At 70.3% G+C, this 54093-nt stretch carries 57 protein-coding genes (1 of these 57 only partly in view); 35 read left to right on the top strand and 22 right to left on the bottom strand.

Going from position 1 to position 54093, the window contains the following annotated elements; translation table 11 throughout:
* The 6 genes from LGR69_RS24595 to LGR69_RS24570 all read left to right on the top strand — a co-directional run.
* Positions 1-976: the 3' portion of a GlxA family transcriptional regulator gene (locus LGR69_RS24595; RefSeq protein ID WP_230367649.1), read on the top strand. The gene continues 29 nt to the left of window position 1, outside the view; only the last 976 of its 1005 coding nucleotides appear in the window; its start codon lies off the left edge, out of view; the stop codon is at positions 974-976.
* A gap of 222 nt (positions 977-1198) precedes the next feature.
* Complete coding sequence (gene hydA, locus LGR69_RS24590; RefSeq protein ID WP_230367648.1) at positions 1199-2626, top strand: dihydropyrimidinase; 1428 nt, start codon at positions 1199-1201, stop codon at positions 2624-2626.
* Between the two features lie 265 nt (positions 2627-2891).
* The gene (locus LGR69_RS24585) at positions 2892-3899 is read left to right on the top strand and encodes an ABC transporter ATP-binding protein (RefSeq protein ID WP_230367647.1); all 1008 of its coding nucleotides are present in this window, start codon (positions 2892-2894) and stop codon (positions 3897-3899) included.
* 16 nt (positions 3900-3915) lie between these two features.
* On the top strand, positions 3916-5178 hold the full coding sequence (locus tag LGR69_RS24580; protein WP_122161982.1) for an ABC transporter substrate-binding protein: 1263 nt from the start codon (positions 3916-3918) through the stop codon (positions 5176-5178).
* A gap of 250 nt (positions 5179-5428) precedes the next feature.
* A complete protein-coding gene (locus LGR69_RS24575; protein WP_007560395.1) occupies positions 5429-6361 on the top strand; it encodes an ABC transporter permease in 933 nt (310 codons plus the stop codon).
* Positions 6362-6376: 15 nt separating this feature from the next.
* Positions 6377-7270: an ABC transporter permease gene (locus LGR69_RS24570; protein ID WP_007560396.1), complete on the top strand. Its 894-nt coding sequence runs from the start codon at positions 6377-6379 to the stop codon at positions 7268-7270.
* A 20-nt stretch (positions 7271-7290) separates the two neighbouring features.
* Here LGR69_RS24570 and LGR69_RS24565 read toward each other — a convergent pair whose 3' ends face one another.
* Positions 7291-7494 (bottom strand): type II toxin-antitoxin system ParD family antitoxin, encoded by a 204-nt coding sequence (locus LGR69_RS24565; protein WP_230367646.1) that lies wholly within the window; start codon positions 7492-7494, stop codon positions 7291-7293.
* A 222-nt stretch (positions 7495-7716) separates the two neighbouring features.
* Between LGR69_RS24565 and LGR69_RS24560 the strand changes: the two genes are divergently transcribed.
* On the top strand, positions 7717-8430 hold the full coding sequence (locus tag LGR69_RS24560) for a GIN domain-containing protein (protein WP_230367645.1): 714 nt from the start codon (positions 7717-7719) through the stop codon (positions 8428-8430).
* 279 nt (positions 8431-8709) lie between these two features.
* A complete protein-coding gene (locus tag LGR69_RS24555) occupies positions 8710-9396 on the top strand; it encodes a 50S ribosomal protein L25/general stress protein Ctc (protein ID WP_007560399.1) in 687 nt (228 codons plus the stop codon).
* 181 nt (positions 9397-9577) lie between these two features.
* Here LGR69_RS24555 and pdxH read toward each other — a convergent pair whose 3' ends face one another.
* A complete protein-coding gene (pdxH, locus tag LGR69_RS24550; protein WP_230367644.1) occupies positions 9578-10219 on the bottom strand; it encodes a pyridoxamine 5'-phosphate oxidase in 642 nt (213 codons plus the stop codon).
* 92 nt (positions 10220-10311) lie between these two features.
* On the opposite strand from pdxH, the gene LGR69_RS24545 reads away from it, so the two are divergent.
* Positions 10312-10803, top strand: coding sequence for an RT0821/Lpp0805 family surface protein (locus LGR69_RS24545; protein WP_047170758.1), 492 nt, complete (start codon positions 10312-10314; stop codon positions 10801-10803).
* A gap of 48 nt (positions 10804-10851) precedes the next feature.
* Here the strand turns inward: LGR69_RS24545 and LGR69_RS24540 are convergent, their stop codons facing one another.
* On the bottom strand, positions 10852-11145 hold the full coding sequence (locus LGR69_RS24540) for a hypothetical protein (protein WP_007560405.1): 294 nt from the start codon (positions 11143-11145) through the stop codon (positions 10852-10854).
* 290 nt (positions 11146-11435) lie between these two features.
* Between LGR69_RS24540 and LGR69_RS24535 the strand changes: the two genes are divergently transcribed.
* The gene (locus LGR69_RS24535) at positions 11436-13163 is read left to right on the top strand and encodes a glucosamine inositolphosphorylceramide transferase family protein (protein ID WP_370881399.1); all 1728 of its coding nucleotides are present in this window, start codon (positions 11436-11438) and stop codon (positions 13161-13163) included.
* A gap of 187 nt (positions 13164-13350) precedes the next feature.
* Here LGR69_RS24535 and LGR69_RS24530 read toward each other — a convergent pair whose 3' ends face one another.
* Positions 13351-13650 carry a type II toxin-antitoxin system RelE/ParE family toxin gene (locus tag LGR69_RS24530; RefSeq protein ID WP_091864037.1) on the bottom strand — a complete coding sequence of 100 codons (300 nt, stop codon included), beginning with the start codon at positions 13648-13650 and terminating at the stop codon, positions 13351-13353.
* Positions 13640-13885: a type II toxin-antitoxin system ParD family antitoxin gene (locus LGR69_RS24525; protein ID WP_007560412.1), complete on the bottom strand. Its 246-nt coding sequence runs from the start codon at positions 13883-13885 to the stop codon at positions 13640-13642. The genes LGR69_RS24530 and LGR69_RS24525 overlap by 11 nt, the downstream gene beginning before the upstream one ends.
* Positions 13886-14173: 288 nt before the next feature.
* On the opposite strand from LGR69_RS24525, the gene LGR69_RS24520 reads away from it, so the two are divergent.
* From LGR69_RS24520 to LGR69_RS24505, 4 genes are all read left to right on the top strand, one after another.
* The gene (locus LGR69_RS24520; protein WP_122161977.1) at positions 14174-16150 is read left to right on the top strand and encodes a monovalent cation:proton antiporter-2 (CPA2) family protein; all 1977 of its coding nucleotides are present in this window, start codon (positions 14174-14176) and stop codon (positions 16148-16150) included.
* Between the two features lie 8 nt (positions 16151-16158).
* Positions 16159-17595 carry an MATE family efflux transporter gene (locus tag LGR69_RS24515; protein ID WP_230367643.1) on the top strand — a complete coding sequence of 479 codons (1437 nt, stop codon included), beginning with the start codon at positions 16159-16161 and terminating at the stop codon, positions 17593-17595.
* Positions 17596-17739: 144 nt separating this feature from the next.
* The gene (locus LGR69_RS24510; RefSeq protein WP_230367642.1) at positions 17740-18498 is read left to right on the top strand and encodes a DUF937 domain-containing protein; all 759 of its coding nucleotides are present in this window, start codon (positions 17740-17742) and stop codon (positions 18496-18498) included.
* Between the two features lie 75 nt (positions 18499-18573).
* Positions 18574-18885, top strand: coding sequence for a cupin domain-containing protein (locus LGR69_RS24505; protein ID WP_230367641.1), 312 nt, complete (start codon positions 18574-18576; stop codon positions 18883-18885).
* Between the two features lie 28 nt (positions 18886-18913).
* Here LGR69_RS24505 and LGR69_RS24500 read toward each other — a convergent pair whose 3' ends face one another.
* Complete coding sequence (locus tag LGR69_RS24500; protein WP_230367640.1) at positions 18914-19276, bottom strand: hypothetical protein; 363 nt, start codon at positions 19274-19276, stop codon at positions 18914-18916.
* A gap of 361 nt (positions 19277-19637) precedes the next feature.
* Here LGR69_RS24500 and LGR69_RS24495 point away from each other — a divergent pair, with 361 nt between their 5' ends.
* The 5 genes from LGR69_RS24495 (at position 19638) to LGR69_RS24475 (ending at position 23939) form a co-directional block, all read left to right on the top strand.
* Entirely contained in the window at positions 19638-19967 is a 330-nt protein-coding gene (locus LGR69_RS24495) for a hypothetical protein (RefSeq protein ID WP_230367639.1), read from the top strand.
* Positions 19968-20260: 293 nt separating this feature from the next.
* Complete coding sequence (gene glyA, locus LGR69_RS24490; RefSeq protein WP_007560429.1) at positions 20261-21565, top strand: serine hydroxymethyltransferase; 1305 nt, start codon at positions 20261-20263, stop codon at positions 21563-21565.
* 102 nt (positions 21566-21667) lie between these two features.
* Positions 21668-22204: a transcriptional regulator NrdR gene (gene nrdR, locus LGR69_RS24485; RefSeq protein WP_007560431.1), complete on the top strand. Its 537-nt coding sequence runs from the start codon at positions 21668-21670 to the stop codon at positions 22202-22204.
* Positions 22201-23310 carry a bifunctional diaminohydroxyphosphoribosylaminopyrimidine deaminase/5-amino-6-(5-phosphoribosylamino)uracil reductase RibD gene (gene ribD, locus LGR69_RS24480; RefSeq protein ID WP_230367638.1) on the top strand — a complete coding sequence of 370 codons (1110 nt, stop codon included), beginning with the start codon at positions 22201-22203 and terminating at the stop codon, positions 23308-23310. Before nrdR ends, ribD begins: the two co-directional genes overlap by 4 nt.
* A gap of 2 nt (positions 23311-23312) precedes the next feature.
* The gene (locus LGR69_RS24475) at positions 23313-23939 is read left to right on the top strand and encodes a riboflavin synthase (protein WP_230367637.1); all 627 of its coding nucleotides are present in this window, start codon (positions 23313-23315) and stop codon (positions 23937-23939) included.
* A 263-nt stretch (positions 23940-24202) separates the two neighbouring features.
* Here LGR69_RS24475 and LGR69_RS24470 read toward each other — a convergent pair whose 3' ends face one another.
* The 10 genes from LGR69_RS24470 to plsX all read right to left on the bottom strand — a co-directional run bounded on the left by LGR69_RS24470 (position 24203) and on the right by plsX (position 35026).
* Positions 24203-24631 (bottom strand): PaaI family thioesterase, encoded by a 429-nt coding sequence (locus tag LGR69_RS24470; RefSeq protein WP_230367636.1) that lies wholly within the window; start codon positions 24629-24631, stop codon positions 24203-24205.
* Between the two features lie 138 nt (positions 24632-24769).
* On the bottom strand, positions 24770-26341 hold the full coding sequence (locus tag LGR69_RS24465) for a SpoVR family protein (RefSeq protein WP_230367635.1): 1572 nt from the start codon (positions 26339-26341) through the stop codon (positions 24770-24772).
* A 255-nt stretch (positions 26342-26596) separates the two neighbouring features.
* Positions 26597-27898, bottom strand: coding sequence for a YeaH/YhbH family protein (locus LGR69_RS24460; protein ID WP_230367634.1), 1302 nt, complete (start codon positions 27896-27898; stop codon positions 26597-26599).
* Positions 27899-28154: 256 nt separating this feature from the next.
* On the bottom strand, positions 28155-30107 hold the full coding sequence (locus tag LGR69_RS24455; RefSeq protein ID WP_007564175.1) for a PrkA family serine protein kinase: 1953 nt from the start codon (positions 30105-30107) through the stop codon (positions 28155-28157).
* 228 nt (positions 30108-30335) lie between these two features.
* A complete protein-coding gene (locus tag LGR69_RS24450; protein WP_007564177.1) occupies positions 30336-30791 on the bottom strand; it encodes an Ig-like domain-containing protein in 456 nt (151 codons plus the stop codon).
* A 170-nt stretch (positions 30792-30961) separates the two neighbouring features.
* On the bottom strand, positions 30962-31381 hold the full coding sequence (locus LGR69_RS24445; RefSeq protein ID WP_007564179.1) for a hypothetical protein: 420 nt from the start codon (positions 31379-31381) through the stop codon (positions 30962-30964).
* A gap of 97 nt (positions 31382-31478) precedes the next feature.
* Positions 31479-31958 (bottom strand): MerR family transcriptional regulator, encoded by a 480-nt coding sequence (locus LGR69_RS24440; RefSeq protein WP_007564181.1) that lies wholly within the window; start codon positions 31956-31958, stop codon positions 31479-31481.
* Positions 31959-32138: 180 nt separating this feature from the next.
* Entirely contained in the window at positions 32139-32510 is a 372-nt protein-coding gene (locus tag LGR69_RS24435; protein WP_328505091.1) for an integration host factor subunit alpha, read from the bottom strand.
* A gap of 113 nt (positions 32511-32623) precedes the next feature.
* Positions 32624-33616: a beta-ketoacyl-ACP synthase III gene (locus LGR69_RS24430; RefSeq protein ID WP_230367633.1), complete on the bottom strand. Its 993-nt coding sequence runs from the start codon at positions 33614-33616 to the stop codon at positions 32624-32626.
* Between the two features lie 375 nt (positions 33617-33991).
* Complete coding sequence (gene plsX, locus LGR69_RS24425) at positions 33992-35026, bottom strand: phosphate acyltransferase PlsX (protein WP_007564188.1); 1035 nt, start codon at positions 35024-35026, stop codon at positions 33992-33994.
* 583 nt (positions 35027-35609) lie between these two features.
* On the opposite strand from plsX, the gene LGR69_RS24420 reads away from it, so the two are divergent.
* The 3 genes from LGR69_RS24420 (at position 35610) to LGR69_RS24410 (ending at position 39590) form a co-directional block, all read left to right on the top strand.
* Positions 35610-36701 carry an alkene reductase gene (locus LGR69_RS24420; RefSeq protein WP_230367632.1) on the top strand — a complete coding sequence of 364 codons (1092 nt, stop codon included), beginning with the start codon at positions 35610-35612 and terminating at the stop codon, positions 36699-36701.
* 311 nt (positions 36702-37012) lie between these two features.
* Complete coding sequence (locus LGR69_RS24415) at positions 37013-38926, top strand: PAS domain S-box protein (RefSeq protein ID WP_230367709.1); 1914 nt, start codon at positions 37013-37015, stop codon at positions 38924-38926.
* A gap of 1 nt (position 38927) precedes the next feature.
* Positions 38928-39590, top strand: a complete 663-nt coding sequence (locus tag LGR69_RS24410) for an HAD hydrolase-like protein (RefSeq protein ID WP_230367631.1) — start codon at positions 38928-38930, stop codon at positions 39588-39590.
* A gap of 77 nt (positions 39591-39667) precedes the next feature.
* Here the strand turns inward: LGR69_RS24410 and LGR69_RS24405 are convergent, their stop codons facing one another.
* Positions 39668-40165, bottom strand: coding sequence for an outer membrane protein assembly factor BamE (locus tag LGR69_RS24405; protein WP_007564197.1), 498 nt, complete (start codon positions 40163-40165; stop codon positions 39668-39670).
* Positions 40166-40353: 188 nt separating this feature from the next.
* Between LGR69_RS24405 and LGR69_RS24400 the strand changes: the two genes are divergently transcribed.
* Complete coding sequence (locus LGR69_RS24400; RefSeq protein WP_230367630.1) at positions 40354-40911, top strand: ubiquinol-cytochrome C chaperone family protein; 558 nt, start codon at positions 40354-40356, stop codon at positions 40909-40911.
* Positions 40908-41423, top strand: coding sequence for a YceD family protein (locus LGR69_RS24395; RefSeq protein WP_230367629.1), 516 nt, complete (start codon positions 40908-40910; stop codon positions 41421-41423). Before LGR69_RS24400 ends, LGR69_RS24395 begins: the two co-directional genes overlap by 4 nt.
* A gap of 139 nt (positions 41424-41562) precedes the next feature.
* Here the strand turns inward: LGR69_RS24395 and LGR69_RS24390 are convergent, their stop codons facing one another.
* Positions 41563-43707 (bottom strand): sodium-translocating pyrophosphatase, encoded by a 2145-nt coding sequence (locus LGR69_RS24390; protein WP_230367628.1) that lies wholly within the window; start codon positions 43705-43707, stop codon positions 41563-41565.
* Between the two features lie 482 nt (positions 43708-44189).
* On the opposite strand from LGR69_RS24390, the gene LGR69_RS24385 reads away from it, so the two are divergent.
* Positions 44190-44591, top strand: coding sequence for a hypothetical protein (locus LGR69_RS24385; RefSeq protein ID WP_230367627.1), 402 nt, complete (start codon positions 44190-44192; stop codon positions 44589-44591).
* Here the strand turns inward: LGR69_RS24385 and thiL are convergent.
* The 4 genes from thiL to LGR69_RS24365 form a co-directional block, all read right to left on the bottom strand.
* Positions 44511-45500 carry a thiamine-phosphate kinase gene (thiL, locus tag LGR69_RS24380; RefSeq protein WP_230367626.1) on the bottom strand — a complete coding sequence of 330 codons (990 nt, stop codon included), beginning with the start codon at positions 45498-45500 and terminating at the stop codon, positions 44511-44513. The genes LGR69_RS24385 and thiL overlap by 81 nt on opposite strands.
* Before the next feature lie 3 nt (positions 45501-45503).
* Complete coding sequence (nusB, locus tag LGR69_RS24375) at positions 45504-46097, bottom strand: transcription antitermination factor NusB (RefSeq protein WP_007564211.1); 594 nt, start codon at positions 46095-46097, stop codon at positions 45504-45506.
* 11 nt (positions 46098-46108) lie between these two features.
* The gene (gene ribH, locus LGR69_RS24370) at positions 46109-46597 is read right to left on the bottom strand and encodes a 6,7-dimethyl-8-ribityllumazine synthase (RefSeq protein ID WP_007564213.1); all 489 of its coding nucleotides are present in this window, start codon (positions 46595-46597) and stop codon (positions 46109-46111) included.
* Positions 46598-46707: 110 nt separating this feature from the next.
* Positions 46708-47277, bottom strand: a complete 570-nt coding sequence (locus tag LGR69_RS24365) for a carboxymuconolactone decarboxylase family protein (protein WP_230367625.1) — start codon at positions 47275-47277, stop codon at positions 46708-46710.
* A gap of 175 nt (positions 47278-47452) precedes the next feature.
* Between LGR69_RS24365 and LGR69_RS24360 the strand changes: the two genes are divergently transcribed.
* From LGR69_RS24360 to LGR69_RS24315, 10 genes are all read left to right on the top strand, one after another.
* A complete protein-coding gene (locus LGR69_RS24360) occupies positions 47453-48175 on the top strand; it encodes an SDR family NAD(P)-dependent oxidoreductase (protein ID WP_039903081.1) in 723 nt (240 codons plus the stop codon).
* 26 nt (positions 48176-48201) lie between these two features.
* Entirely contained in the window at positions 48202-49320 is a 1119-nt protein-coding gene (locus tag LGR69_RS24355; RefSeq protein ID WP_230367624.1) for a hypothetical protein, read from the top strand.
* A complete protein-coding gene (locus tag LGR69_RS24350; protein WP_230367623.1) occupies positions 49317-49787 on the top strand; it encodes an NUDIX hydrolase in 471 nt (156 codons plus the stop codon). The genes LGR69_RS24355 and LGR69_RS24350 overlap by 4 nt, the downstream gene beginning before the upstream one ends.
* Positions 49784-50230: a TIGR02301 family protein gene (locus LGR69_RS24345; RefSeq protein ID WP_007564223.1), complete on the top strand. Its 447-nt coding sequence runs from the start codon at positions 49784-49786 to the stop codon at positions 50228-50230. Before LGR69_RS24350 ends, LGR69_RS24345 begins: the two co-directional genes overlap by 4 nt.
* A gap of 159 nt (positions 50231-50389) precedes the next feature.
* Positions 50390-50644: a hypothetical protein gene (locus LGR69_RS24340; protein WP_007564226.1), complete on the top strand. Its 255-nt coding sequence runs from the start codon at positions 50390-50392 to the stop codon at positions 50642-50644.
* A gap of 113 nt (positions 50645-50757) precedes the next feature.
* On the top strand, positions 50758-51612 hold the full coding sequence (ygfZ, locus tag LGR69_RS24335) for a CAF17-like 4Fe-4S cluster assembly/insertion protein YgfZ (RefSeq protein WP_091864055.1): 855 nt from the start codon (positions 50758-50760) through the stop codon (positions 51610-51612).
* A 61-nt stretch (positions 51613-51673) separates the two neighbouring features.
* Positions 51674-52288 (top strand): DNA-3-methyladenine glycosylase I, encoded by a 615-nt coding sequence (locus LGR69_RS24330; protein WP_230367622.1) that lies wholly within the window; start codon positions 51674-51676, stop codon positions 52286-52288.
* Positions 52285-52887: an HD family hydrolase gene (locus LGR69_RS24325; protein WP_230367621.1), complete on the top strand. Its 603-nt coding sequence runs from the start codon at positions 52285-52287 to the stop codon at positions 52885-52887. The genes LGR69_RS24330 and LGR69_RS24325 overlap by 4 nt, the downstream gene beginning before the upstream one ends.
* A gap of 52 nt (positions 52888-52939) precedes the next feature.
* Positions 52940-53452 carry a tyrosine phosphatase family protein gene (locus tag LGR69_RS24320; protein WP_091864067.1) on the top strand — a complete coding sequence of 171 codons (513 nt, stop codon included), beginning with the start codon at positions 52940-52942 and terminating at the stop codon, positions 53450-53452.
* A gap of 202 nt (positions 53453-53654) precedes the next feature.
* Positions 53655-53915, top strand: coding sequence for an exodeoxyribonuclease VII small subunit (locus LGR69_RS24315; protein ID WP_007564235.1), 261 nt, complete (start codon positions 53655-53657; stop codon positions 53913-53915).
* Positions 53916-54093: the final 178 nt, after the last annotated feature.

Genomic DNA, 54093 nt, shown 5'->3' with positions numbered 1-54093 from the left:
CCTGGTGGTCCTGCCGCCGCGCACCCTGCTGCTCGACCTCGCGGGGCCCATGGAGGTCCTGCGCATCGCCGGGGCGGCCCAGGAGCGGGTCGCGTTCTCGGTGCGCTACGTGGCGCCGGCCCCGCGCACCCGCTGCTCGATCGGGCTGGATCTCGGCGGGACCGAGCCGCTGCCGGATTCGATCCCGCCGGGCACCGTGGTGCTCGTGCCGGGCGCGGCGTCCCGGGTGCTCGGCGGCGCGGCCGATCCGGACGATGCGGCCGCCCAAGCGCGGATCGTCGACTGGCTGCGCGGCGCGGTCCGGCCGGGCCACACCCTGGTCACGGTCTGCGAGGGCACCCTGCTGGCGGCCCGGGCCGGACTGTTCGACGGCTATGCCTGCACCACCCACCACGCCAGCTGCGCCCGGCTTGCCGCCCTGGCGCCCCGGGCCCGGGTGCTGGAGAACCGGCTGTTCGTGCAGGACCGGGACCGGTTCAGCAGCGCCGGCGTGACCGCGGGCGTCGACCTGATGCTCCACCTCGTCGCCGAATGGGCCGGCCCGGCCGCGGCTTTGGCGGCGGCCCGGACCCTGGTGGTCTATATGCGCCGCGGTGCCGACGACCCGCAGCTCTCGCCCTGGCTCGAAGGCCGCAGCCACCTGCATCCTGTGGTGCATCGCGCCCAGGACGCGATCACGGCCGAACCCGCCCGCGCCTGGTCCCCCGAGATCCTCGGCCGCCTCGCCGGAGCGAGCCCGCGCAACCTCGCCCGGCTGTTCCGGATCCATGCCGGAATGACCGTGACCGATGCGGTCAACCGCGCCCGGATCGCGCTCGCCCGGGACCTGATCGCCCAGACCGACCTCGCCCTGGAGCAGGTCGCCGACCGCGCGGGCTTCGGCTCCGCCCGGCATATGCGTCGGGTGTGGCGTGAGTTCCACGAAGCCGCCCCCTCGACTCTCCGAACCCGAGTCTCGGTTTCGAAAGGTCCGTGACCTTTCGCGGGTCCAGGGCAGAGCCCTGGTGTCGGGCTTGGCCCGATGCATCGGGGCTCCGCCCCCCAAACCCCGCCAAAGGGCTGAGCCCTTTGGGAACCCATGCCGTGCGCACTCTGGACCCTGCCGGATGGCTGTGCCCTCCTCGCAGCGTCCGAATCGGCGCGGACGATGCATCCGTCCGTTCCGACAGGCGCCCGTGGGCGCGGAGGAGAGCGCATCATGCCCGAATTCGACCTGGCGATCCGCGGCGGCACCGTGGTCACCGCGAGCGACACGGTGCGGGCGGATGTCGGCGTGCGCGGCGGGCGCATCGTGGCTGTGGCCGAGGGCATCGCCGACGCCGCCCGGGTGATCGACGCCTCCGGGCTGCTGGTGCTCCCCGGCGGCATCGACAGCCATGTCCACATCGCCCAGGATCCCGGCCCCGGCATCGTCATGGCCGACGATTTCGCCAGCGCGACCCGGGCGGCGGCCGCCGGCGGCAACACCTGCGTGATGCCGTTCGCGGTCCAGCCCCGGGGCGGGTCGCTGCGCGGCGCGGTCGACGCCTATCGCGCCAAGGCCGAGGGCCAGTGCCACGTCGACGTGGCGATCCACATGATCATCGCGGACCCGAGCGAGGCGGTGCTCGGCCAGGAGCTGCCGGCCCTGGTCGCCGACGGCTACACCTCGTTCAAGGTGTTCATGACCTACGACGACCTGGTGCTCAACGACCGCCAGCTGCTGGACGTGTTCCACGTCGCCCGGCGGCAGGGCGCCCGGGTGATGGTCCACGCCGAGGGCTACGACGCGATCCGCTATCTCAGCGACCGCCTGGAGCGGGCCGGCGAGACCGCGCCCTACGGCCACGCTCTGTCCCGGCCCGAGGTGGTCGAGCGCGAGGCGGCGCACCGGGCGATCAGCCATGCCGAGCTGATCGATTTGCCGATCGTGATCGTCCACGTCTCGGGCCGCGAGGCCACCGAGCAGATCGCCTGGGCTCAAGGACGCGGCCTGAAGATCCGGGCCGAGACCTGCCCGCAATACCTGACCCTGACGGCCGAGCACATGAAGGGGCTCGGCCTCGACGACCCGATGGCGGGGGCGAAATACGTCTGCTCGCCGCCGCCCCGGGACGAGGCCAGCCAGGAGGCGGTCTGGTCCGGCATCCGGCGGGGCATCTTCGACGTGGTCTCCTCCGACCACTCGCCGTTCCGCTACGACGACCCGCAGGGCAAGCTGAACCCGCGCGGGAAATCGTCCTTTCGCTGGATCCCGAACGGCATCCCGGGGGTCGAGACCAGGCTGCCGGTGTTCTTCTCCGAAGGCGTCTCGAAGGGCCGGATCAGCCTCAACCAGTTCGCCGCGCTCACCGCGACGAACCACGCCAAGCTCTACGGCCTCTATCCGCGCAAGGGCTCGATCGCCCCGGGCTTCGACGCCGACCTGACCCTCTGGGATCCGAACAAGCGCGAGACGATCCGCCAGGCGATCCTCCACCACGGCGCCGACTACACCCCCTGGGAGGGGTTCGCGGTCACCGGCTGGCCGGTGATGACCATCGCGGGCGGGCAGGTGATCGCCGAGGACGGCAGGGTCCTGTCCGAGCCGGGACGCGGCCGGGTGCTCGACCGGGCGGTCGATCCGGCGGAGCGGCAGGGCGCATGACGCCTCCTGGCCCGGCCCTTGCTCCGCCGTCTGGGGCTGTGGGCGATCAGGCTGGATCAAGGCCGCCGACATATCCTCGGCCGGATTGGGCGCGGATCCCTCTCCCGTACGGGAGAGGGACAGGGTGAGGGATGCGACTTCTTCGGATGGACCTGGTCCCTCACCCCAGCCCTCTCCCGCACGGGAGAGGGGGCATGGCGCGGCCTTCACGCGCGATGATGTCTCGACCGTGTGTCGCGCGGAGCGGGCGGCGGGGGAGCCTCGCATGAATGTCGAGCTGATCGGCCTGACCAAGCGCTACGGCGCGGCGACCGCGGTCGACGCCATCGACCTGAAGGTGCCGTCCGGGGCCTATTGCTGCCTGCTCGGCCCCTCCGGCTGCGGCAAGACCACGACGCTCCGGATGATCGGCGGGCACGAGCGCGCCAGCGCCGGCGACGTGGTGATCGGCCCGAAGGCGGTGGGCGACGCGACGCCGGCCGAGCGCGGCACCGCCATGATGTTCCAGAGCTACGCCCTGTTCCCGCATCTCGACGCGCGGGACAACGTCGCCTTCAGCCTGCGGATGCGCGGAATCGGCAAGGCCGAGCGCCGGGCCAAGGCCATGGCGATGCTGGAGCTCGTGCAGATGGGCCACCTCGCCGGGCGCCTGCCCGCCCAGCTCTCGGGCGGCCAGCAGCAGCGCGTGGCGCTCGCCCGCGCGCTCGTCACCGGCCCGAAGGTGCTGCTCCTGGACGAGCCGCTCTCGGCGCTCGACCCGTTCCTGCGGGTGCGGATGCGGGTCGAGCTGAAGCGGATCCAGACCGAGCTCGGGCTCACCTTCATCCACGTCACCCACAGCCAGGAGGAGGCGATGGCGCTCTCCGACCTCGTGGTGGTGATGAATGCCGGGCGGATCGAGCAGGCCGCCGACCCGCGCACCGTGTTCGAGCGGCCGGCCACCGCCTTCGTGGCCCGGTTCATCGGCGGCCACAACGTGATCCGCCGGCCCGACGGGATGATCGCCGTCCGGGCCGACCGGATGCGGCTGGGCGAGGCGGCCGGCCCCGGCGCGCTCGCGGCCCGGGTGGTCGCGGTCGAGTACCAGGGCACCAGCGTCCATGTCGGGCTCGATGCCGACGGGCTGGAGCGGCCGCCCGAAGCCCTGGCCGAGAGCCCGGCCGCTCTGACCGCCGTGCTCAGCGATTCCGCCTTCGCGGCCCGCCCGCTCCGTCCGGGCGACACGATCCCGGTCGGCTGGGACGCCGCCGCCGCCCACCGCCTCGACGCGTAGACAGTTGGAGACGACCATGGACCCGTTCTCGAAGCCGAGCCGGCGCACGCTGCTGAAGGGGGCTGCGGCCCTGGCGGCGACGCCGGTGACCGGCTTCCCGGCCGTGCACGCGGCCGAGCCCGTGACCCTGCGCTACCTCGGCACCGCGGTGAGCCAGTCCGCCGACATCGCCCGGAAGGTGAAGGAGGATCTCGGGATCACCCTCGAATACATTCCGGTGGTCACCGACGAGGTGACCAAGCGGGTGGTCACCCAGCCGAACTCCTTCGACCTCGTCGACACCGAGTATTTCAGCCTCAAGAAGATCATCCCGTCGGGCAACCTCAGCGGCCTGGACGCCAAGCGGATCAAGCTCGCCGACAAGATCACCGGCGTGTTCACCCGCGGCGAGGTGAACGGCAAGCGGATCGGCGACCAGGGCACTGCGCCCCGGAAGGTGTTCTACCTCGAGGGCCAGACCGCCAAGACCTTCGCCTCCGCGCCGACCGAGTGGCTGACCCTGATCCCGACCACCTACAACGCCGACACGCTGGGTATCCGGCCCGACCTGATCAAGCGGCCGGTGGAGAGCTGGAAGGATCTGCTCAACCCCGAGTTCAAGGGCAAGGCGTCGATCCTGAACATCCCGTCCATCGGCATCATGGACGCCGCCATGGTGGTGGAGGCCACGGGCGATTACACCTACGGCGACAAGGGCAACATGACGAAGCCCGAGATCGACCGCACCATCAAGGTGCTGATCGAGGCCAAGCGCGCCGGCCAGTTCCGGGCCTTCTGGCAGGACTTCAATGAATCCGTGAACCTGATGGCGTCGGGCGAGACGGTGATCCAGTCGATGTGGTCGCCCGCCGTCACCAAGGTGCGCGCCCAGGGCGTGCCCTGCACCTACCAGCCTCTCAAGGAGGGCTACCGCGCCTGGGCCCAGGGCTTCGGCATCCCGAAGACGCTGAGCGGCCGGAAGCTCGACGCGGCCTACGAGTTCATCAACTGGTTCCTGTCCGGCTGGGCCGGAGCCTATCTCAACCGCCAGGGCTACTATTCCGCGGTGCTGGAGACCGCGAAGGAGAACATGCAGCCCTACGAATGGGCGTTCTGGATGGAGGGCAAGCCCGCCGAGAAGGACATCCTGGGCCCGGACGGCACCCTGATCGAGAAGGCCGGCGCCACCCGCGACGGCGGCTCCTTCGACCAGCGCATGGGCGCGGTCGCCTGCTGGAACGCCGTGATGGACGAGAACACCTACATGGTGCGCAAGTGGAACGAGTTCATCGCCGCGTGAGCGGGCTGGCGCTTTCCTTCCCCTCCCTCCTCGGTGTGGGAAGCTATGGCCCTCGCGCTGTTCCGGACGCGGCGCGGGTCCACTCTCCCGTGCGGGAGAGGGACAGGGCGAGGGGTGTGACCTCTCCGGAAAGATCCGATCCCTCACCCCAGCCCTCTCCCGCACGGGAGAGGGGGCACGTCGCGGCCGCTACAAGCCTCGGAGTCCAACGCTGGCAGCCGGGTGCCGCGGCATCGTCGAGGCCGATCCGATGAACGACCTCGCCCTCCCCCGCACCGCCGAAACCGTTGCCGCGCCGATCGCGGCCGCGCCCCGGCGCCGGCGGACGAGCCTCGCCTATCTCCAGGCGGCGCCCCTCGCCCTGGTGTTCCTGGTCTTCCTGGTGGTGCCGCTGCTGCTCACCGCCGTGGTGTCGTTCTGGGAGTACAACGAGTACGCGATCACCCCGGCGCTGACCCTGCAGAACTACGCCGACGTGTTCGACGGCTGCCTCTCCGCCGACCTGTGCACCACGGTTCGGACCTATCTCTCGACCCTGAAATTCGTCGCGCTGACCCTGGCGATCACCCTGCCGCTGGGCTTTGCCATCGCCTACTTCCTGGCCTTCCACATCCGCTCGGACACGGTGCGGATGGGCCTGTTCCTGCTCTGCACGATCCCGTTCTGGACCTCGAACGTGATCCGCATGATCTCGTGGATCCCGCTGCTCGGCCGCAACGGCCTGGTCAACGACACGCTCCGCAGCCTCGGGGTGATCAAGGCGCCGATCGAGGGGCTGCTCTATTCCGACTTCGCGGTGGTGCTGGCCTTCGTGCACCTCGACACGGTGTTCATGATCGTGCCGATCTTCAACAGCCTGGCCCGCATCGACCGGTCGCTGATCGAGGCGGCGCGCGATTGCGGCGCGTCCGGGTTCCAGACCCTCTGGAACGTGGTGCTGCCGCTGGCCAAGCCCGGCATCGCCATCGGGTCGATCTTCGTGGTCACCCTGGTGATGGGCGATTTCGTCACCGTCGGCATGATGGGCGGGCAGCAGATCGCCAGCGTCGGCAAGGTGATCCAGGTGCAGATGGCCTACCTGCAATTCCCGGCGGCGGCCGCCAACGCCGTGGTGCTGCTCGCCGCCGTGCTGCTGATGATCCTCGGGCTCACCCGGATGATCGACCTGCGCAGAGAACTCTGAGGATGGAGCTGTAGGATGGACCGGCCGCGCGGCTTCGCCTTCTACGGGCTCGCCGGAATTTTCGCCCTCTACGTCCTGTTCCTGTACGGCCCGACCCTGACGATCCTGGCCCTGAGCTTCCAGGGCCCGTCCGGCGGCCTGACCTTCCCGATGAACGGGGTCTCGATCCACTGGTTCGCCAAGCTGTGGGAGGGGGTCGGCGTCGTCGACATCTGGGCGGCGCTCCGGCGCTCGCTGATGCTCGGGCTGGTGGTGATGGCGCTCACCGTCACCCTCGCGTTCTATGCCGGGCTCGCCTTCCGCAAGGGGTTCCGGGGGGCCGGCGTGGTCTTCGCCCTGGCGGTGTCGAGCCTGATCGTGCCCTCGATCGTGGTCTCGCTCGGGATCGGGCTGGAATTCCGGCTCCTCGACGACGGGATCAAGGCGCTGGCGGAGGCCACCGGCTGGGGCTTCCTGCAGGATCACGGCACCCTCATGGGCCTCTACAGCTCGGCGCTCGGGGCGCATCTCACCTGGACGCTGCCCTTCGGCCTGCTGATCATGTTCGCGGTGTTCAACCGGTTCAGCCCCGCCTACGAGGAGGCCGCCCGCGACCTCGGCGCCACCGGGGCGCAGACGCTCCGGCACGTGGTGGTGCCGATCCTGGCCCCGGCCCTGGTCGGCGTCGCCCTGTTCGGCTTCACCCTGTCCTTCGACGAGCTCGCCCGCACCAGCCAGGCGATCGGCGGCCGCAACACCCTGCCGCTGGAGCTGCAGGGCCTGACCACCACGGTGACGACGCCGGAGATCTACGCGCTCGGCACCACCACGACGGCCTTCTCCGCCCTGGTGATCGGCACCGCCCTCGGCCTGACCGTGTGGCTGCAACGGCGCCGGGCCCGGCGGGCGCTGGCGGGGCTGCGGCCGTAGGGGTTAAGACCACCGGTACGCTACGCGCCGCGCTTGGCCGCTCTTATGCGCTCGGCGTGATAGGCTCGTAGATCGGCCAAGACCTGCTCAGCCGGGATCGCCAGGCGCGGATCATTGAGCGCCTCCTGAACCCGCTGCCGCAGAATGGCACTCAGCGCAGTCTCTTCACGGTCGAGGGCTCGCAGACCGGCGTGGATTTCAGTGATACGATTGCTGGTGCGCACGGATCGCCTGTCCTCTTACTCGTGCCCGCATATGATCACAGCACATGACGACGACACATGATGACATGATAATGCCATCTCATCCACTTACTTCTTTCCATTTGCAGCGACCATCGATGTTCATTAATTTCCCCCACGCTCTCGATTGCAACGAAACCATTCATCGAGAACTAGGCAATTATTGGCCCACAGAAGGTCAAAATCGAATTTCGGAGACAATTGATGACTATGCATCTCACGCAAGCCGCCTTATTATTTTACATTGTTTCTGCATCTAACTTTCTGCTCAGCATTGAAACATTCGCGAAGGCCGAGCCTCAGGATCGCCACTCGACCTGCGACGGCTCGAATGAGCCGAACGTGAGCGCGTCTCGCACTAGCGTCGATCTCGGATGGAGCGGAGGCAGCTCCATCGATATCAATATTCCAGTTCAAGTTGAATACCAGACAAGCGCGAAATTTAGTGCTATAGTAATTGGGAACTCAGATGTTATAAGCCATGCACGCATGCGCGACAGTAAACTCATGTGGGACAGAGAAGACTATCGCCCCTGCGCAAATCCCTCCGATATCGTCGTACACATTGTGGGCCCCTCGGTCACAGCATGGACGCTGAATGGTCCGGGACGGCTTAATCTAAATACTATCAGCCAAGAAACGCTGAAGATCACAAGTCATGGCACCGGAAGCGTCACAGCAGACGGATATGTCAAAGACGTCGTGCTCAGAAGCAGCGGTCCGGCGCGCGTAGATCTGAGCAAGCTTGAGACCCAGCGTGCGTCGGTTCAGATTCGCGGCAGCGGTGAAATCGACATCGCACCGCGCGAGGATGCAGACATCTCGACTTCAGGACCTGCTGTCGTAAAAATTTATGGGAGTCACGCGAAACTTCACGTTCGATCCCACGGCTCGGCGCAGGTCATACAAGTTCCGTAGCGCGCTGTAGTAGTTGGCGGACGATGAGATAGAGGATATCGCGGCGCCTTATCCGACCGGAGCGGCTAGGCCGGAAAGAAGCGCCCGGCATTCTCCGCCGCGGCGTCTCGGCTGCGTGACGGCCCCACCCGAACATTGCCAATCCGCCCCCGTCCGTGTATGCGCACGGCGCGCCCCCCGACACCCTTGGAGGCAGGGGCGCACCGGGAAGGTCACAGCCGTCCGCGTCGGGCGGCTTTTTCGTTTTCCGGGTCCAGCCATCTTTTGAAGGATCACGCCATGAGCGCAGTCAAGACGCTTGAGGCCGTGGCACGCGACCGGGTCGGCAAGGGGGCCGCCCGGGCCGTTCGTCGCCAGGGTCAAGTTCCCGCCGTCGTGTACGGAGGCGGCCAGCCGCCGCAATCCATCGCCATCGACCTCGTCCGTGCCCGCACGCTGATCTATGCCGGCGGCTTCAAGACCACGCTGTTCGAGATCAAGGCCGGCGGCAAGACCGTCCGGGCGATCCCGCGCGACTTCCAGCTCGATCCGGTCAGCGGCGTGCCGCTGCATGTCGACTTCCTGCGCGTCGTCTCCGGTCAGACCGTGACCGTCGAGGTGCCGGTGCACTTCATCAACGAGGCCGCGGCCCCCGGCATCAAGAAGCTCGGCGGCACCCTCAACATCGTCGCCCACACCCTGACCCTCGAGGTCGCCCCGGACCAGATCCCGGACGCGATCGAGGTCGACCTGACCGGCCGCGAGATCGGCGACGTGATCCACGTCGCCGACATCAAGATCCCGGCCGGCAGCCACACCGGCGAGCCGACCGACCCGGTCGCCAACATCGTCCCGCCGACCGTGCTGGGTGCCGAGGTCGAGGCCGAGGAGGCCGCGATCGCCGAGGCGCAGTCGGCCGAGTCCGCCGAGGAGAAGGCCGAAGAGGCTTCCGAGGACGGCGAGAAGAAGGACGGCGAGGAGGCCTGAGCCTCGTCGCACGTCACCGATCAAGCCTGAGAGCCCCGGCCCCCGCCGGGGCTCTCTTCGTTTCAAGGGTTCCCAAAAAGGCTCAGCGCTGTGGCGGGGTTCGGGGGCGGAGCCCACGAGGTTCGCAGGGCTCTGCCCTGCACCAGCACAAGGTCTAGGACCTTGTGAAACCGGGACTTCGCTACGGATACAGCCGCGCGCGGCTCCAGCCGTCGCCGGTGCGGGTGAACCGGACCCGATCGTGCAGGCGGTAATCGCCGTTCTGCCAGAATTCCAGCGACACCGGGGCGATGCGGAAGCCGGTCCAGTGCTCCGGCCGGGGGATCGGGCCGTTCTCGTAGCGGGCGGCGAGCTCGGTCACCTCGGCCATCAGCGCGGCGCGGTCGGCGAGCGGGCGGGATTGCTGGCTGGCGATGGCGCCGAGGCGGCTCTCCCGGCGGCGGCTCTCGAAATAGGCGTCGGCCTCCTCCGGCGTCACCGGCGAGACCGGCCCGCGCGCGCGGACCTGCCGGCGCAGGCTCTTCCAGTGCAGCACCAGGGCGGCCTGCGGGTTCTGGGCCAGCTCCTCGCCCTTGGCGGACTGGACGTTCGTGTAGAACACGAAGCCGCGCTCATCGAAGCCCTTCAGCAGGACCATGCGCACGTCCGGCAGCCCGTCCGAGCCCGCGGTGGCCAGCGCCATCGCGTTCGGATCCTCGGGCTCGGCGGCCTCCGCCTCGCGCATCCAGGCGGCGAACAGCGCGAACGGATCCTCGCTCAGGGTAAAGTCCGAGGTCGGGGCAGGCGCGCCGGCCTTCGGGTCATCGGTCCTTAACTGATCCACGGCAAGACTCCTGCCTGCCGCGTCAAGGGCCTGAGGGGGCACCGACATCGGCATGTTCGGTCGAGCGGATAGCCCGTCGTGAGTCAGGTGTAATGCGGCGATGCGCGTGTAAAGAGCCAAGTCGACGGTTGCGCGTCCCTGTGGCGATGGCAGCCCTGTCGCTGGCGATGGTCCTGTGCAGCTGCAGCCAGCCGCTGCTCGTCTTCCGGGGCGAGCCTGCGGCAGCCGCGCCGCCCGTGGCCGAGGAGCCCGTGGTCACCGGCAGCATCGAGAAGCGGCCGGCGAGCTTCGGCAACGATCTCGGCGAGGAGGACTGGCGGCGGGCCCGCGCGGCGCTGTCGGTCGCCCTGGACCCCCAGGGCAACGGCCGTCCGGTGAAGTGGGACAACCCCGAGACCGGCCTGCACGGCGCGGTCAACCCGACCGGCCTGCCTTACGTCGCCGACGACCTGATCTGCCGGAACTTCTTGGCCTCGGTGATCGGCCCCGGCCGCAGCCGCTTCGTGCGCGGCACCGGCTGCAAGCCGTCCGGCGGCCATTGGGTGCTCAAGAAGGTCAAGGCCGCCGGATCCGAGCGGTCCTGACGCGCCCGCCGGGCCTCCCGTCGGGGGTCCCGGCAGGCACGAGGTCGCTCAGTACGGATACCCGTAATACGGCCGCATGCGCAGGCGCGGCTGGGCGGCCGGGGGCGTCGCGGCGCGGGCCGCAGCCTCGGGATCGTAGGCCCGGATATAGGGGTCGAGGGCCGGATCGCGGTAATTGCCGTTGTTGACGCCGGCCGAGCGATCGTTGCCGCTCAGCGCCGCGTAGGGCGAGAGCCCGCTGCCGCTGTCACCACCGCCGCCACCACCGCCGCCCCAGGCGAAGGCCGCGCTCGGGAGGCCGATGAGCAGCATCGCGGCCAGCGGCATCATCTTGCGTGTCATGTCGTGTCTCCGCATCACGTCTAACGGGCGAACCGCCAAGCCAATCCGCGAGTTCCCGCTTTGCGCCGGGATGGCCGCGCGGCATGGTATCACGGCCGCGCGGCGACGGGTTATCGCGCTGCGTGAGACGCGGTGCTTTTGTTCATCAACAGACTCCGATCCGGATTAACCGCCCGGAACGGTGGAGAGGCGGCCGGACTTGTTGGATTGCGTCGCAAAGCGATAGCATTCGTTCAGGCGACGACCGTATCGTCGGTCGTCTTCGAGGTCCCTCAAGGTCTGGATTCGCGGTGAGCGGCGCTACGGGATTCGACACGCCGCACGGGACCCCCTCCCTCCGAACCGGGACGGCCAGCCTTCGCGACGCCGCCTCAGCGAAGACCGACAGCGTCGTCCGCCTGATGGAGCGCTCGATCGGAGGCGCGGATCAGCCGGCAATCGGGAGCGGCCGCGGACCGGTCTGGCCGGAGCCCCGGACACTCGACAGCCGGCCGGTGGCGCGGCAGATCACCGTGCGCCTCGACCGCCGGACCCTGCGCGGCTGGCACATCCGCCTTCTCGACCAGCTCGGCCAGCGGCCCGACCGGCGCCTCCAGGTCGAATGGGTCCTCGGCGCGCATGGCCTGCCGCCCAATGCCGAGCTGCTGTTCCGCCTGGAAGCGGCGATCCACGGCCTGCCCCGCCCGGGCCTGGCCACGGCGGCCGAGCCGATGGCGTTCGGGACCTACGGGGCGGAGGTCGCGGCGGGCGAACCCGACCTCGTCCTCGATCTCTCCGGTGGCCAGGTCGAATCGGACGCGGTCGCGGACCGGGGACAGCCGGTCTGGCGGCTCGATTTCGACGGCATGCCGGGGGAAGCCGGCCTGCTCGCCGCCCTGTTCGCCGGCCGCGCCCCGGTGGCGGCCCTGCGGGGGCCGGACGGAATCCCGGTGGCGGTCGGGCGCCTCGGCGCGGAATCCCACACGGTGATGCTGGTCGCCTTCGAGGATTACCTCGCCCGCAGCATCACGCTGATCGCCGCGGCGCTCGACGGCGCCGCCTCGACGCACCTGCCGGACGGGACCGCGACGGCCCTGCAGCGGCAGGCCTCCTTCGACCTCGGCGGCCTCGGCGTCAGCCGGCGTGCGGCCAGCGGGCTGGCCCGGCAAATTGCCCGCCGGCTCTACGCGCTCTGCTTCCACAGCCCGCAATGGCGGGTCGGCTGGCGGCGCATCGTCGGCCCGGACCTGATCGACCTGCGCCGCCACCCCGAGGGCGGCTGGACCGACCTGCCCGATGACGGACGGCGTTTCTACGCCGACCCGTTCGCGATCGCGCATGGCGGGTCCGTGACCCTGTTCGTCGAGGAATTCGACTATCGCCGCGGCAAGGGCGTGATCTCCGCCCTCGGCTTCGACGCGACGGGCCCGCGCGGCCGCCCGGAGCCGGTGCTGGAGCTCGAGACCCACCTCTCCTACCCGTTCGTGTTCGAGGCGGACGGGGCAGTCTGGATGATCCCGGAATCCCACGCCTCGGGCACGATCGACCTGTACCGGGCCACCGCCTTTCCGGGGGGCTGGGTCCACGAGGCGGTGCTGGTCGACCACGTGGTGGCGGGCGACGCGACGCTGCTGCACCACGACGGGTGCTGGTGGATGTTCGCCACCGTCCGGGCGGGCGGGGGCAGCTATTCCGACACCCTGCATCTCTGGCGCGCGCCGCATTTCCGCGGTCCCTGGACGCCGCATCCGCGCAACCCGGTGCTGATCGATGTCGGCTCGGCCCGGGCGGCCGGGCCGATCGTGGCCCGCGACGGCGCGCTGATCCGGCCGGTGCAGGATTGCCGCCGGGGCTACGGCGCGGCGCTCGGCCTCGCCCGCATCCTGCGGCTCGACGCGGAGGGCTACGAGCAGCGGGTCGAGACCCGCCTCGGCCCCGGGGCGGCCTGGCCGGGCTCGCGCCTGCATATGCTGAGCGCGGCCGGCGGCTTCGAGTTCATCGACGGCTCGCGCCGGGCCCGGTCGCGGCTGCTGGGGTGATCCCGGGCGCGTGCCGTGAGGGCTTCGCATTGCGGAGCCGGAAACGCGTGCACGATCAGCGCGACGCGGCTCCAGAAAAGGTCCGGCCGCATGTTGGACGGGACAGCCTGTGGGCGCCCCAAGCCGGGCCCCTAGCGACCTCGCCTGACGCAGGCCGGAAATCCGAGCGGATCGCTATCGCGTCGCTTCAGGAGAGGCGAGACGGCACGTCCATACGCTGATGCAGGACGCGGATGACATCGATCCCGGCCTCTGTCCGCCGGTAGAAGATGACATGCGATCCGACCGCGTATTTGAGATAGCCGGCGCGGATCTCGACGGGACGGCCGACCTTCGCGCCGGTGGCGAGTTCGCCGGCCGCGTCCACGATTGCCTGGTGGTAGCGATCGGCCTGGTCCGGTGACCACCGGCCGAACGTGTAGCGCCAGATCTCTTCCAGGTCGGCACGGGCGAGGGGGGTGAACCGGGCGCGGGGGCTAGCGGCCATACTTGGCGCGCATCTCCCGAAGGAAAGCAGGGCTGTCCAGCTCCTCTGCGGGACCGGACTCTTCCCCGGCGATCAGGGCTGCCTGAAGCGCGGCTATCCTGACCTCGTGCTCTTCGAGCAAGCGCAGGCCCGCGCGGACGACCTCACTGGCCGATCCGTAGCGCCCGTCCGCAACCTGGCGATCGATGAACCCGGCGAAATGGTCCCCGAGCGACACGGATGTGTTCTTTGCCATGGCAACCTCCTGATACCGGAATATACCATATTTTGGTATAGCGCACCCAAATCTCCTGTGAGGCTGGATGGGGCGAGCGGGTCGGGCTGGGTTGCGTGTGATCCGAGATTTTCCGCGCCGGGACATCCGGCCGGACGTGCCGAACAGACCCATACGATCTGAATCGCCATCGGCGCGAAAACCCGCTTGTGCCGAACGGCACCCCTGCACATCTCGCATCGCGGCGCCGCGCGCGCTAAGCCGGGGCTGCGCCCCGCGAACCCGAAGATATCCGCCGAGAAGATCTGCATGGCGAGCCCCGTCGAACATGCGAGCTTCCTGCCGCCGGTCCTGACCTTCCTGGCGGCCGCGGTGATCGGCGTGCCGGTGTTCCGGCTGATCGGCCAGAGCGCCGTGCTCGGCTACCTGGTGGCCGGCGTGCTGATCGGCCCCTCCGGCCTGTCGCTGATCGCCGAGCCCGACACCGCGGCCAGCGTCGCCGAGATCGGCGTGGTGTTGCTGCTGTTCATCGTCGGGCTGGAATTGCACCTGTCGCAGCTCGTCTCGATGCGGCGCGACATCTTCGGCCTGGGCGCGGCGCAGCTCGTCGCCTGCGCGCTGGTCCTGGGCGGCGTCGGGCTGGCCGCCGGGCTCAGCCTCGGGGCGGCCTCGGTGATCGGCATCGCGCTCGCCCTGTCGGCCACCGCGGTGGCCCTGCAACTGCTGGAGGAGCGGGGCGATCTCGGCAGCGCCTACGGCGGCCGGGCCTTCGCGGTGCTGCTGTTCCAGGACCTGTCGGTGGTCGGCATCCTGGCGCTGATGCCGCTGCTCGCCACGGCGGGGGACGCCACCGGCGGTCCCTGGCTCGGGGCGGCGGCGATCTCCACCGGCAAGGCGGTGGCGGCGATCCTGGCGGTGGTGCTGGTCGGCCGCTACGGCCTCAACCCGTTCTTCCGGCTGCTCGCCGCCAGCGGCGCCCGCGAGGTCATGACCGCGGCGGCGCTGCTCGTGGTGCTCGGCACCGCGCTGCTGATGGAGCAGGTCGGCCTGTCGATGGCGATGGGCGCGTTCCTGGCCGGCATCCTGCTCGCCGAATCGAATTTCCGCCACCAGCTCGAGGCCGAGATCGAGCCGTTCCGCGGCATGCTGCTCGGCCTGTTCTTCATGAGCGTCGGCATGTCGATCGACGGCAGCTTGGTGCGGGAGGTCTGGCCGGCCCTGTTCGGGGCGACGCTCGGGGCGATCCTGGTCAAGGTCGCGCTGGTGGCCGGCCTGTTCCGGCTGTTCGGCTCGGATACCCTTGGGGCGCTGCGCGGTGCGGCCGTGCTGGCCCCGGCGGGCGAATTCGCCTTCGTGCTGCTGCCGCAGGCGGAGGATCTCGGGCTCACCGGCCCCACGGCGACGCGCTTCGCGGTGGCGCTCGCGGCGCTGACCATGCTGATCGGGCCGATCGCCGCCAAGGGCCTCGACAAGCTGATCGAGCGCCGCACCGCCCGCGAGCAGGTCGACGTGTCGGAGCCGTCGGCGGAACTCGCCGAGAGCGGCGAGGCGCGGGTGCTGGTGATCGGCTTCGGCCGGTTCGGGCAGGTGCTGACCCAGGTGCTACTCGCCGAGGGGATCCCGGTGACGGTGATCGACAAGGACGTGGAGCAGCTGCGCGCGGCCTCGCGCTTCGGCTTCCGGATCTATTACGGCGACGGCACCCGCCTCGACGTGCTGCGCGCCGCCGGGATCGGCCGGGTCGAGCTGGTCTGCATCTGCGTGGACGACCGCGCCGGCGCGCTCAAGATCGTCGACATCGTGCACGAGGAATTCCAGAACGTCCGCACCTTCGTGCGCGCCTATGACCGCCTGCACGCCGTCGAGCTGATGAACCGGGACGTGGATTACCAGATCCGCGAGACCGCGGAATCGGCCCTGGCCTTCGGGCGGGCGGCCCTGGAGGGGCTCGGCCTGTCGCCCGAGGTCGCCGCGGCCCGGGCCGAGGACGTGCGCAAGCGCGACATCGCCCGCCTGGTGCTGCAGCAGGCCGGCGCCCTGCCGGAGGGCGCCGGCTGGATGCGCGGCGCCGCGGCGGAGCTGAAGCCCGAGCCGCTGACCGAGCCGGTCCGCCCGGCCCGCGCCTTGAGCACCGAGACCCGCGACCTGATCGGCAACGACCGGCGCGAGGCGGCCGAGCGGCTCCTCGAGAAGCCCGCCCCCGCTCCGCAGGAGTCGGCCGAGGCCGAGATCGAGGTCGATCACGAGCCCGAGCTGGAATCGGAAGGCACCGCCCGGGATGCGTGACCGTCCCGATGCCTGACAGCGCATCCCCGGCCCAGGCGGGCCGGTTCGTCACCGGCTCGATCCTCCGGCACGTGGTCGTCATGGCTGCCACCGGCTCGGTGGGGCTGATGGCGATCTTCGTGGTCGATCTGCTGTCGCTGTTCTACGTCTCCAAGCTCGGCGACCCGAAGCTCACGGCGGCGATCGGCTTCGCGGCGATCGTGCAATTCTTCGCCACCGCGGTGAATATCGGCCTGATGATCGCCGCGGGCGCCCTGGTCGGGCGGGCAGTGGGCGCGGGCGATCGCGCGGCGGCGCGGCGCCTGTCGAGCTCGTCCCTGGGGCTCGCGAGCCTCGCCGCCGGGCTCATCGCCCTGTTGATCTTCGCCCTGTCCGAGCGGCTGCTGAGCCTGATCGGCGCCAGCGGCGAGACCTTGCGCGTGGCCGAGCTGTTCCTGACGATCACGTTGCCGTCGAACCTGCTGCTCGCCGCCGGCATGCTGTTCACCGGCCTGTTGCGGGCGGTCGGCGAGGCGCGGCAGGCCATGATGGTGACGCTGGCCGGCGCCATCGTCACCGCCTTCCTCGACCCGCTGCTGATCTTCGGCGCTGGCCTCGGGGTGGAGGGCGCGGCGATCACGATCTGCGTGGCGCGGGCGACCTTCGTGGTGGTGGGCCTGCGCGGCGTCAGCCGGCACGGGCTGCTGGGCCTGCCGCGGGTCGCCGACATGGTCGCGGACGCCCCCGTGCTGGCGGGGGTCGCGGGGCCGGCGGTGCTGACCAACCTCGCGCCCTCGGTGGCGAGCGCCTTCCTGGCGCGTCTCTTTGCCAGCTACGGGGCCGACGCGGTGGCCGCCGCCGCGGTGATCGACCGCCTGACCCCCGTGGCGTTCGGCGGCCTGTTCGCCCTGTCGGGGGCGATCGGGCCGATCCTGGCGCAGAATTGGGGCGCGGGCCGGTTCGACCGGATGCGCGGGGTCCTGCGCGAGGCGATCCGGGTGACGCTCGCCTACACGACCCTGGTCTGGCTGGTCCTGGCGCTCGCCCGCGAGCCCCTGGCGTCCCTGTTCGGGCTGCAGGGCGTCGCACGCGACCTGTTCGGCTTCTTCTGCCTCGCCGGCGGGGCGATCTGGTTCTTCAACGGGCTGCTGTTCCTGGGCAATGCCGCCTTCAACAATCTCGGCTTCCCGATCCGCTCGACCCTGCTGAACTGGGGCCGGGCGACGCTGGGCACCGTGCCGCCCGCGATGCTCGGCGCCGCGCTCTACGGGCCGCGCGGCGTGGTGGCCGGCATGGGCCTCGGCTCCCTGGTCTTCGGCATCACCGGCATCCTGCTCGCCCGCCGCACGGTCGACCGGCTGGAGACCCGGGGCCGGCGCGTCCGTGCCCCGGAGGAGGCCCACGCGGCCGCGCAGCGCGAGGCGCCCCTGCCCGCCGGCCAGCCCCATCCCGGCCCGGTGAGCTGAGCCGGCCGCGGCCCGCAATACCGTCCGATCGGGCCGCCGGAGCGCGCTGAGCACAAGATCCTCGCGCGGGAACTGGTATTTCGCCGCGCAACCGGTCACCATGGTCCGTCCCGGCCGGTCCGACCGGGACGGGGACGAGGCGTCATGTTCAACCCGCTCGAGATGTTCCAGGCCCAGGGCGAGGCCGGGATCCAGGCAATGGCCCAGCAATTCGGCCTGACCCCCGAGCAGACCGCCCGCGCCTTCGAGGCGCTGATGCCGGCTCTGACCCTCGGTCTCCAGCGCGGCGCCGGCCTCGACCCGAACGCCTTCGCCCGGATGTTCGGCATGCCCGAGGTCGCCCGCGCCGCCGCGCCCCAGGGGCTCGAAGCCCTAACCCAGATGTTCGGCTCCGCCCAGCTGATGCAGGCGGTGCTGCGGCAGGCCTCGGCCACCAGCGGCGTCGGCGCGCAGGTGCTGCGCCAGATGCTGCCGATGATGGCGGGCGCCGTGGTGGCCAGCATCGTCCACGTCATGCTCAACCAGCCCCAGGCCGAGCCCGCCCAGGCCCGGCCGGCGGCGCCCCCGCCCCCCGTGCCGTTCCCGTTCGGCCCCGCCTGGGGCGAGATGGCCAAGGCGTTCATGCCCGGCGCCACCGCGACCCCGGCCCCGCCGCCGAAGCCTGCCCCCAAGGCCGCCTCCAAGACCGCCGGGGAGAAGGCCGGCGAGGCCGGCTCCGCGATGATCGAGCAGATGATGCGCACCGGCGCGGAGGTGCAGGGCCACAACATCCGGGCGATGCAGGAGCTGTTCGAGACCCTCTGGCCGTCCTCGGGCAAGCCCGCGGACCCCGCCCCGCAGAAGCCCGAGCCGAGCCCGCACAAGCCCCGGCGCGGCCGCGGCCCCGAGGGCGGGACCGGTTGACGCACGATCTGGGTCGCCAGGGCCGTTGACCCGGCGCGGCCCGAAGGCATCTCCTGCGGCGACGGAGAGAGCCCGATGACCGACCACCTGACCGCCTGGGACGCCCGCGCAGAGACCGTCGCCGCCAACGGCGTCGCCAAGCGCATGATCCCGGGGGCCGGGGCGAGCCTCGTGCGGGTCGTGGTGCCCGCGGGCGTCTCGGCGGGGCGCCACAGCCATGAGCACGAGCAGTTCGTCCAGGTAATCTCCGGCTCCGGATTCCTCGAGACCGAGCAGGGCCGCACGCCGTTCGCCGCCGGCAGCGTGTTCCATTTCCCCGCCGGGACGTGGCATGCCGCCGCGTTCGAGACCGAGACGGTGCTGGTGGAGACGAATCTCGTCTCCTGACCGCGGGCGACGTTCGCCCGATCCGGACTCAGAGGGACGTGTTTCTGCTGAACTGCGCCTCGAGCCTTGCGATGCTGGCCACCGTGTCGTGGGCATAGCGAATTGCGGCCTCAGCAGTCAGCAGTTTGTCCTCCTGCGGGTCGAAGGCGATCCCGCCCGTTAGCCTGAGACCGGCGGCAATCGCGATCCAGGTACCCGCGCAGGCCGGGAACGTCGCGAAATAGAAGGCGTACGCGCAGGCCCATGGTCCCCCGAAATCCGTTTCGGGGTAGGTCTCCGCCAAGTCGGAGAACGGAATGACCGAGCACTCGAAGCCTGCCTCACGCCCCTGCCATGTGGCGGGAAGGTGACCTGATACGGCTGGCGGAATTTGATCTCCTTCGAGCTTCAAGTCGAATCCTATCGCATCGATGGCGGCCTGCCATTCCGAGATGCTGGAATGGGCTGCGTGCAAAGGGCATAGGCTTCCATGGTCATGCGTGTGCTGCCCCAATAATAAAATTGTAAAACATATGGTTTTTTACGGTGATGCCGCGATCGATATGAAGTTCGATGACAGGAACGCTGCCATCCACGCCGACGGCGTCCCTCAATTCGCCAACTCGTTTTGACGTCAGTCTCGCTCGACCGGTCTTGAGATCCCAGATCGCCCTCATGGGTGCGGCGCTGGTTCTGCCATCGTGGTATATAATATCTGTCCGGACGCTCCCATCCAAACCGTAACGCACGGTATCGCCAGCGCTGAAGCTCTGTTGTACGCCATGCTTCCCGATGCCGAGAAGATCGAGTTCTCGCATGCGCGCCGCAGCCTTGGCGTGGATCTCAATGCCGTAAAGAGCTCCCTGCCCGGGATCGCTGCTCTCGATGACCTCATTCAGAACATCGAGACTCTGATCTGTCTTTGCATCGATTCGCGGATCGCCAGTGTTGTCTTTTTGCGTGACAATGATCGATCCGCCGCCGCCAGACCATCGGCCTTTATCGTTTCTCGGTTGATCCTGCCGGAAGCCAGCTTTTATCTCGAGAATAGCCAGAGCAATGAACGCAAGGCTAACGCGAAGCCCAGCGATGTGATGATTTAAGCTCCAATCTCGATCAGCACGTCACATGGCAGCACGACTCGCTAAAAGTTTGTTCATGTTTTATTCTAGGATTATATTCCTTTTGTCCAGCGATTCGATCGCGTCAGAGGGAGGCTGCCTGCCGGCTCAGGTCGGCCAGCTTGCGCTCACCTGCGGCAAATTATTCTTTGCGCCGATCCAAAATGCCTGTGCTTGGCGGCACGGGCCGGCCCGTGTAGGAATCCCGCTCGAATGCCCGCCCGTGCACGCCGACGAAAGGCCGGGCCCCGCCCCTACCAGAACAGAGGCAGACCATGAGCGCCGGTACCGCCGCCGACAAGCACTTCTCGAACAGCTTCTTTGCCGCCCCGCTGACCGAGGCCGATCCCGAGATCGCCGAGGCGGTGTCGAAGGAACTCGGCCGCCAGCAGCACGAGATCGAGCTGATCGCCTCGGAGAACATCGTCTCCCGCGCCGTGCTGGAAGCTCAAGGGTCGGTGCTGACCAACAAGTACGCCGAGGGCTATCCGGGCCGGCGCTACTACGGCGGCTGCCAGTTCGTGGACATCGCCGAGAACCTCGCCATCGAGCGCGCCAAGCGCCTGTTCGATTGCGGCTTCGCCAACGTGCAGCCGAATTCCGGCTCGCAGGCCAACCAGGGCGTGTTCCTGGCCCTGATGCAGCCCGGCGACACCTTCCTGGGCCTCGACCTCGCGGCCGGCGGCCACCTGACCCACGGCGCCCCGCCCAACGTCTCGGGCAAGTGGTTCAAGCCGGTCTCCTACACCGTGCGCCGGGATGACCAGCGCATCGACATGGAGCAGGTCGCCCAGCTCGCGCAGGAGCACAAGCCGAAGGTGATCATCGCCGGCGGCTCCGGCTACCCGCGTCACTGGGACTTCGCCAAGTTCCGCGAGATCGCCGATTCCGTCGGCGCCTACTTCATGGTCGACGCCGCCCACTTCGCCGGGCTGATCGCGGCCGGCGTGCATCCGTCGCCGTTCCCGCACGCCCACGTGGTCACCACCACGACCCACAAGACCCTGCGCGGCCCGCGCGGCGGCATGATCCTGACGAACGACGAGGCGCTGGCCAAGAAGTTCAACTCGGCGATCTTCCCCGGCCTCCAGGGCGGCCCGCTGATGCACGTCATCGCCGGCAAGGCGGTCGCCTTCGGCGAGGCCCTGAAGCCCGAGTTCAAGATCTACGCCCGCCAGGTGGTGGAGAACGCCAAGGCGCTCGCCGACACCCTGATCTCCGGCGGCTACGACATCACCTCGGGCGGCACCGACAACCACCTGATGCTGGTCGACCTGCAGCGGAAGGGCCTCACCGGCAAGGCCGCCGAGGCCGCCCTGTCGCGGGCCGACATCACCTGCAACAAGAACGGCGTGCCGTTCGACACCCAGAAGCCGACCATCACCTCGGGCATCCGCCTGGGCACCCCGGCCGGCACCTCGCGGGGCTTCGGCGTCGCCGAGTTCAAGCAGATCGGCGGGTTCATCGTCGAGGTGCTGGACGGCATGGTGGCCAAGGGCGAGGCCGGCGATCCGGAGGTCGAGGCCTCGGTGAAGAGCCGCGTCCACGCGCTGACCGACCGGTTCCCGATCTACGGCTGAAGCCTGTGCCCGGCGGCCTTCCGGCCCGCCGGCGCGTAGTCTAGGAAACGGCCGCGGACCAGACCGGTCCGCGGCCGTTTCCATGCGTCGAGTACAGATCCCATGCGGTGTCCCTATTGCGGCGGCTCCGAGACGCAGGTGAAGGATTCCCGGCCCTCCGAGGATGGCGCCGCGATCCGCCGCCGCCGGGTCTGCCCGGATTGCGCCGGCCGCTTCACCACCTTCGAGCGGGTGCAGCTGCGCGAGGTCGTGGTGCTCAAGCGCTCGGGCAAGCGCGTGCCCTTCGACCGGGACAAGCTCCAGCGCTCCATCGACGTGGCCCTGCGCAAGCGCGCCGTCGACCCGGAGCGGATCGAGCGCCTGGTCAGCGGCATCACCCGGCAGCTCGAGAGCGCGGGCGAGCCGGAGGTGACCTCCGAGGCGATCGGTGAGCTGGTGATGGCCGGGCTGAAGGGCCTCGACGACGTCGCCTATGTGCGCTTCGCCTCGGTCTACAAGAATTTCCGGGAGGCCAAGGATTTCGAGGCCCTGCTCGGCACCCTGGGCGACGGCCTGCTGACCGTGGGGGCCGAGCCGGAGCCGCCTCCCGAGGAGCCGGAGCCGGACGCGCCGCCCCGCCGCCGGACCGCCCGCTCATGAGCGACGATGCCAGCTTCATGCGCCTCGCCCTGGCGCTCGGACGCCGCGGGCTCGGCACCACCTGGCCGAACCCATCGGTCGGCGCCGTCGTGGTCGAGCCCGGCACCGGCCGGATCCTCGGGACCGGGGCGACGGCGCCGGGGGGCCGGCCGCACGGGGAGCCCCTGGCGCTCGCCGAGGCCGGCGCGGCAGCTAAAGGCGCGACCCTCTACGTCACCCTGGAGCCGTGCTCCCATCACGGCCGCACGCCCCCCTGCACCGACGCGATCCTGGCGGCCGGCATCGCCCGGGTGGTCAGCGCCGTGGAGGATCCGGATTCGCGGGTGGCCGGGCGGGGCCACGCCCTCCTGCGCCGGGGGGGCGTCACCGTCGAGACCGGCCTGATGGCGGAGGCGGCGGCCCGCGACCATATCGGCCACATCACCCGGGTCGCCCGCGGGCGGCCGGCCGTCCACCTCAAGCTCGCCCGCACCCGCGACGGCTTCTGCGCCAGCGCCGGCCCGGAGCGCCTGCGGATCACCGGCCCGGTGGCCGACGGGGCGGTGCATCTCTGGCGGGCCCATGCCGACGCGATCCTGATCGGCATCGGCACCGCCCGGGCGGACGACCCGTCCCTGACCGTCCGTCTGCCGGGTCTCGGCGCCCGCTCGCCCCTGCGGATCGTGCTCGATTCGCACCTGATGCTCTCGCCGGCCAGCGTGCTCGCCCGGACCGCCCGGGACACCGCCACCCTGGTCCTGACCACCCGCTCCGCCCCGGCCCATGCCCGGCGGGCCCTGGAGGCGCTCGGCGTCGAGATCGCCATCCTGCCGGCGGATGTGGCCGGCCGCGTCGACCTGCCGAATGCGCTGGCCCATCTCGGGGAGCGCGGTTTGACGCGGCTGTGCAGCGAGGGCGGCCCACGCCTTGCCGATGCCCTGGCGCGGGCCGATCTGATCGAGGCCTGCACGCTGGTCACGGGGCCGGCCGAACTCGGGGCCGTGGGCGGCCTGAAGGCGCTGGGCCCGGATTTGACCGCTGCGCTGGCAGACCCGAACAACTTCCGGCTGGCCGAGCGGCTGCAGCTCGGCCCCGACGAGGCCGCCACCTACGAGAAGGTTGTTTAGAGATGTTCACCGGTCTCGTCAGCGACGTCGGCACCATCGTCTCGATCGCGGGCGAGGGCGACCTGCGCCGGATCACGATCCGCACCTCCTACGACCCGGCCACCATCGCGCTCGGCGCTTCGATCGCCTGCTCGGGCCCGTGCCTGACGGCGGTCTCGGTGGAGCCCACCGAGGGCGGCTGCGTCTTCGCGGTGGACGCCGCCGCCGAGACCCTGGCGCGGACCACGGTCGGGCGCTGGGTGGCCGGGGCGCGCATCAACCTGGAGCGGTCCCTGAAGATCGGCGACGAGCTCGGCGGCCACCTCGTCACCGGCCATGTCGACGGCGTCGCCGAGATCCTGGAGCGGGAGAGCGTCACGGCCGGCGCCTGGGGGCCGAGCGACCGCTTCACGCTGCGCGCCCCCGCGGGCCTGTCGCGCTTCATCGCCGAGAAGGGCTCGGTCTGCCTCGACGGCACCTCGCTCACGGTGAACAGCGTCGACGGCGACGTCTTCTCGGTGCTGCTGATCCCCCACACCCTCCAGGTCACCACCTGGGGCGAGCGGCGCGCCGGCGACGGGCTGAACCTCGAGGTCGACCTGATCGCCCGCTACGCCGCCCGGCTCACCGAGGCGCGGCCGAGCGCCTGACCGCGACGCCGGCACATGACGGGGCTGGCTTCATCGTGATTGGCGTCCCCCCAATCCATTCTCCCTCATCCTGAGGCGCCGGAGCGAAGCGAAGGCCTCGAAGGAGGCCTCCAGGGATCGCGCGCCTGGCTAGAGGGCTCCTTCGAGGCTCGCTTCGCTCACACCTCAGGATGCGGGGATGGGTTGGAGAAGCGTCGATCAGGACCGGACCGCCATGTGTGTCCGCTCCGCCGACCACCCTGCTTAGGGAGCGTCATCCGGCTCTAGCGCGGCGGGATCGCGTAGGTGCCGGTGGCGTGGCAGACGAGGTCGGCGCTGCCCGGGGCGGTGATCCCCACCTCCCCCACCGCCAGCCGTCGCCCGAGCTTGAGCAGCCGGCATTCCGCCAGCAGGTCGCCGGGAGCGGGCTTGCGCAGGAAGTTGAAGGTGAGGCTGGCGGTCACCGCGAGCGCCACCGGGCCGATCTGGGCCAGGATCGCCGCGTAGAGCACGTAATCCGCCAGCGCCATCATGGCCGGCCCCGACACGGTACCGCCCGGTCGCAGGAACCGTTCCTGCCCCTCCATCCGCATCCGCGCCGAGAGCGTCCCCACCGCCTCCAGATGAAACGCCCGCCCGCCGGCCTGCATCTGCGGGAATTCCCGGTCGAGGAAGTCGCGCGTTTCGGCGAGGGTGAGGATCGGGGCGCTCATGCCTGGTTGCAGCATGGGTTGGGGGATGGGGCAATCCACCGGTGATCCAATCCACCCCCTCATCCTTCGAGGCCGGCCGATCTTCGATCGCCCGTCACCTCAGGATGAGAGGGCGGGTGGGAAGACGCCCCGAAAACCTCAAAAGAAGATCGGCCGCGCGCTGGTGCTGATCTCGCCCAGCACCGTGCCGGTGGCGGGCTCGATCTCCTTCAGCACCACGTCGTAGCCCCAGAGGTCGGCGAGGTGCTGGAGCACCCGTTTGGCGTCGTCCTTCTGCAGGGTGATCCGGTTGATCGCCTTGTGGTGCAGGATCAGGCGGCGGTCGCCCTCCAGATCCACGTCCACCACCTCGATATCCGGGTCGAGCCAGGCGACATCGTACTGGCGGGCGAAGGAGCGGCGCATCTTGCGGTAGCCGCGCTCGTCGTGGATCGCCTCGACGCGCAGTTCCGGCTCGTCGGGGTCGTCGACCACGTGGAACAGGCGCAGGTCGCGCATCAGCTTGGGCGACAGGAATTGCTGGATGAAGCTCTCGTCGCGGTAATTCGCCCAGCAATCGCGCAGCACCGCCATGGCGTCGCCGGTGCCGGCGATGTCCGGGAACCACTCGCGGTCCTCGGCGGTCGGCTGCTCCACGATCCGGGCGATGTCCTGCATCATCGCGAAGCCGATCGCGTAGGGGTTGTGGCCGCCATAGGAGCGGTCGTCGTAGGTCGGCTGCCGGATGACGTTGGTGTGCGATTGCAGGAACTCGAGATAGGCGGCCTCGGTGATCAGCCCCTTCTCGGACAGGGAATTCATGATCCGGTAGTGGCTGTAGGTCGCGCAGCCCTCGTTCATCACCTTGGTCTGGCGCTGCGGGTAGAAATACTGCGCCACCAGCCGGACGATCCGCAGGATCTCGCGCTGCCAGGGCCGCAGCCGGGGCGCGACCTTTTCGAGGAAATACAGGATGTTCTCCTGCGGCAGTTCGAGCAGGGCCTTGCGCCGCTCGGCGGCCGCGTCGGAGCGCACCGCGCCGGTCTTCTGCGGCAGGGTGCGCCAGAGGTCGTTGTAGATCTGCTCACCGTGCTCGATCCGCTCGCGCTCGCGGCGCTGCTCGGAGGCGAGGTCCGGCCGCTTCTTGCGCGGGTAGCGGTGGACGCCCTGGCTCATCAGCGCGTGGGCGGCGTCGAGCACCTGCTCCACGGCCTGGTGGCCGTAGCGTTCCTCGCAGCGGGCGATGAAACCCTTGGCGAAGTCCAGATAGTCGAGGATGCCCTCGGCATCGGTCCATTGCCGGAACAGGTAGTTGTTCTTGAAGAAGTGGTTGTGGCCGAAGGCGGCGTGCGCGATCACCAGCGTCTGCATCGTCGCCGTGTTCTCCTCCATCACGTAGGAGATGCACGGGTCCGAGTTGATGACGATCTCGTAGGCGAGCCCCATCAGGCCGCGCCGGTAGCCGGCCTCGTGCTGGGCGAAGTGCTTGCCGAACGACCAGTGCTTGTAGAACAGCGGCATGCCGATCGACGCGTAGGCGTCGAGCATCTGCTCGGCCGTGATGATCTCGATCTGGTTCGGATACCAGGACAGCCCGAGTTCCGGCCCGGCGATGCCCTCGCAGGCGTCGTGGATGCGCCGGATCGTGTCGAAATCCCAGTCGTTGCCGGTGAACAGGGGTTTTTGGCCGCCGGAGATTGTCTGGGGCGTCCGTGCCTTGACGAGCGTCATGCGGCCTCCCGTGTCTTCGGACCCTGCCCCGCACCGGCGCGGGACGGGTGGTCTTTCCCCTCGCGGAGGCGAGCGGGTCCACCTGCATCAAGGTGGAGCGCGGGTCCCCTCTCCGGTGCGGGAGAGGGACAGGGTGAGGGGCGTGCCCTTTCCGGATGGACCTGATCCCTCACCCCAGCCCTCTCCCGTGCGGGAGAGGGGGTGCTGCGTCGCGGTCCGGGCGGACCGGTCAGGGTCATGCCCGCGCGTCCCACCTCACGCCTCCGCCTCGGCCCGGGCGTCCTTCCGGCCGAACAGCTCGCGGAACACCGGGTAGATCTCCCGGCGGTGGTTGACCTTGCGCATGGCGATCGGGCCGCCGGCCTTGGCGATGGCCTCGTAGGTCCGCCACAGGGTGGTGCGATGCTCCACGAACCCGGCCCGGGGACCGTTCTCGTCGCCGACCTCGAGATAGGCGAAGTGCTGGCAGGCCGGCAGGATGTGCGCGCGCAGCAGCTCCGTCGAGGTCGGGCCGTCGGAGGAGACGTTGTCGCCGTCCGAGGCCTGGGCGGCGTAGATGTTCCAGTCGTTGGGGTCGTAGCGCTCGGCGATGACCCGCTTCATCTCGACGAGCGCCGAGGAGACCAGGGTGCCGCCGGTCTCCCTTGAGCCGAAGAAGGTCTCCTCGTCCACCTCGGTGGCCCGGTCGGTGTGTCGGATGAACACGATCTCCACGTGCCGGTAGCGCCGGGTCAGGAAGATGTGCAGCAGGATGTAGAACCGCTTGGCGAGATCCTTCATGTGCTCGGTCATCGAGCCGGACACGTCCATCAGGCAGAACATCACCGCCTGGGCGATCGGCCGCGGATAGGGCTCGAACCGGCGGAAGCGCAGGTCGATCGGGTCGACATAGGGGATGCGCTTGGCGCGCTCGCGCAAGCGCAGGAGCGCCTGCTCGACGTCGGGCCGGCCCGGATCCGACTCGCGCATCGCGGCGAGCTGTGCCTCAAGCGTCGCGACCTCCTCGGGCTTCGGACGCTTGAGGGCGATCCGCCGCGACATCGAGTTGCGCAAGGTTCGGGTCAGGGCGAGGTTGGCCGGCGAGCCGGTCACCGTGTAGCCCGCCCGGCGCAGCCCCTCGGTCTCGACCACGGCGAGGCGCCGCTTGGCGAGATCCGGCAATTCGAGATCTTCAAGGAAGAGCTCCAAGAACTCCTCGCGGGTGAGCACGAAGCGGAACGCATCCTCGCTGTTCTCGCCGCCCTCCCCGCCCTCGCCGGAGCCGCGGCCGCCACCGCCGCCCGGGGGCCGCTCGATCGTGTCGCCTTCCACGTAGGTCTTGTTGCCCGGCAGGATGTGGTCCTGCAGGCCGGTGCCGGGCTGGCGGGAGAACCGGGGCTCGCGCACGCCGTCGACGGGCACGCTCACCCGGCCGTCCTTGCCGAGATCCTTGATGTCCTTCTCGCGGGCGGATTCGCGTACGGCGCGCTGGGCCACGTCCTTCACGCGACGCAGGAAGCGCTGCCGGTTGGGGAGGCTCTTGCCCCCTGGATTCAGGCGTCGGTCGACGATGTGCATACGCTGCGAAAACCCTCGTCCCGCGTGCTCCGGCCGGTTCTAGCCTCCCGTTATACCATGCTGTCGTCCGAAAGAGGCTTCCCCCTTTCGCACAGTCTGGTCTAACGCGCCGCTGCCGCATGATGTGTTCGGAAAAGCGGGTTTTCCTTGTCCCACATCATGCTTGCGAGCCTCTCCGGCCGGTCGTCCGAAACTATGGCGGCGGAGGGTCGAAACTGGGCCGCCCGGGCTCGACCCCGGGCGGAGTCTTCGTCCCTCAGCCGGCCTGCTTCACCCGCATGTACCATTCCACCAGGCGGCGGACCTGCCGCTCGGTGTAGCCCCGGGCGACCATGCGCTCGACGAACTCGCCGTGCTTCTTCTCGGTGTCGCCGTCCTTCTTGGAGCCGAAGGAGATCACCGGCAGCAATTCCTCGACCTGGCTGAACATGCGCCGCTCGATGACCTCGCGCAGCTTCTCGTAGCTGGTCCAGCTCGGGTTGCGGCCGCCGTGCTGGGCCCGGGACCGCAGGGCGAACTTGACCACCTCGTTGCGGAAGTCCTTCGGGTTGGCGATCCCGGCGGGCTTCTCGATCTTCGTGAGCTCCTGGTTGAGGAGTTCCCGGTTCAAGAGCTGCCCGGTCTCGGCGTCCTTGAAGTCCTGGTCCTCGATCCACGCATCGGCGTAGTCGATGTAGCGGTCGAACAGGTTCTGGCCGTAATCGTGGTACGATTCGAGATAGGCCTTCTGGATCTCGTGGCCGATGAACTCCGCGTAGCGCGGGGCCAGCTCGGTCTTGATGAATTCCAGGTACTTCTTTTCGGTCTCGGGCGGCAGCTGCTCCCGGCGGAGCGACTGCTCGAGCACGTACATCAGGTGCACCGGGTCGGCCGAGACCTCGGTGGTGTCGTGGTTGAAGGTCGCCGCCAGGACCTTGAAGGCGAAGCGGGTCGAGATCCCGTCCATGCCCTCGTCGACGCCGGCGGTGTCCTTGTATTCCTGCATCGAGCGGGCGCGGGGATCGACCTCGCGCAGCGATTCGCCGTCATAGACCCGCATCTTCGAGAACACGTTGGAATTGGCGTGCTCGCGCAGGCGCGACAGGACCGAGAACCGGGCCAGCATCTCCAGGGTGCCGGGGGCGCAGGCGGCGTCCGACAGCTCCGAGCTGGAGATCAGCTTCTCGTAGATGTGCTGCTCCTCCGTGACCCGGAGGCAGTACGGGACCTTGATCACGTAGATGCGATCGATGAAGGCCTCGTTGTTCTTGTTGGTCTTGAAGGTCTGCCACTCGGATTCGTTCGAGTGGGCCAGGATCACGCCGGTGAACGGGATCGCGCCGATATTCTCGGTTCCGACATAGTTGCCCTCCTGCGTCGCGGTGAGCAGCGGGTGCAGCATCTTGATCGGCGCCTTGAACATCTCGACGAATTCGAGAACGCCCTGGTTCGCCCGGTTGAGGCCGCCCGAGTAGGAATAGGCGTCGGGATCCGCCTGGGAGAGGGTCTCCAGCCGCCGGATATCGACCTTGCCGACCAGCGAGGAGATGTCCTGGTTGTTCTCGTCGCCCGGCTCGGTCTTGGCGATGGCGATCTGCCGCAGCCGCGAGGGCCGGACCTTGATCACCTTGAAGCGCGAGATGTCGCCGTTGAACTCATCGAGGCGCTTGAGCGCCCAGGGGCTCATCAGGCCGGTGAGCCGGCGGCGCGGGATGCCGTAGCGCTTCTGGATCTCCTCGCCCATCGTGTCCGGCTCGAACAGGCCCAGCGGGCTCTCGAACACCGGCGAGACCTCGTCCCCGGCCTTGAGCACGTAGATCGGGTGGACCTCCATCAGCGCCTTCAGGCGCTCGGCAAGCGACGACTTGCCGCCGCCGACCGGGCCGAGCAGGTAGAGGATCTGCTTGCGCTCCTCCAGGCCCTGCGCGGCGTGGCGGAAGAACGAGACGATCCGCTCGATCGTCTCCTCCATGCCGTAGAATTCCCGGAAGGCCGGGTAGGTCCGGATCGTCCGGTTCATGAAGATCCGGCCGAGGCGGGAATCCTTGGCGGTGTCCACGAATTCCGGCTCGCCGATGGCCGCCAGGATGCGCTCGGCGGCCGAGGCGTACATCAGCGGCTCGTCGCGGCAGGCCTCGAGATACTCGGAGAGCGTCATCTCCGTATCGCGGCGGGCCTCGTACCCTCGGGCGAAGCTCTGGAAAAGGTCGTTCGTCGCATGCATCGACATTCGATAACCCTCTCAGACCCTGACAGCTTCATCCTGTCTCGGCTCGGATGCAACCGACAGGCCCGCTTTTGTCGCAGCGCGGCGAACGCGCAGCCGGCCTGTCGATTGCTTGCAACACTCATCTGGCCAAAACCGAGCCTAGACGTGCTCCAACGTTGATTTCAGTCTCCTTCGAGCGAGCATTTTAGGATGAAAAACTATGCACGCGCCAGGGTTTCCTGCCTCTGCTTAGAGATCCGTGCCTTCTTTCTTGGCATCCTCCCCGGATTTTGACCCGGTCGCCCCGACGGTGATCTTGATGTTCTGGGTCTGGACTTGGCCGTCGGCGCCCTTGACCTCGAAGGTCACCTCGTCGGAGCCGGTGAAGCCGTTGTTGGGCTGGTAGAATAGGGCCTGCACCGCGGCCTCCTTGTTGGGGCAGCGGTAGCTCGCCGGCGTCTTCAGCTTGCCGACCTTGGTGATCACCGAACCGTTCTTGGGCGCACCCGAGACCTTGAATTCCGGCATCGGGCCCGGCGTGCAATCCTTCTTGAGATTCGGGGCGATCTCGAGTCGCACGGTCTTGCCGGGCGCCACCGTCTTCGAGCGGGTCACGGTGGTCTGGGCGAAGGCCGGGACCAGCGCCGGACCTGCGAGGATCAGGCCGCTTGCGAGCAGCGTGGCGAGCGGGCGAAGGGCGGTCATGACGGCGTCTCTCCGGTGCCGATCCGGGGTCGGATTCCGGGCTCACGGCCGGGCGCCCCTTCCATCGGTCGAGCAGCATGTGGGGACGCCGGGCACGGCCGTCGAGGGTTTTGGGATCGCTGTCCCGTCCCGGACAGAGCCGGGACGCCGAATGTTTTCCGGAACCGATCCTAGTCCTGCAGCACCGCGGCGACCACGCCGGTGACCCGGGCGATCTGGGCGGCGTCGAACTCCCCGGCGAGGGCCACGGCGAGCCGCGCCTCGACCCGGGCGCGCTCGCCGGCATCGGCGATCGGCACCGGCGGAATCTGGTCCTCGGGCAGGCGGCAGACCCGGCGGATCGTCTCGGCGGCCGCCAGCAGCTTCTCCCGATCCGGGGGGCCCATCTCCCACAGGGGATTGCGCAGGCGGCTGATCACCCGCTTGGCGTCCCGGTACTCCCGGTCGATCGAGGTCGCGGCCTCGATCTGGCTGACGAGGAACATCAGCTCGAGGACTTCGGAGGCCGCATCCGGACAAGAGCGGACGATCCGCATGAGGCGGGCCATCAGCTCCTGGCTGGGCGACAGCTTGGATTTGGGCGCGGCCATGCGGGCGTCAACGCGGGCTCCGGCAGGAAAGTTCGCCCGTTCCGCAAGATGCGTGCACGATGCACGTCACACGGCCTGCGCGAGGCCGCGGCGAGACTCACACGTCCCGGTCGTAGGGCCGGCGCAGGGCATCGAGCAGGGACCGGCAGGCATGCAGATCCTCCAGCACGCCCAGAAGGGCGGCGCGGTCGGGGGTGTCGGCCCGGATCCCGGCATCGAGGCCGCCCTCGACCTCCTGGATTTGAGGCTCGGCGGCCTTGGCCTCGCCGCGGCCCACCGCCTGGACGAAGCGGATGCCGTTCTCCTTGAGCACCCGCTGGGCGCCCGCGATGGTGTAGCGCTGCACGTAGAGGAGCTGCCGGATGCCGGCGACCAGCTCGACATCCTGGGGCCGGTAATAGCGCCGGCCGCCCGCTCGCTTCACCGGGCGGATCTGGCCGAATCGGGTCTCCCAGAACCGCAGGACGTGCTGGGGCACGTCGAGCTCCTCGGAAACCTCGCTGATCGTGCGGAAGGCGCCGGCGCTCTTCTCGCCGATCGGTTCGAGCGGCGTGTCGGCGGCGAGGGCTGGGGGCATGGCTGTCTGACGATCGGCGGGGAGTGGACGATCTTGCCGGCCCGCGCGGCCGGGCTCAAGCCTTACCGGGGGTTGAAAGAATATTGTTTATCGTCTCGGAGCGACAGAAGCCCGATCCTCGCGCCTCCCTCCCTCCTCTACGGGCGACGGAGAGCGCGCCATCGCCGGAGAAACGGCCGCTCAGGCGTCCTCGTCGTGCTTGTCCAGCCCGTTGATCGCCTGGCCGTTGATCTTGGCCTTGAGCACGTTGGAGGGCTTGAACACCATCACCTGGCGGGGCTCGATCGCCACCTCGACGCCGGTCTTGGGGTTGCGGCCGACGCGCTTGCCCTTGCTGCGCACCACGAAGGAGCCGAACGAGGACAGCTTGACCGTCTCGCCAGCGGCCAGGCAGGCGCAGATCTCCGACAGCACGGTCTCGACCAGCGCGGCGGATTCGGTCCGCGACAGGCCCACCTGGTGGTAGACGGCCTCGCTCAAGTCGGCGCGCGTCACCGTCTTGCCTGCCATGCCGTGTCCCCTCGCCCGCTCTTCTCTTCCGGCAGCCCACAGGGGCGGCGAACCTCGCCGCACCGTCAGCTGAAGGTGTATCCCTATGATCCGGCACGCTAATCGGCGCCCGCCGCCCGGTCAACCGCGGGGAGGCGTGGAATCGCTCCAGCCGCTCACCAGCGGATCAGCGCCGCGCCCCAGCTGAACCCGCCGCCGATCGCCTCGATCATCACGAGGTCGCCGGGCTGGATCCGGCCGTCCCGCCGGGCGACGTCGAGGGCCAGCGGAATCGAGGCCGCCGAGGTGTTGCCGTGGCGGTCCACGGTCAGCACGATCTTCTCCCGGGCGATGCCGAGCTTGTCGGCCGAGGCCTCGATGATCCGGCGGTTGGCCTGGTGGGGCACGAACCAGTCGAGGTCCTCCGCGGTCAGGCCGGCCTGCGCGAAGGCGGCGGCGATCACGTCGGTGACCTGCCCGACCGCGAAGCGAAACACCTCGCGCCCCTCCATGCGTAGCCGCCCGGTGGTGCCGGTGGAGCCCGGCCCGCCATCGACGTAGAGCTTGTCCCGGTGCCGCCCGTCCGAGCGCAGGCTGGCGCAGAGCACGCCCCGGTCGCCCGCATCGGCGCGCGCCTCCAGCACAACCGCGCCGGCGCCGTCGCCGAACAGCACGCAGGTGGTGCGGTCCTCCCAGTCGACGATGCGCGAGAAGGTCTCGGCGCCGATCACCAGGGCCCGGCGGGCCGAGCCGGTGGTCAGGAACTTGTCGGCGGTGGAGACCGCGAACACGAAGCCGGCGCAGACCGCCTGCAGGTCGAAGGCCGCCCCGTGATGGATGCCGAGCGCCGCCTGGATCTGGGTCGCGGTGGCCGGGAAGGTGTGGTCGGGGGTCGAGGTCGCGCAGATGACGAGGTCGATGTCGTCGGCGGTCAGGCCGGCATCGTCGAGGGCGGCCTGGGCGGCCCGGGCGCCGAGGACCGAGGTGGTCTCGCCCGCATCGGCGATGTGGCGCTGGCGGATGCCGGTGCGCTGGACGATCCACTCGTCCGAGGTGTCGACCCGCTCGGTCAGGGCGGCGTTGGTCACCACCTGCGCGGGCAGGCTCGACCCGGTTCCGACCACCACCGAGCGCAGCGCCTGCGGAGAATCTGTGCGGAGGGCTGACATCGCTTTCCTTCCCGGACGGTGGGCTTGGACATTCCCGCCGGCCGTCAACGCCTTGACCATGTTACGCGAATCGCCCTCCCCTCGCGGATCTGGGAGGCATACGCGGTCGTGTTTTGTTTGAACGCCCCAGACCGGATGGCGGGTCCGCCCCTGTGTCAGTCGGTTTGCGGTCGGATCACCCGACCGACGATCCCATCCGTCATTGCGAGCGCAGCGAAGCAATTTAGGGATACGTCCCCTTCGGGGATCGCCCGCTGCACCGGGTTGCTTCGCTGCGCTCGCAATGACGGGGACGGCGCTACGCGTCTCTTGAACGGAAGCTTCGTCAGGTGCGCTCGAAGAAGGCCCGTTTCCATCTCGTACTTCTGCGGACGCTCAAGCCGGCGCTAGGACCGCCGTCTGGTCGAGCATCTCGCGGATCGTGCGGATCATGTCCTGGCGGGCCATGTCGTGGGCCAGGTCGATCGCCGCGGCGAAGCCCTGCGCGTTCTCCGAGCCGTGGCTCTTGATCACGATGCCCTCCAGCCCGAGGAACACGCCGCCATTGGCGCGGCTCGGATTCATCTTGTCCTTCAGGGCCTTGAACGCCTGGCGGGCGAACAGCGCGCCGATCTTGGCCGCGAGCGTCCGGGTCATGGCCGAGCGCAGATAGCTGCCGATCTGCTTGGCCGTGCCCTCGGCGGTCTTGAGCGCGATGTTTCCCGTGAAACCTTCCGTGACGACCACGTCGACGGTGCCGCGCCCGAGATCCGTGCCCTCGACGAAGCCGTGATAGGTCAGACCCGGGCTGTCCATCTCGCGCAGCAGCCGCGCGGCTTCCTTGACCGCCTCGTTGCCCTTCATCTCCTCGGTGCCGACGTTGAGCAGGCCGACCGTCGGCTTGTCGAGGTCGAACACGATGCGGGCCATGGCCGAGCCCATCACGGCCATCTCGACGAGGTGCTCCGCGTCGGTGCCGATGGTGGCGCCGACATCGAGCACGACGCTCTCGCCGCGCACGGTCGGCCACAGGCAGGCGATGGCCGGGCGCTCGATACCCGACATGGTCTTCAGGCAGATCTTCGACATCGCCATGAGCGCGCCGGTGTTGCCGGCCGACACGCAGGCATCGGCCTGCCCGTCGCGCACCGCCTGGATCGCCTGCCACATCGAGGACTTGCCCCGGCCCTGGCGCACCGCCTGGCTGGGCTTGTCGTCCATGGCGACGGCCACGCTCGTATGGCGGATCTCGACGCAATCCTTCAGCCGCGGCTCCTTGGCGACCAGCGGGGCAATCACCGCCTCGTCGCCGAACAGCAGGAAGGTCATGCCGGGATGGCGCTCACGGGCCAGCGCGGCGCCGGGCACGACGGTCGAGGGCCCGTGGTCGCCGCCCATGGCGTCGAGCGAGATGCACACGCGTTGGGACATGTCTTTGCGGGTCGCGGTCTCGGCAGGGGGAACGGCGGCGGAACGGACGAGAGCCGCCCGCCAAGCGCGGCGGACCATAGCGATACCGGCCCGCCGGGCAAATGAAATCGGGCCGGTCGGGTCGGGCAATTGTTTCGGGGCGGGCGGGGCTGGAGCTTTGCGGGGGGATCCGGCCCCGGCGCGCCCCTCCACTCCCCTTATCCTGAGGCGCCCGCGCAGCGGGTCACCAGATGGCTATGGAGTCCCCGGACGGCTTCTTCGCGGCCTCCGCTACGCTCCGGCTTCTCAGAATGAGTCGGCGGATGGGACGTCCGGAATCCTATCGGCTTTCCAGACCGGCGTATCAGCCAGTCGGCCTTCGATATCACTCTATCGCATGGCGCGCTCGCCCTCGGCGTCTCCGATCCGCCGAGTCTCACCCGCCCATAGTTCCAAAACCTCGAGGATGATCCCACCCCCTTGAGACGTGCGCTCGCGCACGGACCGCGCCCCGGTGCTGCGCTGCACCCTGGCATCACCGCGCCGCGACGCCACCTCGGCGTCTGACTGACGGGCGGCGCCGCCGCACCAGCACGAGGTTTCCATGCCGTCCCTGCTAGACCCGATCCGCATCGGCGCCATCGAGGCGAAGAACCGGATCTTCATGGCCCCGCTCACCCGCGGCCGCGCCACCCGTGAGCATGTCCCGACCGCGCTCATGGTCGAATATTACGCCCAGCGCGCCGGCGCCGGCCTGATCCTCACCGAGGCCACCGGCATCTCCCAGGAAGGCCTGGGCTGGCCCTACGCGCCGGGCATCTGGTCCGACCAACAGGTCGATGCCTGGCGGCCGATCGTGAAGGCCGTGCACGATCGCGGCGGCAAGATCGTCTGCCAGATCTGGCATATGGGCCGCCTGGTCCATCCGGACTTCCTGGGGGGCGCCAAGCCGGTCTCGGCCTCGGCCACCACGGCCCCGGACCAGGCCCACACCTATTCCGGCAAGAAGCCCTATGCCGAGGCGCGGGCCCTGGAGGTCGCCGAGATCCCGCGGCTGCTCGCCGATTACGAGCGGGCCACCGCCAACGCCATCGCGGCCGGGTTCGACGGGGTGCAGATCCACGCCGCGAACGGCTACCTGATCGACGAGTTCCTGCGCGACGGCACCAACCACCGCACCGATCAGTATGGCGGATCCATCGCGAATCGCGTGCGGCTGCTGCGCGAGGTGACCGAGGCGGTCGCGGGCGTCGCCGGGCCGGAACGTACCGGCGTGCGTCTGTCGCCCAACGGCGAAATCCAGGGCTGCAACGATTCGGATCCGGAGCCCCTGTTCGTGGCCGCCGCCCAGGCGCTGGCCGACAGCGGCATCGCCTTCCTGGAGATGCGCGAGCCCGGCCCGGACGGGACCTTCGGTAAGGCCGACCACCCGCCGATCGCCCCGGCGATGCGCAAGGTGTTCCGCAACCCGATGATCCTCAACGCCGATTACGACGGGATCAGCGGCCAGAAGGTGCTGGATGCCGGCGAGGCCGACGCGATCGCGTTCGGCCGGACCTATATCGCCAACCCGGACCTGGTCGAGCGCATCGCCAAGGGCGCGCCGCTCGCCAAGGACGAGGCCGCGACCTGGTACAGCCAGGGACCGAAGGGCTACACCGACTATCCGACCCTGGACGAAGCCCGGGCGGCCTGATCCGGGTCGACGTGGTACCGGAGCCCGCGCGACGGGGTCCGGTACCGCGGTGGTCGCGGAGCGATGGTTTTCGAGGACGCGTCCTGCGCCGCCGTCGCCTCTCTGGCGCGCAGGGACGGGAGCGGCCGCCACCTATGTCCCGGCGCGCCGGTGCTCGCAGTGTTTCACGCGCGCCGGCCCGATCCGGTCCGATGCGCCGGTCTCGACGTCGGATTACGCTGCCCTGCGCCCCGGAAACGGGACCGTGAAAACCTTAATCTGCGGCGATGCCTATGCAGCCGCCTGTCACGCGCCTATTTGAGCGCGAGACCATGGATGCGCCGCCCCCCAATACACGCGCGGATTTCGAACCGACCGACCGGCGCTGGAGCAGAGCGGACCGGCTCGCGGAACTGCACGACCTCGCCATCCTCGATAGCGAGCCCGAGCCGCTCTACGACGACCTTGTCCGGATCGCCGCCCATGTCTGCCGGGCGCCGGTGGCCCTGGTCAGCCTGGTCGATGCCGAGCGGCAATGGTTCAAGTCGGAATTCGGCCTGGGCAAGCGCGAGCTGCCGATCGACTGCTCGGTCTGCGCCCACACGATCGAGGCCGGCGAAAGCCTGATCATCCCGGATCTCGCCGACGACCCGCGGACCATCGACAACCCGCTGGTGACCGGGGGCCCGGGCTTCCGCTTCTACGCCGGGGCGGTGATCCGGGGCACGCAGGGCATCCCGCTCGGGGCGCTCTGCGTCCTCGACCGGACGCCGCGGCCCGAGGGGCTCGACGCGGCCCAGACCGCGACCCTGACCGCCCTGGCCCGCCAGATCTCGACCCTGCTGGAATACCGGCGGACCCACGCCCAGGTCGCCGCCCGGGAGGCCGAGCTCGCCGCCAGCGAGCGCCGCTTCCGGGTCATGACCGCGGCGATGCCCCAGATGGTCTGGACCACCCTGCCGGACGGGTTCCACGACTATTACAACGACCGCTGGTACGAGTTCACCGGCATGCCCTACGGCTCGACCGACGGCGAGGGCTGGAACGACGTGTTCCACCCGGACGACCAGGAGCGGGCCTGGACGCGCTGGCGCCACTCGCTGGAGACCGGCGAGCCCTACGAGATCGAGTACCGCCTGCGCCATCGCGACGGCGCCTACCGGTGGACGCTGGGCCGGGCCATGCCGATCCGCGACGCGGAGGGGCGGATCGAGCGCTGGTTCGGCACCTGCACCGATATCGACGACCTGAAGCGGGCCGAGGCCGAGGCGCGCAAGCTCGCCGCCATCGTGGAGGCCTCCAAGGATTTCATCGGCCTCTACACGCTGGGCGGCGCCGTCACGCATCTCAACGAGGCCGCCCTGGCGCTGGTCGGGCTGCCCGACCTCGCCGCCGCCCGCCGGCACCGGATGGAGGATTTCTTCTCCCCGGAGAGCCGCCGGGTCCTGGCCGAGACCGTGCTGCCGGCGGTGCAGCAGAAAGGCTACTGGGAGGGCGAGCTCGCGTTCCGGCATTTCGGCACGGGCGAGGCGGTCGCGGTCCTGTACAACATCTTCCCGGTGCGCGATCCGACCGGCGCCGAGATCGGCTACGCCACCGTCACCCGGGATTTGCGCGAGGCCAAGCGCGCCGAGGAGGCTCGCGACCTGCTGATCCGCGAACTGTCGCACCGGATCAAGAACATCTTCGCCGTGGTCGGCGGCCTGGCGGCGCTCACCGCTCGCAGCGATCCGGCGGCCAAGCCGTTCGCCTCCGCCTTCCGGGAGCGGCTCGGCGCCCTGGCCCGGGCCCACGAATATGTCCGCCCGCATTCCCCCGACAGCGCCCCCGAGGTCGCGGGCCAGACCGTGCTCGGGCTGATGCGCCTGATCATGGCCGCCTACGAGGAGGGCGGCCGGGCCCGGGTGGCGATCTCCGGCGACGATGCCGAGATCGGCGAGCGCACCGCCACCGCGCTCGCGCTGATCATGCACGAGCAGGCCACCAACGCGATGAAGTATGGCGGGCTCTCCACCAAGGAGGGCGGCGTCAGCTTGAGCGGGCTGCGCGACGGCGAGCGCTACACTCTCACCTGGGCCGAGGCCGGCGGGCCCCCGGTGACGGGAAGACCCTCCCGCCAGGGATTCGGCACCGTGCTGGCCGAGCGCAGCGTCGCCGGCCAGCTCGACGGCGTGCTGGAGCACGATTGGGCCCCGGAGGGCCTGCTGATGCGGCTCAGCATGCCGCTGGCGAATCTCCGCCACTGACATGGCGCGCCGCCCCGGCGAGGCCGGGCCCTCTCTCGTCGTGCTCGATTTCGACGGCACGCTCGCCGACAGCTTCGCCTGGTTCTGCTCAGTCCTGAACGGCGTCGCCGACCGCTACCGCTTCCGCCGGGTCGAGGCTCACGAGGTCGATGCGCTGCGGCTTCAGGGCGCCCGGGCGATCGTGGCCCATCTCGGCATCCCGCGTTGGAAGCTGCCCTTCATCGCCCGCCACATGCACGCGCTCGCCGCCCGCGACGCGGCCCAGATCACGCTGTTTTCCGGGGTGCCGGCGATGCTGGCCGGCGTGCAGGAGGCCGGGGTGCCGCTGGCGATCCTGTCGTCGAACCGCGCCGATACGGTCCGCCGGGTGCTCGGCCCCGAGAATGCCGGCCGGATCGACGCCTATGCCTGCGGCGCCTCGCTGTTCGGCAAGGCGCAGCGGCTCCGGGCGCTCCTGACGCGCCGCGGCGTTCCGCCGGAACGGGCCCTGTGCATCGGTGACGAGGTGCGGGATTTCGAGGCCGCGCGGGCGCTCGGCTGCCCGTTCGGGGCGGTGGCCTGGGGCTACACCGATGCCGGCGCGCTGGCGGCGCTCGGCCCGGACCATCTCTTCGCCGAGCCGGCCGAGATCACGGGCCTGCTGCGCGGGCCCGAACAGGCCTGACACAGGTCGGGGTTTCAAAAGGTCCCCGACCTTTTGCGGGTGCAGGGCTGAGCCCTGCGGAAACCCCCGGCTTGTGTTCAGAGGCCGCGGTTGGCGCCCGGGACGACGCTGGTGCCCTTGCCGGTGCCGAACGGCTCGTAGCGGGTCAGGCCGCGGAACAGCTGGCTGAGGAAGGCCCGGTCGGCGCCGCTGGTCGGCGTGGTGCGCTCGATGAAGTCGAACACCCGGCCGTCCTGCAGGCCGTAGAGCGCCACGCGCTCGACCTTGAAGCCGGGGGTGAAGTAGACCGCCGTGACCTTCTGGTCCTCGACCTGCTCGCCCAGGAACATGATCGTCCGGCTGGTGTTCTGGGAGATGTAATACCAGGACTTGTTGCCCACCGTGGAGACTGTCGACGGCGTGCCGAGGATCTGCAGCACCTGCTCGGGGCTCATGCCGGGCTTGATCGTGGCGAGCGCCGCCTGGTCGATCTGGTAGCCGTGGCGCAGCTCTTCGCCGACGCAGCCGGCGAGGCCGGCGCCCGTGAGGCCGAGCAGCGCGAGGCGCGCAAAGGACTGGACGAGACGGCGCCGCATCGGGCCCCCAGAGAGCGTGTTGACGGACGAGCGACGCAGGCCGCCGCCGGTCCATGTCTCCGACGGCGCTTGCGCCTTGGGCGTGGGTTGCCGTACCGCGGGGATATGGCTTTGACAAGGCAAGCTTGGCCACAGGGCCGGCCTACCCACCGCGGCCGCGGCCGGGTTTTCCCCTCTGCGAGGCACCGATGATCGCCGGGCTGTTCCGTCGCGACAACGCCCGGCGGCGGGCCGTCGAGGGGCTGCACACGGCCATCAGCGCGGCGGCGCGGCAGCCGGGCCTGTACACGCGGCTCGCCGTGCCCGACACGGTCGAGGGCCGGTTCGAGGCCCTGTGCCTGCACGTGATCCTGGTCCTGCGCCGGCTCAACCGGCTGCCGGCCCCCGCCGCCGACGTGGCGCAGGATCTGGTGAATTCGGTCTTCACCCAGCTCGACGCGTCTTTGCGCGAGCTCGGCGTCGGCGATATGGGCGTCGGCAAGCGGATGAAGAAGCTCGGCGCCGCCTTCTACGGCCGGGCCACGGGCTACGACGCGGCGCTGGATGCCGGCGACGCCGCCGCCCTCGCCGTCGTGCTCGCCCGCAACGTCCTCGGCGGGGAGGGTGACGCGGCGGGCCTCGCCGCCTACGTGCTGGCGGCCGACGCGGCGCTGGCGACGGAACACCTCGACGGGCTGCTCGCTGCCGGGCCGCCCTTCCCGGAGCCGGACGCCTTCGCGCCGGCCCCGACCGGAGACAGGATATGAGACACCGTACGGGCCCGGAGAGCGGGCCGCTCGCGCGCTGGGTCAATGTCGAGCGCCTGCCGCAGGGCCGGGGCGCCGTCACCGTCGAGGCGAGCCCGGCCGAATGCACGGCGCTCGCCGCCGACTTCAAGATTCTCGCCATCCGCGACTTCGTCGGGCGATTCGAGATCTCGGGCTCGACCAACCGGATGACCGTGACCGGCACGGTCGAGGCCGTGGTGACGCAGATCTGCACGGTCAGCCTCGAGCCGTTCGAGGGGCCGGTCCGCGAGCCGGTGGAGGTGGTGTTCACCGATACCGACCAGCTCGCCGGTACGGACGCCGAGGATGTCGAGGTGCCCGATCCGCTGATCGGCGGCCGGATCGATTTCGGCGCGCTCACCGCCGAGTTCCTGGCGCTGGGCCTCGACCCCTATCCGCGCAAGCCCGGCATCGCCTTCGAGCCCGTGGTGGTCGGCGAGGATGCCGGCCCCTTCGACGCGCTGCGCCGGCTCCGCGACGGGGAGGGGTGAGGCGGGCCGATCCGCGCCGCGCTCGGGTCCCCGGGTTGGTGACGAGGGCGCGGGCGACGGTTTCACCCCCGCCCCCCTCATCCTGAAGAGCCGAAGCACAGCGGACGCCTCGGAATTCAGGATGGGGGTGCGGGCGGGATCAATAATGCGCCAGCACCGCCAGCAGCAGCAGGGCGATGATGTTGGTGATCTTGATCGCCGGGTTCACCGCGGGGCCGGCCGTGTCCTTGTAGGGGTCGCCGACCGTATCGCCGGTCACCGCGGCCTTGTGGGCGTCGGAGCCCTTGCCGCCGTGGTGGCCGTCCTCGATGTACTTCTTGGCGTTGTCCCAGGCACCGCCGCCCGAGGTCATCGAGACCGCGACGTAGAGGCCGGTGAGGATCACCCCGAGCAGGCTCGCGCCCACCGTGGCGAAGGCCTGGCTCTTGCCCGCGATGAGCTGGATCACGAAGAACAGCACGATCGGCGACAGGACCGGCAGCAGCGACGGGACGATCATCTCCTTGATCGCCGCCCGGGTCAGCATGTCGACCGCGCGGCCGTAATCCGGCCGGTCGGTGCCCTGCATGATCCCGGGCTTCTCCCGGAACTGGCGCCGGACCTCCTCGACCACCGCGCTCGCCGCCCGGCCGACCGCCGTCATGGCGATGCCGGCGAACAGGAACGGGATCAGGCCGCCGAGCAGCAGCCCGACCACCACGTAGGGGTTGGACAGGGAGAAATCGACGCCGACGCCCTGGAAGAACCGGTACTGCGTCGGGCTCGCATTGGCGATGAAGTAGTTCAGGTCGGACGTGTAGGCGGCAAACAGCACCAGGGCGCCGAGGCCGGCCGAGCCGATCGCGTAGCCCTTGGTCACCGCCTTGGTGGTGTTGCCGACCGCGTCGAGCGCGTCCGTGGACTTGCGGACGTCCGGGGGCAGGCCGGCCATCTCGGCGATGCCGCCGGCATTGTCGGTGACCGGCCCGAAGGCGTCGAGCGCGACGATGAAGCCGGCCAGCGCCAGCATGGCTGTGACCGCGATGGCGATGCCGAACAGGCCGGCCAGCGCGTGGGTGGCGATGATGCCGGCCACGATCACGATGGCCGGGAGCGCGGTGGATTCGAGCGAGATCGCCAGGCCCTGGATCACGTTGGTGCCGTGGCCGGTCACCGAGGCGTCCGCGATGGACTTCACCGGGCGGAAATTGGTGCCGGTGTAGTACTCGGTGATCACCACGATCAGCGCCGTGATGGCGAGCCCGATCACCGCGCAGCCGAACAGGCCGCCCGACGTGAAGGTCACGCCCGTCGAGGTGGTGAAGGCGGTGGAGAAGCCGCCCAGCAGGGTCAGGTTGACGATGGCGATCGCCGCCACCGAGAGCACGCCCGCGGTGATCAGCCCCTTGTACAGGGCGCCCATGATCGACTGGTTGGCCCCGAGCCGCACTGCGTAGGTGCCGGCGATCGAGGTGACGATGCAGGCCGCCCCGATGGCCAGCGGATAGAGCATCATCGGCTCGAGCACCGCCCGGCCGCTGCCGGTGGGGCCGGAGAAGAAGATCGCGGCCAGCACCATGGTGGCCACGATGGTCACCGCGTAGGTCTCGAACAGGTCGGCGGCCATGCCGGCGCAATCGCCGACATTGTCGCCGACATTGTCCGCGATGGTCGCCGGGTTGCGGGGATCGTCCTCCGGGATCCCGGCCTCGACCTTGCCGACGAGGTCGCCGCCGACATCCGCGCCCTTGGTGAAGATGCCGCCGCCGAGCCGGGCGAAGATCGAGATCAGCGAGGCGCCGAATCCGAGCGCCACCAGCGCGTCGATCACCTCGCGGCTCGACGGGTCGAGCCCGGCGCCGCGGGTGAGGTAGAGGTAGTAGAGAGCCACCCCCAGCAGGGCGAGGCCGGCCACCAGCATGCCGGTCACGGCGCCGGACTTGAACGCCATGTCGAGGCCGGCGCCCAGCGAGGTCGAGGAGGCCTGGGCGGTGCGGACATTGGCGCGCACCGAGACGTTCATGCCGATGAAGCCGGCCGCCCCCGACAGGACCGCGCCGATCAGGAAGCCGACCGCGACCTTGATCCCGAGGAACACCGCCAGCAGCACGAACAGCACCACGCCGACCAGGCCGATGGTGAGGTATTGCCGCTTCAGATAGGCCTGCGCGCCCTCCGCGATGGCGGCGGCGATCTCCTGCATGCGCTGGGTGCCGGCATCCCGCCGCATCACGTCGAGGATCGTGACGATGCCGTAGGCGACGGCGCAGAGCCCGCCCACGATGATCAAGGTCAAAGGGATCATGCTCTCTACCGTCCTTGTTTTTATCGTGCCTGGCGGGGGCTTGTGATTGGTGTCGAGCTTGACCGCCCGGAGACGGTCATGGGACGTGGCGCTCGATTCGGGGCATTCCTTCCCAAAGGTTCGTCTTGGCGCGACCATTGCCGACAGGGTGACCGGTTCGGCGACGTGGACGCGTCTCGGCAGAGGATTAGAATCGGACCGATCATGGCGTGATAGATCCGCCTCTAGTTGCCAAACTTCGCCGGTGAGCGCAAACGCCGCATCTGATGTTGTTGGCACTGCGGCATGCGAATGCTGCACTGCATTGATGAACGGCGCGGCTTTGCTGCGAAGGCTCTGCGACGGGACGCGGATCGCGCGGCCTCCTCTCGTCGAGGGGATGGCTGCCGATGGGACCGGATTCGTCGCCGGATCGCGGGGCTTAACCCGCGGTTAACCATACGGCGTTCTACTTTCGGTTGTATAACCGGATGGGGCTGGACATGAGCAGCGACCAAGTCGCCAAGCTGGCGGCGACGATCGAGGTGTTGACCGGAGCGGTGCATTTCCTGATCGCCGAGCGGGTCGCGGCCCAGCCGGAGGCGATCCAGGGCGAGCTGCTGCACATCCTGCAGCGGGCCCTCTCGACGCCGCCCCGCCCGGAGGAGGCGCTGACCGGCCGCTCCGCGCTGACGCCCGGCGACCTGGCCCTGTGGATGCCGATCGTGGCCGCCGGGATAATGGACGAGGTCCGCCGCCAGATCGGCCGCCAGCCCGAGGGCGTGACCCACATCGTCCTCGGCCGGACCAGCCCGGGCCCCGCCTCAGAAGTGGCTGAACGCCCCAGCCGCGAACACGCGCGCGGTGCCGTCGCCCATTTCGAAGCCGGGCGGGCCGTCGCCTGAGGTGACGGTGCCGATGGCGGTGAGCGGGATCCCGGCCTGCGCCGCCTCGGCGAGGAGGGCGTCGAGGGTTTCCGGGGCGACCGTGCAGAGAATTTCGTAATCGTCGCCGCCGGTCAGGATCGGCTCGATCAGGCCGGGCTCCGCGTCCCGCGCCCGGGCGGCGGCCTCCGAGAGCGGCACAGCCCCGATCCGGGCGGTCCGGCCGGCGCCCAGCATCTTGGCGAGGTCGCCGGCGAGCCCGTCCGACACGTCCATCGCGGCCGAGGCGTGACGGCGGATCGCGGCCGCCAAGGCGAGGCGCGGGCGCGGATGCAGGTAGCGGTCGGCCAGCAACGCCTGCTGCGCCGGATCGAGGGAGGTCGCCCAGGCCGCCTCCGGCTCCAGGCGCAGGCGCAGCCCGAGCGCGGCGTCGCCGATCGTGCCGCTGACGCAGATCCGGTCGCCGACCTGCGCGGTGCCGCGCCGGACGATGCCGCCGGACGGCACCTCGCCGAACGCGGTGACCCCGATCAAGGCCGGCCCGCCGGACCGCACCGTGTCGCCGCCGAGCAGCGGGCAGCCGGCCTCGGCCGCCGCCGCCCCGAGCCCCTCGGAGAAGCCCGCGAGCCAGGCCTCCGTCCAGTCGTCGGGCAGCGCCAGGGTCAGCAGGAAGCCCCGCGGCACCGCGCCCTTGGCGGCGATGTCGGACAGGTTCACCCCGAGCGCCTTGCGGGCGATCGAGTCCGGGGGATCGTCGGAGAAGTAGTGGATCCCGGCCACCACCGCGTCGGCGGTGACCACGAGATCGTGCCCGGGGGTCGGGGTCAGGGTCGCGGCATCGTCCCGCAGCCCGTCCGCCCCCGGCCCCGCCAGGGGGGCGAAGTAGCGGGCGATCAGCCCCTCCTCGGAGGCGCGATCCGGCCCGGCCACGGCTCAGGCCTTCTTGGGGGCGGGCTTTCCGGGGCCCGGCTTGCCGGCGGCCTTGCCGCCGCCCTTGGGCGCGCTGACCTCGCCCGGACGGACCTCCCGGGCGACCCGGTCGAGCACGGCGTTGACGAGGCCCGGCTCGTCGGCGGTGTAGAAGCTGTGGGCCACGTCGACATATTCCGAGATCGCGGCCGGGGCCGGCACGTCGGGCCGGAACAGGAGCTCGTAGGCCCCCGCCCGCAGGATCGCCCGCAGCACGATCTCGATCCGCCGCAGCGGCCAGCCCTGGGCCAAAGCCTGGTCGAGCTTCTGGTCGATCGCCCGCTGCTCCTCGACCGTGCCGCGCAGCAGGTCGCGGAAGAAGGCGGTCTCGGCCTTGGGATGCACGATCCCGTCCACCTCCTGGCCGATCCAGAAGGCCTCGAACTCGGCGAGCGCGTCGAGGACGCCCTTGCCGGAAATGTCCATCTCGTAGAGCGCCTGCACCACGGCGAGGCGCGCGCCGCTGCGCGGGCTGATGGCGCGGGCGGTCTCCTGGGCGGCGCTGTCGGCGCTGTCCGGGGTGGCGTCGTCCGGCCTGGTTTCGGTGGTCCCGGTCATGTCGGTTCTCGTTATCGCGGGCGCGCCGCCTCGGCCGCGCGCTTGAGGGCGAGCACCCCGAGCGCCGCCTCGGCCGCGCCGCCGCCCTTGTTCATCTCGGCGACCCGGGCGCGTTCCAGCGCCTGCGCCTCGGTCTCGACCGTGAGGATGCCGTTGCCGAGCGGCAGCCGGCGCTGGACCGAGAGGTCCATCAGGGCGCGGGCGCTCTCGCCGGCCACGATGTCGTAATGCCCGGTCTCGCCGCGGATCACGCAGCCCAGCGCCACCACGGCGTCGTACTCGTCCGCCAGGATCGCCACCGCGGCGGGGATCTCCAGGGCACCCGGCACCGTGACCACGGTGGCGTGCGCGGCGAACGCCTCGATCACCGCGAGCGCGCCGGCCAGCAGCTCGTCGGCGAGCGCCTCGTAGTAGCGCGCCTCGACGACGAGGATGCGGGCGCCGGCGAGCGCCGGATCCGCGGGCATCGGCGCCGTGGCGGCGCGGGTATGGGCGACCATGGCTTCGTCCGGTCGGTTTTTCGGGGGTTGGCGAGGCGCCGCGCGTCGGGCGCCCACGGGATAGAGGGACGGTTAGACCGAAGCGGCCGGCGCGACAAGCGCCGCGGGCGCTACCGCACCAGCGGCGGCAGCGGCGGCGGCCCGTCCTCGGGCAGCGCCGTGCGGGCGACGTTCATGGTCATGGCGAGCAGCGCGTAGTAGCCGTTGATGCCGGTGAGATCGATCGCGCCCTGCTCGCCGAACTGCGCGACCACGGCGGCGTAGGTGGCATCGCTCACCGCACGGTTGTGCTGCAGCTCGGTCGAGAACGCGTAGGCGAGCGCCTCCTCGGCGCTCATCGTGTCGGGGCGCCGCCCCTCTTCCAGGGCCTGTGCGGTCTCGGGCGCGACCCCGGCCTTGAGGGCGATCGGGTGGTGGATCTGCCACTCGACCTGCTGGCTCCACAGCCGGGCGACGATCAGGATCACGAACTCGCTGATCCGCAGCGGCAGGGCGCTGCCGTAGCGCAGGTACAGCCCCATGCGGCTGGCGCATAGCATCAGCTCGGGACTGCGCAGCAGCGGCACGAACGGCCCGAAGACCGGGACCCCGCGCTCGGCCCGGAACGCCTCCGCGGCCGCGGCCTGCGCCGCCGAGAGGGTCTCGGCGGGAATCTCCGGCAGGCGGTCCGTATCCGTCATGGCTTGCCCCATCTCCCGTACCGTACGCGCGTGACGCACTCTGGATTTTCGAGGCCTGTCAGCCTAGACCCGTCCGGCTCACCGGGACGACGAGCGCCCGATCCGGACGCGATCCGAAACCCCGCCAGCGAGGCTTACGGCTTTGGCCCTCCCCGTCAACGAACGCCGGCGCATCATGCTGCTCACGGGCGCGAGCCGGGGCATCGGCCACGCCACGGTCAAGCGCTTCTCGGCGGCCGGCTGGCGGGTCATCACCTGCTCGCGCCACGCCTTCCCCGAGAACTGCCCCTGGGAGATGGGTCCCGAGGACCACCTCCAGGTCGATCTCGCGGACGCACAGGACACGATGCGCGCCATCGAGGAGGTCCGGGGCCGGCTCGACGCCGAGGGCGGCGTGCTGCACGCGCTGGTCAACAATGCCGGCATCTCGCCCAAGGGACCGGGCGGCGAGCGCCTGGGGGCCCTGGCCACCGAGTTCGACGGCTGGCAGCGGGTGTTCCAGGTCAACGTCTTCGCCACGATCCTGCTCGCCCGGGGCCTGCGCGACGAGCTCGCCCGCGCCCGGGGCTCGATCGTCAACGTCACCTCGATCGCCGGCTCCCGGGTCCACCCCTTCGCGGGCGCGGCCTACGGCACCTCCAAGGCGGCCCTGGCCGGCCTGACCCGCGAGATGGCCGCCGATTTCGGCCCCCTCGGCGTGCGGGTGAACGCGATCTCCCCCGGCGAGATCGACACCTCGATCCTGTCGCCCGGCACGGAAAAGCTCGTCGAGCAGATCCCGCAGCGGCGGCTCGGCACCCCGGACGAGGTCGCCAAGGCGATCTACTTCCTGTGCACCGACGCCTCGTCCTACGTGAACGGGGCCGAGCTGCACATCAACGGCGGCCAGCACGTTTGACCCGGCGATCCGGGCGGCCGACCGCCATGCGCCACACTCCGGCCGTCGGGCGCCGGAGCTTCGCGATCCTCCTCGGCCTGAGTCTGTGCGCGCCGCTCGCCCCTGCCCGCGCGGAGGCGCCGGGCGTCCGGATCCTGGACCTGCCCTTCACGGTGCGGGCCCTGCGCGGGCCGCGCAGCGAGGCCGCGGTCTCGGTGGCGACTTCCGGCCTGCTGCCGATCGCCGGCGCAAAATCCGACCCGTCGGCGGGTGACGAGGAGAGCGCCCCGATCGCGGTGGTCTGGGGCGAGGATGGCGGCGCGGTGCTCAACGTGGTCGACGGTGCGGTCACGGTCCGGCCGATCGGCCGCGACGCCGTCGAGGGGCTGACCGCCGCCGAGACGCCGCGGGGCGCCCTGCCGGGCTCGCGCCGGGTCCTGGCCGGGGCGCTGAGCGCCTATCTCACCGGCCGCACCCGGGCGCCCGACGGGGGCGAAGCCGCCGCGGTCCTGACGATCCGCGAACGCCAGCCGATGGCAGTCAGCACCGACCCGAAACCCGTCCCGGTCGCCACCGTCACGGTGCCGGCGGGGGGCGACGCGGTGTTCGCGCCGCTCCGGCCGCGCCTGCTGCGCCTCGCCGGCCGCCCGGCCCTCCTGGCTGCGACCCTCGCGGGAGCGGATGCGGGCGGGCTCGTGCTGATCGGGCGCCCGGACGGTCAGGCGGGCTGGGCCGTCACGGCGCGCACGCCGCCGCAGCCCGGGCCGCCCCTCAAGATCGCCGGCATCGCGGATTTCACCGGTTCCGGCGGCGTCCAGGCCGCGACGGTGAGCGCCCGGGGGGTGCTGCAGCTCTGGACGCTGTCCCCCGGCACGATCGAACCGGCCGGCGAGGCCCCGGGCTACGCGGCGGGCGAGGGCGATGCCGATCTCGCCGTCGCGATCCCGGCCGCCGGGCCGCCCGAGCTCGTGCTGCCGGTGGCAGGCCGTCCGGAGATCGCCCTCGTCCAGGCCAAGGGGTCGCTGCACGAGCGCCTGCGCATCCCGCTGCCGGCGCCGGCGACCACCGGCATCGTGGCGTTGGGCGAGGGCGCGGCGACGCGGTTGCTCGTCGGCCTCGCCGACGGGCGCGTCGCCGTCATCGTCCCGGACGGAGGCAAGCCATGAGTGAGGGCGTGGCCGATGGCGGCAGCCGCCTGTTCCCGACCCGGCCGTTCGTGGGCGCGTCGATCGCCGTGATCCGCGACGGGCGCGTCCTGCTGGCGGCCCGGGCGAACGAGCCGATGCGCGGCGTCTGGACCCTGCCGGGCGGCCTCGTCGAGGCGGGCGAGGCGCTGGCCGAGGCGGCGTTGCGCGAGTTGTCCGAGGAGGTCGGCCTGACGGCCGAGGTGGTCGGTGTGCTCTCGCCCACGGAGATCATCGTCCGGGACGAGGCGGGCCGCGTCCGCCACCATTACGTCGTCCATCCGCACGCCGCCCTGTGGCTGGGCGGCGAGCCCGTGGCCGGGCCGGAGGCCCTCGGGGTCCGCTGGGCGACGCGCGAAGAGGTCGCCGGCCTCGCGACGACCCCGGGCCTGATCGACACCCTGGACGAGGCGTTCGCGCGGGTGCGCGACAGAGGGGCGCGCGCGTGAGGTTTCCGGTCATCCTGTGCCTGGCCGCGACCCTGGCCGGCCCGGCCCTGGCGCAGCAGCGCGGCACCCGCGCGGCGCCGGCCCCCGCGAAGGAGGCGCCCAAGGAATCCGCCAAGGAGACGAGCCCGCAGGCGGACGCGCCCGCTCCCTACGACCGCGACCTGATGCGGATGTCCGAGATCATCGGGGCGCTCGCCTTCCTGCGCAGCCTCTGCGCGGCGCCGGACGCTGCGGAATGGCCCTCGCGCATGAAGGCGCTGATCGACTCCGAGGGCGTGACCCCGGCGCGCCGCGACCGGCTGGCGGGCGCCTACAATCGCGGCTATCGCAGCTACGCGCTGACCTACCGGGTCTGCACCCCGGCCGCGCACGAGGCGGCCGCCCGCTACGTCGCCGAGGGCGACAGGCTGTCGCACGCCTTGGCCGGGCGATTCGGCGGGTGATGCAGAGGCAACACACCTTTCCGGCATCCCCGAAAAGCATCAACTTCGAGCGCTCGCGTTAACCGATCTGAAATTCCCGGCTGGCCGAGGCGCGGGGAGCCGCCTATCATTCTCTCGTCCGCCGGGTCCCGTGCCCGGCGCAACGGAAGTATCGGGCCCATGCAGCACATCTCTCAGACCGCCCCCATCGAGGTCGATGTCGAGGAGAAACGCGTCGCTCTGAGTTACGTCTCGGAAGCGTTCGCGGAAGGCTGCCTCGACGGGCTCGACGGTGATTGCATGGCGCAGGCCGCCCTGTTTGCCGCCTTCCAGGAACTGGTGATGACCTACGGCGAGGAGGCCACCGCGCGCTACGCCGAGGGCTTTCCGGAGCGCATCCGCGGCGGTGCCTTCACCACGACCCTCCAGCATTGAGGAGAGTGGCGTCGGGCGATTCGGACGGTTGAGGCGGGCACCCGCAGCACCTACCTCCCGGCCACGCGATCCGGAACGCCGGATCGCCCCCGTCGCGTGAGGATCTGCCTGCCATGCCCGTCGCCCTGCTGCCCGACCGTGCCCTCGTCACCGTTACCGGGCCGGAGGCCGCCGCGCTGCTCCAGGGCGTGCTGACCTGCAACGTCGAGACCCTTGAGGATGCCGAGGCCCGCCTCGGCGCCCTGCTGGCGCCGCAGGGCAAGATCCTGTTCGACTTCCTCATCTCGCGGATCCCGGACGGGTTCCGGCTCGACACGGCCATCGACCGCGCCGCCGACCTGGCCAAGCGCCTGACGCTCTACCGGCTGCGCGCGCAGGTCGCGATCGCGGTCGACCCGACCGTGGCGGTGGCGGCTTCCTGGGCGGGGGCCTCCCCGGCGGTCGAGACCGACATGGTCGCGGATACCCGCCACATCGATCTGGGCGCCCGGCTCTACGCGGCCGAGGGCGCCTTCTCGGCGGATGCCGCGGAGGCCGACTATCACCGGCACCGCATCGCACTCGCCGTGCCCGAGGGCGGGCGCGACTACGCCTACGGGGATGCCTTCCCCCACGAGGCGCTGATGGACCAGCTCGGCGGCGTCGACTTCAAGAAGGGCTGCTATGTGGGCCAGGAGGTGGTCTCGCGGATGCAGCACCGCGGCACCGCCCGCACCCGGATGCTGGCGGCCCGCTACGCCGGCGAGGCCCCGCCCCCCGGCACCGAGATCACCGCGGGCGGCAAGGCGCTCGGCACCACCGGCAGCGCCGCGGGCGCGCACGGCCTCGCCCTCGTCCGGCTCGACCGCCTGGCCGACGCGCTGGCGGCCGGTGCGACGCCGCTGGCCGGCGATCGTCCGGTGACGCTCGAGAAGCCGGCCTACGCGACCTTCGCGCTGCCGGAGGCGGCCGGATCGCCGGCGGCCTGAGCGGGCATCGGACCGCGGAGCAACGATGGCGTTCCGCTCCTGTTCTCGCTAAACCGGCGGGATGTCCGAGACCGACCTGATCGACCATCCCGACGGTTGCCCCCGCTGCTGGTGGGCCGGCCACGACCCGCTCTACGTCGCCTATCACGACACGGAATGGGGCGTGCCCGAGCGCGACGGCCGCGCGCTCTACGAGAAGCTGATCCTCGACGGCTTCCAGGCCGGCCTGTCCTGGATCACGATCCTGCGCCGCCGCGACGGGTTCCGCGACGCATTCTCGGGCTTCGATCCGGAGGCCATCGCCCGCTACGGCGAGGCCGACGTCGCCCGGCTGATGAGCGACCACCGCATCATCCGCAACCGCGCCAAGATCCTGGGCACGATCGCGGGCGCCCGCGCCTGGCTGCGCATCGAGGCGAGCGGCCCCGGCTTCGCGCCGTTCCTGTGGGATTTCGTGGACGGGCAGCCGATCCAGGGTACCGCCCGGGCCCGCGCCGAGGTCCAGACCGAGACGCCGGTCTCCCGGGCGATCGGCAAGGCTCTCAAGGCGGAGGGGTTTTCCTTCTGTGGGCCGACCATCGTGCACGCCTTCATGCAGGCCGTCGGCATGGTCAACGACCACCTCGTCGGCTGCCACCGGCACGCGCCCTGCGCCGAGCTGGGGCGCCCGGCATGAGCGAGACGCACGATCCGGCACCCCGGGCCTGGCAGCGGATGCTGTCCGGCCGCCGCCTCGACCTGCTCGACCCCGCGCCCCGGGACATCGAGATCGCCGACATCGCCCACGGGCTCGCCCGGGTCGCGCGCTGGAACGGCCAGACCCGCGGGCCGCACGTCTTCTCGGTGGCCCAGCACAGCCTGCTGGTGGAGGCGGTGGGCCGCCACATCGCCCCCGGCTGCACCGATCCCGAGGGGCTGGAACTGCTGCTGCACGACGCGCCGGAATACGTGGTCGGCGACATCATCTCGCCGCTCAAGGCCGCGATCGGCGACGCCTATCGCGGGGTCGAGCTGCGCCTGCTCGCCGCCGTGCGCGGCCGCTTCGGCCTGGCCGAGCCCGCGCCCGCCCTCGGCCGCCTGGTCAAGCGCGCCGACCGGATCGCCGCCCATATCGAGGCCGTGGAACTCGCCGGATTCACTCAGGACGAAGCGGTGCGCTACTTCGGAGACGCGCCGGACCTGCCCGAGTCCGTCCGGGCGCTGGCCGAACCGTGGCCCACCGCCCAGGCCGAAGCGCAGTTCCTCGACCGCTTCCAGGCCCTGTGCCGGGCCTGAGCCGGAGCCCTCCGCCCTCGATCCGTCACGATCCCGCGCCATGGGCCGCCGCATGCCGAGTCTTCACGTCTGCCCGCTCTCGCGCCTGCCCGAGACCGTCGCCGCCACCGGGGCGAGCCACGTGCTCACGCTGGTCAATGTCGGCACGCCGCTCGAGCGGCCGGCGCTGATCGATGCGGAGAATCACGCCGTCATCGGGGTCAGCGACATCGCGGAGCCCCGGGACGGACACGTTTTGCCGGCTGACGAGCACGTCGCCGGCATCCTGGCCTTCGCCCGGGCCTGGCCCCGGGACAAGCCGCTGGTGATCCATTGCTATGCCGGGATCAGCCGCTCGACCGCGGCGGCCTATATTGCGGCCTGCGCGCTGGCGCCGGAGCGCGACGAGGGCGCGATTGCCGACGCCCTGCGGGCGGCCTCCCCGTCGGCCACCCCCAATCCCCTGTTCGTGGCGATCGCCGACCGGATGCTCGACCGGGACGGCCGCATGGTCGCGGCGATCGCCCGGATCGGCCGCGGCGCCGAGGCGTTCGAGGGGACGCCCTTCTGTCTCACGCTTCCGTGACGGCCGCTCCCGAAACTTCCGGTTGTCGGCCCCGGCCGCCCTGCGCGCGGTCGTCCGAGGGGCATTCCGCAAGGCGCGCCGAGTGTGGCGCAAAGGCCGCCGCGTCACGCCAAAACGGTGCGGATCGCCCCGGTGCCGCCCTCGCGTGGGTTGTGGCCGCACCGGCTGCCGCCTTAGAACCGACCCAAAGGATGTGTGTGGGATGAACGCGAGCAGACCCGAGGTGGCCCAGGCCGCCGGCGACCTGCCCTTCGAGAAGGCGCTGGAGCAACTCGAGGAGATCGTGCGCAGGCTCGAGCGGGGCGATGTCCCGCTGGACGAGTCCGTGGCGATCTATGAGCGCGGCGAGGTGCTGAAGAAGCACTGCGAGGCGCTGCTGAAGCGGGCCGAGGCGCGGATCCAGCGGATCACCCTCGGTGCCGACGGGCGGCCCGAGGGCGTGGCGCCGCTCGATATATCCTGAGGCTCGGCGGTCAGACCGATCCCGTCCGATAGAGGTTGATGCCGTGGCGATTTCCCCCGAGCTGAGCGCGCTTCTCGACCGTGTCCCGGAGCCGGCTGCGCTGCGCCAGCTTCCCGAATCGGAGTTGCAGGCGGTGGCGGACGCGGTGCGGGCCGAGATGATCGACGCGGTCTCGATC

This window comes from Methylobacterium brachiatum, assembly GCF_020523825.1.
GTDB lineage: Bacteria > Pseudomonadota > Alphaproteobacteria > Rhizobiales > Beijerinckiaceae > Methylobacterium > Methylobacterium brachiatum.
This window is presented reverse-complemented; position numbering and strand designations above follow the sequence as displayed.

What these genes read in the sequence shown, in the direction of transcription:
- LGR69_RS24545 (WP_047170758.1), top strand. Translation starts at nt 10,312, where the DNA reads ATGCGGCGATGCGCGTGTAAAGAGCCAAGTCGACGGTTGCGCGTCCCT.
- nrdR (WP_007560431.1), top strand. Translation starts at nt 21,668, where the DNA reads ATGCGGTGTCCCTATTGCGGCGGCTCCGAGACGCAGGTGAAGGATTCC.
- LGR69_RS24420 (WP_230367632.1), top strand. Translation starts at nt 35,610, where the DNA reads ATGCCGTCCCTGCTAGACCCGATCCGCATCGGCGCCATCGAGGCGAAG.
- LGR69_RS24580 (WP_122161982.1), top strand. Translation starts at nt 3,916, where the DNA reads ATGGACCCGTTCTCGAAGCCGAGCCGGCGCACGCTGCTGAAGGGGGCT.
- LGR69_RS24395 (WP_230367629.1), top strand. Translation starts at nt 40,908, where the DNA reads ATGAGACACCGTACGGGCCCGGAGAGCGGGCCGCTCGCGCGCTGGGTC.
- LGR69_RS24470 (WP_230367636.1), bottom strand. Translation starts at nt 24,631, where the DNA reads ATGAGCGCCCCGATCCTCACCCTCGCCGAAACGCGCGACTTCCTCGAC.
- LGR69_RS24440 (WP_007564181.1), bottom strand. Translation starts at nt 31,958, where the DNA reads ATGCCCCCAGCCCTCGCCGCCGACACGCCGCTCGAACCGATCGGCGAG.
- LGR69_RS24315 (WP_007564235.1), top strand. Translation starts at nt 53,655, where the DNA reads ATGAACGCGAGCAGACCCGAGGTGGCCCAGGCCGCCGGCGACCTGCCC.
- LGR69_RS24585 (WP_230367647.1), top strand. Translation starts at nt 2,892, where the DNA reads ATGAATGTCGAGCTGATCGGCCTGACCAAGCGCTACGGCGCGGCGACC.
- LGR69_RS24520 (WP_122161977.1), top strand. Translation starts at nt 14,174, where the DNA reads ATGGCGAGCCCCGTCGAACATGCGAGCTTCCTGCCGCCGGTCCTGACC.
- LGR69_RS24325 (WP_230367621.1), top strand. Translation starts at nt 52,285, where the DNA reads ATGAGCGAGACGCACGATCCGGCACCCCGGGCCTGGCAGCGGATGCTG.
- ribH (WP_007564213.1), bottom strand. Translation starts at nt 46,597, where the DNA reads ATGGTCGCCCATACCCGCGCCGCCACGGCGCCGATGCCCGCGGATCCG.
- ribD (WP_230367638.1), top strand. Translation starts at nt 22,201, where the DNA reads ATGAGCGACGATGCCAGCTTCATGCGCCTCGCCCTGGCGCTCGGACGC.
- LGR69_RS24350 (WP_230367623.1), top strand. Translation starts at nt 49,317, where the DNA reads ATGAGTGAGGGCGTGGCCGATGGCGGCAGCCGCCTGTTCCCGACCCGG.
- LGR69_RS24405 (WP_007564197.1), bottom strand. Translation starts at nt 40,165, where the DNA reads ATGCGGCGCCGTCTCGTCCAGTCCTTTGCGCGCCTCGCGCTGCTCGGC.
- LGR69_RS24460 (WP_230367634.1), bottom strand. Translation starts at nt 27,898, where the DNA reads ATGCACATCGTCGACCGACGCCTGAATCCAGGGGGCAAGAGCCTCCCC.
- LGR69_RS24555 (WP_007560399.1), top strand. Translation starts at nt 8,710, where the DNA reads ATGAGCGCAGTCAAGACGCTTGAGGCCGTGGCACGCGACCGGGTCGGC.
- LGR69_RS24575 (WP_007560395.1), top strand. Translation starts at nt 5,429, where the DNA reads ATGAACGACCTCGCCCTCCCCCGCACCGCCGAAACCGTTGCCGCGCCG.
- glyA (WP_007560429.1), top strand. Translation starts at nt 20,261, where the DNA reads ATGAGCGCCGGTACCGCCGCCGACAAGCACTTCTCGAACAGCTTCTTT.
- LGR69_RS24515 (WP_230367643.1), top strand. Translation starts at nt 16,159, where the DNA reads ATGCCTGACAGCGCATCCCCGGCCCAGGCGGGCCGGTTCGTCACCGGC.
- LGR69_RS24360 (WP_039903081.1), top strand. Translation starts at nt 47,453, where the DNA reads ATGCTGCTCACGGGCGCGAGCCGGGGCATCGGCCACGCCACGGTCAAG.
- LGR69_RS24415 (WP_230367709.1), top strand. Translation starts at nt 37,013, where the DNA reads ATGGATGCGCCGCCCCCCAATACACGCGCGGATTTCGAACCGACCGAC.
- LGR69_RS24330 (WP_230367622.1), top strand. Translation starts at nt 51,674, where the DNA reads ATGTCCGAGACCGACCTGATCGACCATCCCGACGGTTGCCCCCGCTGC.
- LGR69_RS24455 (WP_007564175.1), bottom strand. Translation starts at nt 30,107, where the DNA reads ATGTCGATGCATGCGACGAACGACCTTTTCCAGAGCTTCGCCCGAGGG.
- LGR69_RS24570 (WP_007560396.1), top strand. Translation starts at nt 6,377, where the DNA reads ATGGACCGGCCGCGCGGCTTCGCCTTCTACGGGCTCGCCGGAATTTTC.
- LGR69_RS24355 (WP_230367624.1), top strand. Translation starts at nt 48,202, where the DNA reads ATGCGCCACACTCCGGCCGTCGGGCGCCGGAGCTTCGCGATCCTCCTC.
- LGR69_RS24465 (WP_230367635.1), bottom strand. Translation starts at nt 26,341, where the DNA reads ATGACGCTCGTCAAGGCACGGACGCCCCAGACAATCTCCGGCGGCCAA.
- LGR69_RS24390 (WP_230367628.1), bottom strand. Translation starts at nt 43,707, where the DNA reads ATGATCCCTTTGACCTTGATCATCGTGGGCGGGCTCTGCGCCGTCGCC.
- LGR69_RS24410 (WP_230367631.1), top strand. Translation starts at nt 38,928, where the DNA reads ATGGCGCGCCGCCCCGGCGAGGCCGGGCCCTCTCTCGTCGTGCTCGAT.
- LGR69_RS24400 (WP_230367630.1), top strand. Translation starts at nt 40,354, where the DNA reads ATGATCGCCGGGCTGTTCCGTCGCGACAACGCCCGGCGGCGGGCCGTC.
- plsX (WP_007564188.1), bottom strand. Translation starts at nt 35,026, where the DNA reads ATGTCCCAACGCGTGTGCATCTCGCTCGACGCCATGGGCGGCGACCAC.
- LGR69_RS24525 (WP_007560412.1), bottom strand. Translation starts at nt 13,885, where the DNA reads ATGGCAAAGAACACATCCGTGTCGCTCGGGGACCATTTCGCCGGGTTC.
- LGR69_RS24430 (WP_230367633.1), bottom strand. Translation starts at nt 33,616, where the DNA reads ATGTCAGCCCTCCGCACAGATTCTCCGCAGGCGCTGCGCTCGGTGGTG.
- hydA (WP_230367648.1), top strand. Translation starts at nt 1,199, where the DNA reads ATGCCCGAATTCGACCTGGCGATCCGCGGCGGCACCGTGGTCACCGCG.
- nusB (WP_007564211.1), bottom strand. Translation starts at nt 46,097, where the DNA reads ATGACCGGGACCACCGAAACCAGGCCGGACGACGCCACCCCGGACAGC.
- LGR69_RS24475 (WP_230367637.1), top strand. Translation starts at nt 23,313, where the DNA reads ATGTTCACCGGTCTCGTCAGCGACGTCGGCACCATCGTCTCGATCGCG.
- LGR69_RS24340 (WP_007564226.1), top strand. Translation starts at nt 50,390, where the DNA reads ATGCAGCACATCTCTCAGACCGCCCCCATCGAGGTCGATGTCGAGGAG.
- LGR69_RS24385 (WP_230367627.1), top strand. Translation starts at nt 44,190, where the DNA reads ATGAGCAGCGACCAAGTCGCCAAGCTGGCGGCGACGATCGAGGTGTTG.
- LGR69_RS24445 (WP_007564179.1), bottom strand. Translation starts at nt 31,381, where the DNA reads ATGGCCGCGCCCAAATCCAAGCTGTCGCCCAGCCAGGAGCTGATGGCC.
- LGR69_RS24510 (WP_230367642.1), top strand. Translation starts at nt 17,740, where the DNA reads ATGTTCAACCCGCTCGAGATGTTCCAGGCCCAGGGCGAGGCCGGGATC.
- LGR69_RS24530 (WP_091864037.1), bottom strand. Translation starts at nt 13,650, where the DNA reads ATGGCCGCTAGCCCCCGCGCCCGGTTCACCCCCCTCGCCCGTGCCGAC.
- ygfZ (WP_091864055.1), top strand. Translation starts at nt 50,758, where the DNA reads ATGCCCGTCGCCCTGCTGCCCGACCGTGCCCTCGTCACCGTTACCGGG.
- LGR69_RS24365 (WP_230367625.1), bottom strand. Translation starts at nt 47,277, where the DNA reads ATGACGGATACGGACCGCCTGCCGGAGATTCCCGCCGAGACCCTCTCG.
- LGR69_RS24505 (WP_230367641.1), top strand. Translation starts at nt 18,574, where the DNA reads ATGACCGACCACCTGACCGCCTGGGACGCCCGCGCAGAGACCGTCGCC.
- LGR69_RS24320 (WP_091864067.1), top strand. Translation starts at nt 52,940, where the DNA reads ATGCCGAGTCTTCACGTCTGCCCGCTCTCGCGCCTGCCCGAGACCGTC.
- LGR69_RS24450 (WP_007564177.1), bottom strand. Translation starts at nt 30,791, where the DNA reads ATGACCGCCCTTCGCCCGCTCGCCACGCTGCTCGCAAGCGGCCTGATC.
- LGR69_RS24560 (WP_230367645.1), top strand. Translation starts at nt 7,717, where the DNA reads ATGACTATGCATCTCACGCAAGCCGCCTTATTATTTTACATTGTTTCT.
- LGR69_RS24540 (WP_007560405.1), bottom strand. Translation starts at nt 11,145, where the DNA reads ATGACACGCAAGATGATGCCGCTGGCCGCGATGCTGCTCATCGGCCTC.